The organism is Nocardia sp. NPDC056000 (assembly GCF_042269265.1).
Lineage (GTDB): Bacteria > Actinomycetota > Actinomycetes > Mycobacteriales > Mycobacteriaceae > Nocardia.
In genome coordinates, this window is sequence record NZ_JBHJXS010000006.1 from 227904 (window position 1) to 284973 (window position 57070).

General features: G+C 66.9%; 55 protein-coding genes (2 of these 55 only partly in view). 23 read left to right on the top strand and 32 right to left on the bottom strand.

Annotated elements, in window-relative coordinates:
• On the bottom strand, positions 1 to 907 hold the 5' portion of the coding sequence (locus tag ACFC4D_RS19610) for a DUF2235 domain-containing protein (protein WP_376065163.1). 269 nt of this gene lie to the left of the window's left edge; only the first 907 of its 1176 coding nucleotides appear in the window; its start codon is at positions 905 to 907; its stop codon lies off the left edge, out of view.
• Positions 908 to 1054: 147 nt separating this feature from the next.
• On the opposite strand from ACFC4D_RS19610, the gene ACFC4D_RS19615 reads away from it, so the two are divergent.
• Entirely contained in the window at positions 1055 to 1732 is a 678-nt protein-coding gene (locus ACFC4D_RS19615) for a response regulator transcription factor (RefSeq protein WP_376065165.1), read from the top strand.
• 84 nt (positions 1733 to 1816) lie between these two features.
• Here ACFC4D_RS19615 and ilvA read toward each other — a convergent pair whose 3' ends face one another.
• Positions 1817 to 3181: a threonine ammonia-lyase IlvA gene (gene ilvA / locus ACFC4D_RS19620; protein ID WP_375968038.1), complete on the bottom strand. Its 1365-nt coding sequence runs from the start codon at positions 3179 to 3181 to the stop codon at positions 1817 to 1819.
• Positions 3182 to 3256: 75 nt separating this feature from the next.
• On the bottom strand, positions 3257 to 3694 hold the full coding sequence (locus ACFC4D_RS19625; RefSeq protein WP_375968039.1) for a nitroreductase family deazaflavin-dependent oxidoreductase: 438 nt from the start codon (positions 3692 to 3694) through the stop codon (positions 3257 to 3259).
• 86 nt (positions 3695 to 3780) lie between these two features.
• On the opposite strand from ACFC4D_RS19625, the gene ACFC4D_RS19630 reads away from it, so the two are divergent.
• From ACFC4D_RS19630 to ACFC4D_RS19655, 6 genes are all read left to right on the top strand, one after another.
• Positions 3781 to 4020 carry a hypothetical protein gene (locus tag ACFC4D_RS19630; RefSeq protein ID WP_376065167.1) on the top strand — a complete coding sequence of 80 codons (240 nt, stop codon included), beginning with the start codon at positions 3781 to 3783 and terminating at the stop codon, positions 4018 to 4020.
• A gap of 61 nt (positions 4021 to 4081) precedes the next feature.
• The gene (locus ACFC4D_RS19635; protein ID WP_376065168.1) at positions 4082 to 4708 is read left to right on the top strand and encodes an MspA family porin; all 627 of its coding nucleotides are present in this window, start codon (positions 4082 to 4084) and stop codon (positions 4706 to 4708) included.
• Positions 4709 to 4744: 36 nt separating this feature from the next.
• A complete protein-coding gene (locus ACFC4D_RS19640) occupies positions 4745 to 6682 on the top strand; it encodes a hypothetical protein (protein ID WP_376065171.1) in 1938 nt (645 codons plus the stop codon).
• Between the two features lie 5 nt (positions 6683 to 6687).
• Positions 6688 to 8199, top strand: a complete 1512-nt coding sequence (locus tag ACFC4D_RS19645) for a hypothetical protein (protein ID WP_376065172.1) — start codon at positions 6688 to 6690, stop codon at positions 8197 to 8199.
• On the top strand, positions 8189 to 9661 hold the full coding sequence (locus ACFC4D_RS19650) for a glycosyltransferase (protein ID WP_375968043.1): 1473 nt from the start codon (positions 8189 to 8191) through the stop codon (positions 9659 to 9661). The genes ACFC4D_RS19645 and ACFC4D_RS19650 overlap by 11 nt, the downstream gene beginning before the upstream one ends.
• The gene (locus ACFC4D_RS19655) at positions 9658 to 11325 is read left to right on the top strand and encodes an ArnT family glycosyltransferase (RefSeq protein WP_376065175.1); all 1668 of its coding nucleotides are present in this window, start codon (positions 9658 to 9660) and stop codon (positions 11323 to 11325) included. The genes ACFC4D_RS19650 and ACFC4D_RS19655 overlap by 4 nt, the downstream gene beginning before the upstream one ends.
• Here the strand turns inward: ACFC4D_RS19655 and ACFC4D_RS19660 are convergent, their stop codons facing one another.
• From ACFC4D_RS19660 to ACFC4D_RS19670, 3 genes are all read right to left on the bottom strand, one after another.
• Positions 11326 to 12414: a cellulase family glycosylhydrolase gene (locus ACFC4D_RS19660; protein WP_376065543.1), complete on the bottom strand. Its 1089-nt coding sequence runs from the start codon at positions 12412 to 12414 to the stop codon at positions 11326 to 11328.
• Between the two features lie 163 nt (positions 12415 to 12577).
• Positions 12578 to 16126 carry a DNA polymerase III subunit alpha gene (gene dnaE, locus ACFC4D_RS19665; protein WP_375968045.1) on the bottom strand — a complete coding sequence of 1183 codons (3549 nt, stop codon included), beginning with the start codon at positions 16124 to 16126 and terminating at the stop codon, positions 12578 to 12580.
• A gap of 101 nt (positions 16127 to 16227) precedes the next feature.
• Positions 16228 to 17109 carry a DMT family transporter gene (locus tag ACFC4D_RS19670; protein ID WP_376065178.1) on the bottom strand — a complete coding sequence of 294 codons (882 nt, stop codon included), beginning with the start codon at positions 17107 to 17109 and terminating at the stop codon, positions 16228 to 16230.
• Between the two features lie 96 nt (positions 17110 to 17205).
• On the opposite strand from ACFC4D_RS19670, the gene ACFC4D_RS19675 reads away from it, so the two are divergent.
• Entirely contained in the window at positions 17206 to 17727 is a 522-nt protein-coding gene (locus ACFC4D_RS19675) for an STM3941 family protein (protein ID WP_375968047.1), read from the top strand.
• A 23-nt stretch (positions 17728 to 17750) separates the two neighbouring features.
• Here the strand turns inward: ACFC4D_RS19675 and ACFC4D_RS19680 are convergent, their stop codons facing one another.
• Complete coding sequence (locus tag ACFC4D_RS19680; RefSeq protein ID WP_376065179.1) at positions 17751 to 19001, bottom strand: serine hydrolase domain-containing protein; 1251 nt, start codon at positions 18999 to 19001, stop codon at positions 17751 to 17753.
• 129 nt (positions 19002 to 19130) lie between these two features.
• Between ACFC4D_RS19680 and ACFC4D_RS19685 the strand changes: the two genes are divergently transcribed.
• Both ACFC4D_RS19685 and ACFC4D_RS19690 read left to right on the top strand, forming a co-directional pair.
• Positions 19131 to 20525 (top strand): alpha/beta hydrolase family protein, encoded by a 1395-nt coding sequence (locus ACFC4D_RS19685; protein WP_376065182.1) that lies wholly within the window; start codon positions 19131 to 19133, stop codon positions 20523 to 20525.
• Positions 20526 to 20541: 16 nt separating this feature from the next.
• Positions 20542 to 21183 (top strand): class I SAM-dependent methyltransferase, encoded by a 642-nt coding sequence (locus tag ACFC4D_RS19690; RefSeq protein ID WP_376065546.1) that lies wholly within the window; start codon positions 20542 to 20544, stop codon positions 21181 to 21183.
• 25 nt (positions 21184 to 21208) lie between these two features.
• Here the strand turns inward: ACFC4D_RS19690 and ACFC4D_RS19695 are convergent, their stop codons facing one another.
• The 4 genes from ACFC4D_RS19695 to ACFC4D_RS19710 all read right to left on the bottom strand — a co-directional run bounded on the left by ACFC4D_RS19695 (position 21209) and on the right by ACFC4D_RS19710 (position 24546).
• The gene (locus tag ACFC4D_RS19695; RefSeq protein ID WP_376065548.1) at positions 21209 to 21610 is read right to left on the bottom strand and encodes a VOC family protein; all 402 of its coding nucleotides are present in this window, start codon (positions 21608 to 21610) and stop codon (positions 21209 to 21211) included.
• A gap of 165 nt (positions 21611 to 21775) precedes the next feature.
• A complete protein-coding gene (locus ACFC4D_RS19700) occupies positions 21776 to 22021 on the bottom strand; it encodes a hypothetical protein (protein WP_376065184.1) in 246 nt (81 codons plus the stop codon).
• A 30-nt stretch (positions 22022 to 22051) separates the two neighbouring features.
• Positions 22052 to 22729, bottom strand: a complete 678-nt coding sequence (locus ACFC4D_RS19705) for a response regulator (RefSeq protein WP_376065187.1) — start codon at positions 22727 to 22729, stop codon at positions 22052 to 22054.
• A complete protein-coding gene (locus tag ACFC4D_RS19710) occupies positions 22711 to 24546 on the bottom strand; it encodes an ATP-binding protein (RefSeq protein ID WP_376065188.1) in 1836 nt (611 codons plus the stop codon). Before ACFC4D_RS19710 ends, ACFC4D_RS19705 begins: the two co-directional genes overlap by 19 nt.
• A gap of 162 nt (positions 24547 to 24708) precedes the next feature.
• On the opposite strand from ACFC4D_RS19710, the gene ACFC4D_RS19715 reads away from it, so the two are divergent.
• From ACFC4D_RS19715 to ACFC4D_RS19725, 3 genes are read left to right on the top strand one after another with little or no spacing between them, the layout of a single operon-like run.
• Positions 24709 to 25515, top strand: a complete 807-nt coding sequence (locus tag ACFC4D_RS19715) for an ABC transporter ATP-binding protein (protein WP_375968054.1) — start codon at positions 24709 to 24711, stop codon at positions 25513 to 25515.
• Positions 25505 to 26389: an ABC transporter permease gene (locus tag ACFC4D_RS19720; protein WP_364643558.1), complete on the top strand. Its 885-nt coding sequence runs from the start codon at positions 25505 to 25507 to the stop codon at positions 26387 to 26389. The genes ACFC4D_RS19715 and ACFC4D_RS19720 overlap by 11 nt, the downstream gene beginning before the upstream one ends.
• A gap of 2 nt (positions 26390 to 26391) precedes the next feature.
• Positions 26392 to 27444 (top strand): ABC transporter substrate-binding protein, encoded by a 1053-nt coding sequence (locus tag ACFC4D_RS19725; RefSeq protein WP_376065190.1) that lies wholly within the window; start codon positions 26392 to 26394, stop codon positions 27442 to 27444.
• Between the two features lie 87 nt (positions 27445 to 27531).
• Here ACFC4D_RS19725 and ACFC4D_RS19730 read toward each other — a convergent pair whose 3' ends face one another.
• Both ACFC4D_RS19730 and ACFC4D_RS19735 read right to left on the bottom strand, forming a co-directional pair.
• Entirely contained in the window at positions 27532 to 27936 is a 405-nt protein-coding gene (locus ACFC4D_RS19730; RefSeq protein ID WP_375968056.1) for an ArsR/SmtB family transcription factor, read from the bottom strand.
• Positions 27936 to 28592 carry an SRPBCC family protein gene (locus ACFC4D_RS19735; protein ID WP_375968057.1) on the bottom strand — a complete coding sequence of 219 codons (657 nt, stop codon included), beginning with the start codon at positions 28590 to 28592 and terminating at the stop codon, positions 27936 to 27938. Before ACFC4D_RS19735 ends, ACFC4D_RS19730 begins: the two co-directional genes overlap by 1 nt.
• A gap of 96 nt (positions 28593 to 28688) precedes the next feature.
• Here ACFC4D_RS19735 and ACFC4D_RS19740 point away from each other — a divergent pair, with 96 nt between their 5' ends.
• Entirely contained in the window at positions 28689 to 29159 is a 471-nt protein-coding gene (locus ACFC4D_RS19740; RefSeq protein ID WP_376065192.1) for a GtrA family protein, read from the top strand.
• Here ACFC4D_RS19740 and rarD read toward each other — a convergent pair.
• Positions 29116 to 29976: an EamA family transporter RarD gene (rarD, locus tag ACFC4D_RS19745; protein WP_375968240.1), complete on the bottom strand. Its 861-nt coding sequence runs from the start codon at positions 29974 to 29976 to the stop codon at positions 29116 to 29118. The genes ACFC4D_RS19740 and rarD overlap by 44 nt on opposite strands.
• Before the next feature lie 209 nt (positions 29977 to 30185).
• On the opposite strand from rarD, the gene ACFC4D_RS19750 reads away from it, so the two are divergent.
• Positions 30186 to 32642, top strand: coding sequence for an HAD-IC family P-type ATPase (locus ACFC4D_RS19750; RefSeq protein WP_376065193.1), 2457 nt, complete (start codon positions 30186 to 30188; stop codon positions 32640 to 32642).
• Between the two features lie 147 nt (positions 32643 to 32789).
• Positions 32790 to 33617: a PhzF family phenazine biosynthesis protein gene (locus ACFC4D_RS19755; protein ID WP_376065194.1), complete on the top strand. Its 828-nt coding sequence runs from the start codon at positions 32790 to 32792 to the stop codon at positions 33615 to 33617.
• Between the two features lie 36 nt (positions 33618 to 33653).
• Here the strand turns inward: ACFC4D_RS19755 and ACFC4D_RS19760 are convergent, their stop codons facing one another.
• Positions 33654 to 34565: an ADP-ribosylglycohydrolase family protein gene (locus tag ACFC4D_RS19760; RefSeq protein WP_376065195.1), complete on the bottom strand. Its 912-nt coding sequence runs from the start codon at positions 34563 to 34565 to the stop codon at positions 33654 to 33656.
• Positions 34566 to 34877: 312 nt separating this feature from the next.
• Here ACFC4D_RS19760 and ACFC4D_RS19765 point away from each other — a divergent pair, with 312 nt between their 5' ends.
• Positions 34878 to 35465 carry a hypothetical protein gene (locus ACFC4D_RS19765; protein ID WP_376065198.1) on the top strand — a complete coding sequence of 196 codons (588 nt, stop codon included), beginning with the start codon at positions 34878 to 34880 and terminating at the stop codon, positions 35463 to 35465.
• Between the two features lie 9 nt (positions 35466 to 35474).
• Here ACFC4D_RS19765 and ACFC4D_RS19770 read toward each other — a convergent pair whose 3' ends face one another.
• The 7 genes from ACFC4D_RS19770 to lspA all read right to left on the bottom strand — a co-directional run bounded on the left by ACFC4D_RS19770 (position 35475) and on the right by lspA (position 40314).
• Positions 35475 to 35846 (bottom strand): hypothetical protein, encoded by a 372-nt coding sequence (locus ACFC4D_RS19770; RefSeq protein ID WP_376065199.1) that lies wholly within the window; start codon positions 35844 to 35846, stop codon positions 35475 to 35477.
• 11 nt (positions 35847 to 35857) lie between these two features.
• Positions 35858 to 36295 (bottom strand): roadblock/LC7 domain-containing protein, encoded by a 438-nt coding sequence (locus ACFC4D_RS19775; RefSeq protein WP_364643589.1) that lies wholly within the window; start codon positions 36293 to 36295, stop codon positions 35858 to 35860.
• Between the two features lie 120 nt (positions 36296 to 36415).
• A complete protein-coding gene (locus ACFC4D_RS19780) occupies positions 36416 to 37303 on the bottom strand; it encodes a hypothetical protein (protein WP_375968062.1) in 888 nt (295 codons plus the stop codon).
• The gene (locus ACFC4D_RS19785) at positions 37293 to 37628 is read right to left on the bottom strand and encodes a hypothetical protein (protein ID WP_375968063.1); all 336 of its coding nucleotides are present in this window, start codon (positions 37626 to 37628) and stop codon (positions 37293 to 37295) included. The genes ACFC4D_RS19780 and ACFC4D_RS19785 overlap by 11 nt, the downstream gene beginning before the upstream one ends.
• A 324-nt stretch (positions 37629 to 37952) precedes the next feature.
• Entirely contained in the window at positions 37953 to 38645 is a 693-nt protein-coding gene (locus ACFC4D_RS19790; RefSeq protein WP_376065201.1) for a hypothetical protein, read from the bottom strand.
• Positions 38646 to 38668: 23 nt separating this feature from the next.
• Positions 38669 to 39595, bottom strand: a complete 927-nt coding sequence (locus tag ACFC4D_RS19795; protein ID WP_364643601.1) for an RluA family pseudouridine synthase — start codon at positions 39593 to 39595, stop codon at positions 38669 to 38671.
• Positions 39592 to 40314, bottom strand: coding sequence for a signal peptidase II (gene lspA, locus ACFC4D_RS19800; RefSeq protein WP_376065204.1), 723 nt, complete (start codon positions 40312 to 40314; stop codon positions 39592 to 39594). The genes ACFC4D_RS19795 and lspA overlap by 4 nt, the downstream gene beginning before the upstream one ends.
• A gap of 200 nt (positions 40315 to 40514) precedes the next feature.
• On the opposite strand from lspA, the gene ACFC4D_RS19805 reads away from it, so the two are divergent.
• A complete protein-coding gene (locus ACFC4D_RS19805; protein ID WP_375968241.1) occupies positions 40515 to 41405 on the top strand; it encodes a hypothetical protein in 891 nt (296 codons plus the stop codon).
• Positions 41406 to 41439: 34 nt separating this feature from the next.
• The gene (locus ACFC4D_RS19810; protein ID WP_376065207.1) at positions 41440 to 42165 is read left to right on the top strand and encodes a hypothetical protein; all 726 of its coding nucleotides are present in this window, start codon (positions 41440 to 41442) and stop codon (positions 42163 to 42165) included.
• A gap of 47 nt (positions 42166 to 42212) precedes the next feature.
• On the opposite strand, the gene ACFC4D_RS19815 is transcribed toward ACFC4D_RS19810, so the two are convergent.
• The 6 genes from ACFC4D_RS19815 to ACFC4D_RS19840 form a co-directional block, all read right to left on the bottom strand.
• Positions 42213 to 45491, bottom strand: a complete 3279-nt coding sequence (locus tag ACFC4D_RS19815) for an arabinosyltransferase domain-containing protein (protein WP_376065550.1) — start codon at positions 45489 to 45491, stop codon at positions 42213 to 42215.
• Between the two features lie 55 nt (positions 45492 to 45546).
• Positions 45547 to 47397 (bottom strand): hypothetical protein, encoded by a 1851-nt coding sequence (locus ACFC4D_RS19820; protein ID WP_376065210.1) that lies wholly within the window; start codon positions 47395 to 47397, stop codon positions 45547 to 45549.
• 5 nt (positions 47398 to 47402) lie between these two features.
• The gene (locus tag ACFC4D_RS19825) at positions 47403 to 47723 is read right to left on the bottom strand and encodes a hypothetical protein (protein ID WP_376065212.1); all 321 of its coding nucleotides are present in this window, start codon (positions 47721 to 47723) and stop codon (positions 47403 to 47405) included.
• Between the two features lie 130 nt (positions 47724 to 47853).
• Positions 47854 to 48810, bottom strand: coding sequence for an NAD(P)H-dependent flavin oxidoreductase (locus ACFC4D_RS19830; RefSeq protein ID WP_375968069.1), 957 nt, complete (start codon positions 48808 to 48810; stop codon positions 47854 to 47856).
• Positions 48811 to 48921: 111 nt separating this feature from the next.
• Positions 48922 to 49422, bottom strand: a complete 501-nt coding sequence (locus ACFC4D_RS19835; protein ID WP_375968070.1) for a hypothetical protein — start codon at positions 49420 to 49422, stop codon at positions 48922 to 48924.
• Between the two features lie 203 nt (positions 49423 to 49625).
• On the bottom strand, positions 49626 to 50957 hold the full coding sequence (locus ACFC4D_RS19840; protein ID WP_376065553.1) for a DNA polymerase IV: 1332 nt from the start codon (positions 50955 to 50957) through the stop codon (positions 49626 to 49628).
• Positions 50958 to 51188: 231 nt separating this feature from the next.
• On the opposite strand from ACFC4D_RS19840, the gene ACFC4D_RS19845 reads away from it, so the two are divergent.
• Together ACFC4D_RS19845 and ACFC4D_RS19850 are read left to right on the top strand one after the other, a co-directional pair.
• Entirely contained in the window at positions 51189 to 52067 is an 879-nt protein-coding gene (locus ACFC4D_RS19845) for a UTP--glucose-1-phosphate uridylyltransferase (RefSeq protein ID WP_364643625.1), read from the top strand.
• 131 nt (positions 52068 to 52198) lie between these two features.
• Positions 52199 to 53251, top strand: coding sequence for an alpha/beta hydrolase (locus ACFC4D_RS19850; protein ID WP_375968071.1), 1053 nt, complete (start codon positions 52199 to 52201; stop codon positions 53249 to 53251).
• Between the two features lie 4 nt (positions 53252 to 53255).
• On the opposite strand, the gene ACFC4D_RS19855 is transcribed toward ACFC4D_RS19850, so the two are convergent.
• Together ACFC4D_RS19855 and ACFC4D_RS19860 are read right to left on the bottom strand one after the other, a co-directional pair.
• The gene (locus ACFC4D_RS19855) at positions 53256 to 54218 is read right to left on the bottom strand and encodes a hypothetical protein (protein WP_376065214.1); all 963 of its coding nucleotides are present in this window, start codon (positions 54216 to 54218) and stop codon (positions 53256 to 53258) included.
• Between the two features lie 148 nt (positions 54219 to 54366).
• Positions 54367 to 54831 carry a MarR family transcriptional regulator gene (locus ACFC4D_RS19860; RefSeq protein ID WP_364643634.1) on the bottom strand — a complete coding sequence of 155 codons (465 nt, stop codon included), beginning with the start codon at positions 54829 to 54831 and terminating at the stop codon, positions 54367 to 54369.
• 53 nt (positions 54832 to 54884) lie between these two features.
• Here ACFC4D_RS19860 and ACFC4D_RS19865 point away from each other — a divergent pair, with 53 nt between their 5' ends.
• Positions 54885 to 55934 carry a hypothetical protein gene (locus tag ACFC4D_RS19865; protein WP_376065216.1) on the top strand — a complete coding sequence of 350 codons (1050 nt, stop codon included), beginning with the start codon at positions 54885 to 54887 and terminating at the stop codon, positions 55932 to 55934.
• A 3-nt stretch (positions 55935 to 55937) separates the two neighbouring features.
• On the opposite strand, the gene ACFC4D_RS19870 is transcribed toward ACFC4D_RS19865, so the two are convergent.
• Positions 55938 to 56480, bottom strand: coding sequence for a TetR/AcrR family transcriptional regulator (locus ACFC4D_RS19870; RefSeq protein ID WP_376065217.1), 543 nt, complete (start codon positions 56478 to 56480; stop codon positions 55938 to 55940).
• A 75-nt stretch (positions 56481 to 56555) separates the two neighbouring features.
• Between ACFC4D_RS19870 and ACFC4D_RS19875 the strand changes: the two genes are divergently transcribed.
• Positions 56556 to 56969 (top strand): organic hydroperoxide resistance protein, encoded by a 414-nt coding sequence (locus ACFC4D_RS19875; protein WP_376065220.1) that lies wholly within the window; start codon positions 56556 to 56558, stop codon positions 56967 to 56969.
• Positions 56970 to 56975: 6 nt separating this feature from the next.
• Here the strand turns inward: ACFC4D_RS19875 and ACFC4D_RS19880 are convergent, their stop codons facing one another.
• Positions 56976 to 57070: the end of an NlpC/P60 family protein gene (locus tag ACFC4D_RS19880; RefSeq protein ID WP_364643647.1), read on the bottom strand. 445 nt of this gene lie beyond the right edge of the window; the window shows 95 of its 540 coding nt (coding positions 446–540); its start codon lies beyond the right edge, outside the window; the stop codon is at positions 56976 to 56978.

Consider the following 57070-nt stretch of genomic DNA (forward strand, 5'->3'; position numbering starts at 1 on the left):
CGGTGCCGAGGGAATTGTGCAGTAGGAGATGCTTTTTCGGCGGGTGCGGGCAGTGTTCGCGCAGGACGGTGAGCCGGTCGTGGTCGAAGACCAGGCCCTCGGCTTCGGCTTCGCGAATCATCCAGTGCAGGGTGATGTCGGAGAGGGCGCATTCGGGGTAACCGCCGCCGATATCGCTGTGCACACCCTCGAACCAGACCTGTTTGACGCGGTCGGTGCGGCGGTATTTCTCGTCTATTTCGATGGGGACTTCCCAGAGGCAGGGCTCGAAGGCGCGGCGGCGTTCGTTGAGGGCCAGGGCCTGGCGGGCGCAGCGGACCGTGCGGGAGAGACGAACGTCGTGGAAGCGGTGCCGCCAGGCGGTGATGCCGGGGATGCCCATCGCGCCCACGGTGTCGAAGACGCCGAGGAAGTTGATTACCACCGGATCGGGATAGCAATTGGCGCGGCGGAATTCGGCCCATTCGGGCGGGTCCGGATCGTCCGGATTGACCTTTCTGGTGTGGTAGATCTTCAACGCGTCCGGATATTTTCCGTCGATCATGGATTTATAGGTGAGGATGCCGAGGCGATTGATCATTCCGGCCAGGCTGCGCGCGGTGTACGCGCCGCGACTGAAACCGAAGATGAAGATTTCGTCGCCCGGTTCCCAGTTCAACGCGAGCTGCCAGTAGGCGGCCGACAGATTGGCCTCCAGACCCAGGCCGAATGCCCCGCCGAGCAGGCGATCGGAGGTGAAGCCGCGAGCCCCCGGACCGGAAATGTAATAGACGCGCTGGCCGATGGGATGGCCTTCCCGATCCGCACCGGCATGACATACCGTTTGTGCGATTTTCACAATGTTCGACACCGTGGTGGAAGACTCGGCCTTCCAGGTGCCGTCACAACACACCACAAGTCTCTTCATGAATTGATGCTCCCGCCCAGGCATTCGATATTCACGCGTAGTCGACTACTCGGGTTCATCGTAGATACCGCGGCTTCGCGTTAACCCCGACTTCGCAAATCCCTCCGATCATGATTCGTTCATGATCGACCTGGCACCGTTGACCGCATGCCCGACGATCGGATGACGCCCCGCGACCTGTGGATCCTGGTGTGCGAGGACGACGACGAGTTGGGCGAACGGGTCGCGAGCGGGCTGCGCGGGGCCGGGTACACCGTCGATCTGACCCGGAATCTCTCCGAGGCCGGGCAGAGCTGCGGTACGCGCAGCTATGACTGCCTGATCGTCGATCGGGGGCTGCCCGATGGCGATGGGCTGGATTTGATTCGGGGACAACGGGAATCGGGGCGGCGCACGCCCGCGCTGGTCATTACCGCCCGAGACGGTCCGCGCGAGCGCGCCGAGGGGTACGCCAGTGGCGCGGACGACTATCTGGCCAAACCGTTCTCGCTCAGCGAGCTGGCCACGCGGGTGCGGACACTGTGCGGATCGCGGCAGCGCTCCCCCGCGCAGGTGCTGGCGGTGGGCGATCTGGTGGTGGATCGGCTGCGCCGCCGGGTGCGGCGCGGTGGCGTGCTGCTGACCGTGACCTCGCGCGAGTTCAATGCCCTCGAACTGCTGACCGCACGCGCGGGCACCCCGGTCAGCGTTCGTGAGATCGCCGAATACTGCTGTGGCACAGCGTCATCGGCGAATGTCGAGGATGTCGTTCGACAGCTGGCCCGGAAGCTGGGTGAGCCGCAGCTCATTCACGCGTCCGGTACCGGTTATCTGATGCACATCTGATTCCGGACTCGCGATCCCGTGGGGTGGATCGCGCACGACCGTCCCGGGCAGGGCTCTTCCCCGCTCTGCCCGGGATCGCGTCGATCAGGTCAGATAGCGGTACGCGGACGAACCCGGTTCGAGGCGTTCGCCGCGAATCGGGGATTCGTCCATGCGCTTCTGCAGCGATTCGAGTCCGTCCGGCGAACCCAGTTCGATGCCGACCAGCGCCGCACCGGTCTCCCGATTATTGCGCTTGACGTATTCGAACAGGGTGATGTCATCGTCCGGCCCGAGCACCTCGTCCAGGAAGCGCCGCAGCGCGCCCGGCTCCTGCGGAAAGTCCACCAGGAAATAGTGTTTCAGGCCCCGATGCACCAGCGACCGCTCGATGACCTCGCCGTAGCGTGAGACATCGTTATTGCCGCCGGACAGCAGGCACACCACGGTCGAGCCCGGTGCGAGATCGATTTCGCGCAATGCCGCCGTGGCGAGCGCGCCCGCGGGTTCGGCAACGATGCCCTCGTTCTGGTAGAGCTCGAGCATGGCGGTGCAGATGGCGCCCTCGTCGACCGTCATCATGCGGAAAGCGCTTGTGCCGCCCCGGGTTTCGGTAGTGGTCAGTAAAGGCAGCGAGGCGTGCGAGCGCACTCCCCCGCCCAGCCGGGACACCGCGGTGTAGGGCACGCCGCCGATGCGGCGTACGGCCGCACCGTCCACGAACGGATCGATTTCGGGGAGCGTGACCGGGCCACCGGCCACCAGGGCGGCGGTCATGGAGGCCGCGCCCGCCGGTTCCACACCCAGAATCGCGGTGTGCGGTGCGCGTTCCCGCATATAGGTGCTGATTCCGGCCAGGCAGCCGCCGCCGCCCACCGGGACCACCACCAGATCGGGTGCGCGGTCGAGCTGTTCCAGGATCTCCGCGGCGATGGTGCCCTGTCCGGCCGCGGTGCGCGGATCGTCGAAGGGCGGGACCATGGTCGCGCCGGTGCGCGCCACATCGTCGACGGCGGCCGCGGCGGCCGCGTCGTAGGTATCGCCGATGGCGATGAGCTGTACGAACTCACCGCCGTGCACGCGGATTCGATCGCGCTTCTGTTTGGGGGTGGTGGTGGGGACGTAGATGCGGCCGTGGATGCCCATCGCCTTGCACGCGAAAGCCACACCCTGGGCGTGGTTTCCGGCACTCGCCGCGACCACGCCGGCGGCGCGTTCGGCGGCATTGAGCTGGACGATCAGGTTGTAGGCCCCGCGCAGCTTGTAGGAGCGCACGGCGGTGAGGTCCTCACGCTTGAGGTAGACCTCGGCATCCTTGTCCGCCGACAGCCGCGCGATTCGCTGCAGCGGGGTCGGCTCGATAATCTCGGAAATTCGCTTCGCGGCAGCATCGATTTCGTCCGCGCTCAACTCGGGCACGTGACTGGATACTTTCTCTGCGACTACAAGCGGATCCGACACCCGGCACATGTTACTGACGCGGGCCGGACGGCAATACGCCGACCGGGGGATGCCGGTCGGCGTATCGGGTGAATGGGAGGAAACTCAGTCGCGCTCGGTGAGCACGAAGACGGGGATCACCCGGTCGGTCTTCTTGGTGTAGTTGTCGTAATCGGGCCACACCTCCGCCGCGCGCTTCCACCACAGATCGCGTTCCTCGCCGGTGACCTCACGGGCGGTGTAATCCTTGACCACCGCGCCGTCGCGCAGGTCGACGTGCGGATCGGCCTTGATGTTCCAGTACCAGACGGGGTGCTTGGGCGCGCCGCCGAGCGAGGCGACGACCGCGTACTCCCCTTCGTGTTCGACACGCATGAGAGCGGTCTTGCGGAGCTTGCCGCTCTTGGCGCCGCGTGTGGTGAGCAGGATGATCGGCTTGCCCTGCAGGGTGCCGCCTTCGGCCCCGTTCGAGCCTTCGTAGAGATCGGCCTGCTCGCGGGCCCAATCCGAGGTGCTGGGTTCGTATTCTCCAGTGAGTGGCATGACGCAGGTAACACCTCCCGATGTTGTTATGTTCCCGACAGAAAGTTCGTTTGCCCGAACTTTAAGTCTGCGGGTAGCCTTTGAACATGGCAGTGGTTCACCCAACGCAGATGCATCGCATCCCCGTGCGCGTCGCGACCGTGAATATCGCGGGCACGGCCTGGCCGCTCTTCAAGCTCGAGGCCCTCGCGGCCGGGCTGGTCATCGCCCTGATTCTGCTGCTCGTCACCGGTTCCGCGCAGACCGCGGTACTTGCCGGTGCGACCGTGATGGCGATTCGCTGGGTTGTCGCGATCGTGCGGAACGGTCTGCCCGACACGAACTGAGCGGTTGGTTGCCCGTGTCTTACGGGTCGGTCATGCGTTTCATCTATTACCGTAATTTCCCATGCGGTCGAAACCGTTCGGGATGTTTTTACTCGCCAGCGGGATCGCGCTGTGCTCCTCGCCTTCCGCCCAGGCCGATGTCATCACCATGCCCGCGCATGAGCGGACCTATCCCTCACCCTTCGGCAGCTTCACCGTCGGCAATCGCACCGAATCGGTCAATCGGATCGCACCGCTGAATCAGGTCGGCACCACGCGTGAGGCCCTGGTCAGCAATGTGGCGTACGGGCGGGTCGACGGGGTCGCGGGCGGACAGCTCAAGACCGGGTATCACGTGGGCTGTTCGGTGAACCTGCTCAATGGCAACCTCGGCGCGATTCCGCAGGTCTACGCGCCCACCGCGAATATCCCCATCGTGCCGGATCCGGGCCTCGGGCTCGCGGTGATCGGACCCAATATCCAGGTCCCGATGAGCGTCAACCTGAGCCCGGGCGAGGTGAAGGATATTCCGGTCGCGGACAAGGATCTGCTGCCGGGCAAAGAGGTGCAGATCGTGATTCGCGATTTCCATATCGCGGTCAATCAGTGCACCGGACCGGTGTCGATCCGGCAGTACACCTATCTCTACGCCAAATCCGCCGAAGTCGATGACAGCGGCGGCGTTTTCGGCGATCCGACCTGGCTGTAAGCGCGCCGCGCGCGCACCCACACAGGAGACCATTTCATGAGTTTGCGTGCGGCGAGCGCTGCGTTCGCCTTGCTGACAGCGGTTTTCGCGGTGACGGCGGCGCCGGCGGTGGTGGTCCACGCCGAACCGGCGGACCGTCCGATCGCACTGCCCGGCCTCGGTATGGGCAAATCGCTGGAGTTCCCCGGGCGCGAGCACGAGGTCACGCTGACCCTGCCGCTGCTGCCGGGTCTCGCGCCGACCGCTATCACCGGAACGGTGCAGTTGCCGCCGAATGTGGCGCGGGCGACCCTGGACGCGCGGTCCGGTGACAAATTCCTGGATCGGGTCACGTTGCCGCCGGATCCCCGTGCGCCGGTGCGCATTTCGCTGCTCGGGGCCGAGGTGGAGAACAATGCGGTGACCGTGACGCTGACCTCGTCACTGGTACCGGAGCCCGGCATCTGCGTCGACGATTGGATGGGCAGGCCCGCGACGCTGTCCGATGCGTCGGTGGTCTACTTCGGCGAGGAGGCGCAGCCCACCACGGTGGCGGAGTTCCTGCCGCCCGCGCTGCAACGACTGACCCTGTACGTGCCCGCGAATCCGAGCACCACCGAGAGCGCCGCGGTGCTGGCGCTGAGTACGGCGGTGACCGCGCGGTACACCCGGCAGCCGGTGGCGGTGGATATCCGCCGAATCGATTCCGGCACAGCGCTTCCCGATCATCCGCCCGCCTTCCTGGAACGGCAGATCGTGGTGCGGGAGGGTTCGGACGCGGGTGTGCGGTTGAGCGGTGGCCCCGCGCCGGTGCTGACGGTGTCGGGTGACGAGAAGTCGCTGCCGATCCAGATCCGTTTGCTCACCAGCGATTTGGCGAAAGCGGCGATGGCATCGGCCGCCACGGCGGTGGGATTGCCCGCCGCACCGCAGCTGGCCCCGGACACCACGACCTTGCAGGAACTCGGGCAGGGCGCGTTGAGCGCCACCGCCATCGGATATGTGCGGGTGGATTTCGCGATCGATCAGACACGGCTCGGCCGTCCGTCCAAGGGTGTGCGAGTTCACCTGCACGGCAACCACACTCCGCTGCCGGACACCTTGAACGGACAGCTCGCGGTGACCATCGGCAACCGTCAGATCGCGGCGTGGCCGGTGGAGCCCTCGGGGGCGTTCAACCAGTGGATCACCATCCCCGATGAGCTGCTGGCGCGGTTCACCACGGTATCGGTGACCCTGCAGCAGGCCGGGCTCACGCACGGTTGCGGGCTGGAGCAGCCGGTGACCCTGACCATCGATCCGGACGGCGAGGTGCGCGGTGAGCTCGCGCAGCCGCCGGTGCCGGGCGGGCTGGGCTCGGTACCGCAGTCGCTGCTGCCCCGAGTGCAGGTGGGATTGCAGACCCCCGGTTTCGCTGATACCGTGCGGGCCGCGCAGGTGCTGATCGCCGCGCAGCGGTTGACCTCGGTGCCGTTGCGGCCGGAGCTGGTGTCCTTCGACGATGCGGTGCGCAGCAAGCTGCCGGTGGTGCTGATCGCGGCGAACGGCGCTGTGCCGGAATCGATTACGCTGCCGCTGGATCGGCACGGCGAGACGCTCACGGTGTACGGCGATGACGCGTATCTGCGGTCGCGGATCGATCTGTCGCCGCCGATCGAATTCGGTTCGCTACAGGCCACCTGGAGCGGAAACCGCACGGTGGTGATCGCGACCTCGACGCAGGCTCCCCAGCATCTGGATCGGCTGTTGAACTGGCTGGTGGCCGATCCGGAACGGTCCTTCCGCATGGCCGGGCCGGTGCTGTTGCAGGCGGGTGATCGGGATCCGGAGTTCTTCGATCCCGCCGCCTCGATGAAGGCCGAGGCCGCCGCCGCGGCGAGCGACGATTCCGGAATTCCGCTGGCGCGCACGCTCGCCATCACCGGCGGCGCGCTGCTGGGCGTCGGCGTCCTCGCCGGGATCGTCATTCTGCTGCGCCGTCGCCGCACCCGCTGACTCCGATGACGGCCACCCTGGAGGCTCCCCCGCGGTCCGCGCACTGGTGGCGGGCCATACCGTGGCGCACGGTGGCGCGGTTCGCGCTGGTGCTGGCCTGCACGGTGGGGGCGTTCTGGAATCTGTGGGCCGAGCTCATCGAGGATGTGCGGCAGGGCTCGGATATCGGTTTCGTCTTCGCGCTGCCGGTGCTGGCACTGTTCGCCGCGATCGGCATCGCACTGCGGCATCAGGATGAATTGCCCATCTACGACCGGCAATCCGACATTATCGTCGGCATGCTCGGGCTGGCACTGACCGCGGCGCTGCAGGGGCTGCTGGTGCTGCGGTACCGGTACGAGTACGAGGTGCTGCACCTGGATCTCATTGCCGCGCCGCTGTTCCTGATGAGTGTGAGCATTCTGATGTTCGGGCTGCGGCCGGTATTCCGGTTCTGGCCCGCCTGGCTGCTGTTCCTGGCCGGGTTCCCGTGGTTCTACCGGGGCATGGCGGTGCTGTTCGGCGCGACCAAACTGGCCGAGGGCATGGCGGCACTGGTGTTCGCGACCATCGCCGCCGCCATCGCGGCGGGGCGCACCTGGCAGCGGGCCTTGGCGGCGGCGGCCGGGGCGATCGGGGTCGGCACACTGGTGCTGGCGCTGCTGGCCATCGTGTTCCCGCACGCGCATCAGCTTGTGTACCAACTGGTTCCGCCGGTGACGGCGGTGTTCGCGGTTTCGGCGATCATGTATCTGGATCAGCGCGGCTGGTCGCACGTGCGGCCGTTGAATCGGCCGGTGCGCCCGCTCACGGCGGCGCAGTCGCGCAGTGCGGCGGTGACCGCGATCGTGGCGGCGGCCCTGTTCGCGATGATTCCGGTGCCGCAGGAGTACAAGGTTCCGAGTCCGGTCATTCCGGGATTGGTGATCGCGCACGCGCCCGCCATACCGGGCGGCTGGACCCTGCTGGGTGAGCGCCAATACCCTTGGGCCTCCAGGTATTACGGTCCGAACACCACCTGGGTGCGGCAGCGGATTCGGGCCGAGCGCGGTAATCCGGAGTGGGACAAGGAATCCCGGCGACGCCGGATCATGGTCGATATCCTGCGCTCGGACAGTCCGCACAATGTGGATCGGTATCCGCAGTTCACCATGTACGAGCTGATCCAGCCGCGCGTCACCGCGGGCAGGCAGGTCGATCTGGGGTACGGGGTGACCGCGCGGCTCAATACCGTCCTCGATGATCAGCGGCTGCTCAGCTGGAGCTTTCTGAGCTGGAACTGGCAGGGTGCGGGCGGAGCGGAGCGGGTCAGTCTGATCGCGGCCGATAATCACCTGCCCGAGGCCGCCTTCCCGCAGCCCGAGCCGTGGGCGGTCAGCAATCTGAACAATCTGCTGCACCAGTTCCTGCGCGGCAACGCGGTCAATGTCGATCCGGATTCCGATCTCGACGATGTCGATCTCGAGCTCAAGGACGGCGAGATGCTGATCTCGGTGGGCCGGGAGATGGTGCGATTGGGGGCGGCGAATGAGCGCTGAGCTACCGGGTCTGGCCACCGCGCAGGAGCGCGAGCATGCGCTGCGCACCGCCGTGCAGGGTTTGCGCGAGAACGATCCGATGGCTTCGGCCTCGGTGGCTTTCCTGCCGTGGCAACGCAATACGGTCATCGCCGCGGTGTTGATCGTGCTGGTGTGCGCGGTCTTCGCGCCGCTGACGACGCTGACCGTGCTGGTGGCGGTGTGCACGCTGGGGTATATCGCGGTGATCGTGGACCGGGTGCTGATCTTCACTCGCGGTATGGCGCGCGATGCCATTCTCACCGTGAGTGATGAAGAGGCACTGGCACTTTCGGATGATCAGCTGCCGCCGTACACGATCCTGGTGCCCGCCTACGGCGAACCCGAGGTGGTCGGTGATCTCATCGCCGCGCTGAACGGACTGAACTATCCGCGCGATCGGATGCAGGCGCTGCTACTGCTCGAAGAGGATGACGCGCCGACCATCGATGCCGCCCGCGCGGCCGGAATCGGCACGGCCGGAAGCGAACACATCACCATCGTGCTGGTGCCCGCCGCCGATCCGCGCACCAAGCCGAAGGCGTGCAACTACGGATTGCACGCCGCCACCGGCGATATCGTCACCATCTACGACGCCGAGGACATTCCCGATCCGCTGCAATTGCGGCGGGTGGTGGCGGCGTTCCGGGGTCTGCCGCGTTCGGTGGTGTGCGTTCAGGCCAAGCTGGCGTTCCACAATGCCCGGCAGAATCTACTGACCGCCTGGTTCACCATGGATTACGGGTTGTGGTTCGGCTTCCTGCTGCCCGGGCTGATGCGCAGTGCCGCGCCGATTCCGCTGGGCGGCACCTCGAATCACTTCCGGCGCAATGTGCTCATCGATATCGGGGCGTGGGATCCGTACAACGTCACCGAGGACGCGGATCTCGGGGTGCGGATCGCGGCGCGCGGCTACTCCACGGCCGTCATCGATTCCACCACCCTGGAGGAGGCGAATCCGGATCCGATCAACTGGATTCGGCAGCGCTCGCGCTGGTACAAGGGCTACCTGCAGAGCTGGCTGGTGCACGCGCGGCGGCCGGTCCAGCTGTGGCGCAAGATCGGCCCGGTCAGCTTCCTGCGGTTCACCCTGATCCTGGCGGGGACGCCGATCATCGCCTGCCTGAATCTGCTGTTCTGGTTCGTCACGCTCACCTGGATTTTCGGGCAGCCCTGGCTCATCGAGAAGCTGTTCCCGGCGGCGGTGTACTTCCCGGCGCTGATCGCACTGGTGCTCGGGAACGCGGCGACGGTGTACATGAATCTGATCGCATGCCGGGAGAACGGCCGGCCGGATCTGCTCTGGGCGTGCCTGCTGTCCCCGGCCTACTGGGTGCTCATGGCAGTGGCCGCGACCAAGGGGTGCTGGCAGCTGGTGCGCAATCCGTCGTACTGGGAGAAGACTTTTCACGGTTTGGGCACCGCGAAGGAGACGGCCGAATGACCGCGGTGCGCACACCCCGGGTGATCTTCGCGGTATCGGCGGTGCTGTATCTGTGCGTGGGTGTGCTGCTCACCGCGGGGCGCGGTTATCTGGGCGGTGACGCGCTGAGCCGGGTGGCGGCGACCCAGGCCGCGATTCTGAGCCGGGATCCGCATCTGTCCGCCATCGGATTCGTATTCACCCCGCTCACCTCGCTGGCGCAGTTGCCGTTCGTGGCGTTCGCGCAGTGGTCGGCGGGGATCACCCGGTGGGGTCTGTCCGGGGTGCTGATGACCTCGCTGTTCATGGCGGGCGCGGTGGTCATGGTGTGGGGTATCGGCGGGGATCGCGGTGCGCCGCAGTGGCTTCGCATCGTCATCACGCTGGTGTTCGCGCTCAATCCGATGGTGGTGTTCTACGGCGGCAATGGGATGAGCGAGGCGCTGTTCCTGTTCTGCCTGTGCTGGGCGGCGCGACGGCTGATGCGCTGGGTGCGCACCGACGGGGTGCACGATCTGGTGGCCACCGGTATCGCGCTGGGGCTGGGATATCTGACCAGATACGACGCACTCGCCCCGGCGATGGGCGCGGCGGTGCTGGTGTTCGGGCTCAGCTATTACCGGCGGCGCGCGGCCGACCATCGATTCGCCGGGGCGGCAATGGATCTGGTGCTGGTGACGGCCCCGGTGGTGCTGGCGTTCGTGGTGTGGGCGGGGACCAGCTGGCTGATCACCGGACAGGCGTTTCAGCAATTCACCTCGCAGTACGGCAATTCCGCGATTCTGACGCAGTCGGGGGCGGGCGGGCCCGGGAATCCGATCGCGGCGATGCAGTATTCGCTCGGGGCCATGCTGATTCTGGCTCCGCTGCTGCCGCTGCTGATTCCGATCACGGGTGCGCTGGGCATTCGGCGGCGGGATTGGCAGGTGGCGGTGCCGCTGCTGCTGTTCGGGTCGGTGCTGGCGTTTCAGATGCTCAGTTACGCAATGGGTTCCACGTTCGCGTTCCTGCGGTTCTATATCGCGGCGATTCCGCTGGCGGCGATTCTGACCCTGCTCATCGCGCCCGCGCACGGTTTCCCGCCGACCAAGCGGGCCGGGCAGTACGAGGACCGCGAGCCTGCCGCACCGCTGATCGCCTCCCGCGCCTGGCGGCCGCTGGCGGGCGCGGCGCTGGCGGCGGTGCTGTTGATCGCGGCGCTGCCGGTCACGGTGCTGGGCATGAACAATCAGCTGATGGCGGTGCAGGAGTATTCGCTCGAGGCGGTGCTGTTCCCGAACCCGGACAATGTGTCCGCCAAATACAACGATGAGGTGCGGATCGCCGCGACCTTCCGCACCGAGCGGCGGCTGGCCGAATACCTCGACGCACTGGACCTGCCGCGCGGTGCGGTGGTGATGGATACCGTGTACGGGTTCGCGGTGCTGGTCGCCTCGGAGAAGCCGGATCGGTTCGTCATCCCCTCGGATCGCGATTTCGTGCGGGTGCTGAACCGGCCGCTGGATCGCGGGGTGAAATACATTCTGGCGGTGCCGAATTCCGGTCGCGGCACCTCCGACGCGGTGAACCGGCGCTATCCCAGCATGTACGAGAACGGCGCGCAGATCGCCACTTTGGAGTTGGAGATCCCCAATGACGGCGCGGGACAGCCGGATTGGCGGCTGTACCGGGTGATCGGCAGCTGATTACTGGCCGAGGGTGGTGTGCTGGGCGACTACCGGCCAGAGCGGATCATCGGGACCGACATCGTAGGTGCACTCGTCATGCCGGGGATCGGGGACGAAAGCCCAGATGAGCGCGCCCGCGGTACCGGCCCGGCGCTGACCGTCCATGCGCCGCACCATGATCTCGGCGCGCTTCTCCAGGGTGTCGCAGGAACCGGCGTATTCGCCGATCTCCCCCACCAGCAAGGGTTTTCCGAGTTCCCGGGACTGCGCGATGCGACGGGCCAGACCATTGGCCGCGTCACCGGGGAGCGGGTTGCCGTCCTCGGTGTAGTCGTGGAATTCGGTCACGTCCACATTGCGCGATCCGCTGGGTACGCTGAACGCGTCCCCGGCGATACCGCATTGGCTGCCGCCGACGTATCCGGCGAAGAGCAGGCGCTGGGGATCCAGGGTGCGCACGATATCCCCGGCGTCGTCCATGAACTTGCGCAGTACCTGGGCGGCGTCCGCGGGGCAGGTGCGATGCCGCAGATCGCAGCGGTTGTGGTCGCAATTGCTCGGTTCGGGTTCGCCGACCAGTTCCCAGCCCGCCAGCACCGGGGAGCCGCGCCAGCGGGCCACGGCGGTATTGACCCAATCCCGGTAGCTCATGACAGAACGTCCGGGCACCTCGATGAGTTTGGTCCAGCCGTCCACGTACCACTGACGCTGTTTGTAGACCTCGTCACCGCAATCGCCGGTCTGCGCGGCCAGCACGGGAAGCACCATCTGCCCGTACTTCTCGGCCGCCGAGAACACCACGTCGGCGGGTTTGAAGTTGAGTTCGCCGGTGTCCTTGTTCACCACGAACGCCTGGAAGAGCGCGAATCGGGTGAGGCTGTTGGGCGGCAGGGCGCGGAAGAAGGCGTCCAGATCGACCTCGGCCCCGCAGCCGAAATTGACGGCGTAATCGGTGGCCAGCTGCGGGCCGTTGAATCCGCTGGGCCACCACGGCTGTCCGCGCAAGCGCAGACCGTCCGGGGTGGCGGTGACCGCATTGGGGGCGGACGGCGCGCCCTGGGGTTGCGGAATGCTGCGGGCCGCACGGGGTTGCGAGGTGGTCACCACCGAATGCGGGCCGCTGTGCCCGCAGGCGACGAGCAGGCCGGTGGCCGCGAGCGCGGCCAGTAGTCGAGCGCGCGGAAAAGCCACCTCGGACATCCTCTCCGGTCCTGATCACGGCTGTGCCTACCGGCACCCTACTGCCGTGATCAGGTAAAACCGGGGAGGCTCAGCCCGCCAGGCAGCCGGGGCCGAGCAGTGCCTTGAGATCGCCCATGAGCGCCGAGGACGGTGAAACCCGCAGGTTGTCAGCGACTTTCAGCACGGTGGTGCGCTCGCGCGAGCCGACGTGGCGGATGTGCACGTCCGCGGTGCCCGGATGGCTGCTGAGCACCCGCTTGAGGGCGCTGATCTTATCCGGGGTGCACAGCCGGGTCGGAATGACCACCGACATCGGCTTGTCCACGCCGATGGACGAAAGATCCGGCACCACAAGGTCATTGGCGATCAGCGAGATGCGATCGTCGCGGGCCGAGACGCGCGCCTTCACCAGTACGATGGCGTCCTCGGTGACATCCATGCCGTAGACCGAATAGGACTGCGGGAAGAACAGCACCTCGATACCACCGCTGAGGTCTTCCAATTGCGCCGACGCCCAGGCCAGGCCGTTCTTGTTGACGCGGCGGGTGACGCTGGCGAAGATGCCGCCGATGGTGACCTGCTGACCGTCCTTGACATCACCGTCGAGAATGGTCGGGATCTGGGTGTCGGACTGGGCCGCGAGCACGTGTTCGACGCCGTTGAGCGGATGCCCGGATACGTACAGGCCCAGCATCTCTCGCTCCAGGGCGAGTTTGTGTTTGGTCTCCCACTCCTCGTCGGGGACCTTCACATTGAACACGCTCGCCATCGAATCATCGTCGTCCAGCCCGCCGAACAGGTCGAACTGGCCGATGGCCTCGGCCTTCTTGGTCGACATGACCGCGTCGATGGCATCGGAGTGCACCAGCAGCAGACCCTTGCGCGGATGTCCGAGTGAATCGAAAGCGCCCGCCTTGATGAGGGATTCGATGACCTTCTTGGAGCAGGCGGCGGCGTCGACCTTGTTCAGATAGTCGGAGAAGTCGGTGAACTTCGACTTCTCCTTGCGCGCGGCGATGATCGAGGACACCACGTTCGCGCCGACATTGCGGACCGCGCCCATACCGAAGCGGATATCGCCGCCGACGGAGGCGAATTCGATCTCGGATTCATTGACGTCCGGCGGCAGCACCTGAATGCCCAGGCGACGGCAGTCGGCCAGATAGACCGCGGCCTTGTCCTTGTCGTCACCGACGGAGGTGAGCAGACCGGCCATGTATTCGGCGGGATAGTTGGCCTTGAGGTACGCGGTCCAGAACGACACCAGGCCGTAGCCGGCGGCGTGCGATTTGTTGAACGCGTATCCGGCGAACGGAAGAATGGTGTCCCACAGGGCTTTCACGGCCGGTTTGGAGAAACCGTTCTCGACCATGCCCGCTTCGAAGCCCTCGAACTCGGCTTCCAGGACCGAGGCCTTCTTCTTACCCATGGCGCGGCGCAGGATATCGGCTCGGCCGAGGGAGTATCCGGCGACCTTCTGCGCGATCTGCATGATCTGCTCCTGATACACGATCAGGCCGTAGGTATCACGCAGAATGTCCTTCAGGGGCTCTTCGAGCTCGGGGTGAATCGGTTTGACCTCTTGCCGCCCGTTCTTGCGATCGGCGTAGTCGTTGTGGGCGTTCATGCCCATCGGGCCGGGGCGGTACAGCGCGAGCACGGCGACGATGTCCTCGAAGCCGGTCGGCTGCATGCGTCGCAGCAGATCGCGCATGGCGCCGCCGTCGAGCTGGAAGACGCCGAGAGTGTCACCGCGAGCGAGCAATTCGTAGGTGGGGGCGTCTTCCAGCGGCAGCGTGTCCAGGTCCAGGTCGATACCGCGGTTGGCCTTCATGTTCACCAGCGCGTCGCCGATGACGGTCAGGTTGCGCAGACCCAGGAAGTCCATCTTCAACAGGCCGATGGCCTCGCACGACGGATAGTCCCAGCCGGTGATGATCGCGCCGTCCTGGGCGCGCTTCCACACCGGGATGGCGTCGGTGAGCGGTTCGGACGACATGATGACCGCGCAGGCGTGCACGCCCGCGTTGCGGATCAGGCCCTCGAGGCCGCGCGCGGTCTCGTAGATCTTGGCGACGTCCGGATTGTTGTTGATGAGTTCGCGGACCTCGGCGGCCTCTTTGTACCGCTCGTGCTCGGGATCCATGATGCCCGAGACCGAGATGTCCTTGGCCATGATCGGCGGCGGCAGCGCCTTGGTGATCTGGTCGGCGATGGCGAAACCGGGCTGACCGAACTGGACGCGCGCCGAATCCTTCAGCGCCGCTTTGGTTTTAATGGTACCGAAGGTGATCACCTGTGCGACGCGGTCACTGCCCCACTTCTCGGTGGCGTAGCGGACCATTTCACCGCGGCGGCGATCGTCGAAGTCGATATCGATATCGGGCATGGATACGCGCTCGGGATTGAGGAAGCGCTCGAAGAGCAGCCCGTGCGGGATCGGATCGATATTGGTGATGCCCATGGACCAGGCGACCAGCGAACCGGCGGCCGAACCACGACCCGGGCCGACGTGGATGCCGACCGAGCGCGCGTAGGTGATGAGGTCGGCGACGATGAGGAAGTAGGCCGGGAAGCCCATTTCGATGATGACGTCGAGTTCGAAGTCCGCGCGCGGCAGGTATTCCGGCGGAATGCCGTTGGGGAAGCGGCGATGCAGACCGGTCATGACCTCGTGCCGCAGCCAGCTGCCCTGGGTCTCGCCCTCGGGCACCGGGAAGATCGGCATGCGGTCGCGCGGGGCCCACACCTCGTCGTAGGACTGCACGCGCTCGCCGATGAGGACGGTGTTATCGCAGGCGCCGGGGACCTCGTCATCCCAGATGGCGCGCATTTCCTCGGCGGACTTGAGGTAGTAGCCGGAGCCGTCGAACTTGAACCGGGTGGGGTCCGAGAGCGTCTTGCCGGTCTGAATGCACAGCAGCGCTTCGTGATTGCCCGCATCGGTCTCGTGCACGTAGTGGCAGTCATTGGTGGCCAGCGGCGGGATGCCCAGCTCGCGGCCGACCATGAGCAGGCCCTCGCGCACGCGGCGTTCGATGGACAGGCCGTGGTCCATGATCTCCAGGAAGAAGTTCTCCGGACCGAAGATCTCCTGCCATTTGGCGGCGGCCTCGAGGGCTTCGCGCTCCTGGCCCAGGCGCAGGCGGGTCTGCACCTCGCCGGAGGGGCAACCGGTGGTGGCGATGATGCCCGCGGCGTGCTCGGCGATGATGTCGGCGTCCATACGCGCCCACTTGCCGAGCTGACCCTCGATGGAGGCGAGGCTGGAGAGCTTGAACAGGTTCCGCAGCCCCTGCGCGTTCTCCGCGACCATGGTCATATGGGTGTACGCGCCCGAACCGGAGACGTCATCGCTCTTCTGCGACGGATCGCCCCACTGCACGCGCTTGGTGTTGAAGCGGGATTCGGGCGCGATGTACGCCTCGATGCCGATGATCGGCTTGACGCCCTGCGCCTTGGCGGAGTTGTAGAACTCCGAGGCGCCGTACATGTTTCCGTGGTCGGACATGCCGACGGCGGTCATGCCCAGCCGTTTGGCCTCCTTGAACAGAGGCGTGATCTTCGCCGCGCCGTCGAGCATCGAGTACTCGGTGTGGTTGTGGAGATGGACGAATGATCCCGACGAGGCTGACACGCAGACATCCTAAGCGCCCCCACCGACTGGTTTCGAAGGCACGCGGACGTGACTTGCGCGTACGGCGTTTCGCCTTGCGCGTGTCGTGTTCAAGGTCACTCTCAGGGCTGCGAAACCGGTGCGGAATCGGACACTTCGAGCGGTTCGCCCGCCTGCGCCCGCGAGAGCGCGACGGTCGCGACGCACATGACGAGGACGGCCACGATCACGAACGCGGTGCCGACCGGACCGCTGCGCAACCGCTCATCCAGCACGGTGATTCCAACGAACGCGGCGACCAGCGGTTCGGCGATCGTGAACGCCGGAAGACACGCGGCGAGCGATCCGGCCTGATACCCGCGCTGCTGCAGGTACACGCCCCCGACTCCGGTGAGCACCAGCACGTAGATCTCCCAGCTGGTCAGCGCCGAGCTGATCGACTCCCCGAACAACCGGGTCACATTGGCGGTCAAGGCCGCCGACACACCCACCAGTGTGCCGCCCGCACCGCCGAGCAGAAGCGCCCGCAGCGCAGGCGTTTTCACCACCCGCGCGCCGATGACCCCCGCCGCCACCACCCCGAACACCAGTCCCAGCGGCCACAGCCAGCGATGCCAGGGTGCGTTGTCCAGCCCTTCGGTCGGATCGCCGACGATCAGGAATACCGCCAGCGCCACCGACAGCGCGAGGGCGTTGGCCCACATGCTCGCCGTGGTCTTGCGCCCGCTGTATCGCGCCGCCATCGGCAACGCGAACACCAGCGCACTGACCAGAATCGGCTGCACGATGAGCACCGAACCCAGCGCCAGCGCCGCCACCTGGAACGCGAATCCCCCACCGTCCCCGATCATCCCGGCCCACCATCGCGGATTCCGGACCAGCGCCCGCATCAGCCCTTCACCCTCGGGCACCTCTGCGGCGGCGCTCTGCTGCGCCACCGCCGACACCGCGAACAACAGGGCCGCGATAAACGCACAAATCACCGCACCGACAGGAAGCTGCACGCCCCCAGTCTGCCGCGCCCGGCTTTCCCCGTTTGAACCGGCGCGCTCGGTGGCGGATGATCACGCACTGAACTCGTTCGAGCAAAGGGAATTCGTATGTCGCCGTCCGACCGCAGCACGGACGGTTCGACCGTCTACTACATCTCGCAATCGCGCCTGCTGGTTCCGCTGCTGTGCGCGGTGGCGCTGGTGATCACCGGGATCTCGATGGTGGCGTTCGGCGGGGTGAAGGCGGTCATCTGGGGTGCGCTCGCGGTGCTGTTCTTCGGGTTCTGCGCCGTGCTGCTCGGAGTGCAATTCGTGCGCCGCAGCCCGCAGTTGACAATCTCCTTCCAGGGGCTGGCCTTCCGCAATCGCAGCCTCGGCTGGCATGAGATCGAACGAATCCGGCTGCGCCACACGGGCCGTCAGCACGCCCTCGAGGTACTCCCGCACCACATCGAGAACCACAGCGCCGGGCTCTCCCCGGCGGGCCGGCTCCTCGCCCAGAGCAATACCGCGCTGGGCTACAGCCCGCTCACCATCACCGCGCAGACCCTCTCGGTCTCGGTCGACGATATCGCCCTCACCATCCGCCGCTACTGCCCGACGCTGCGGATCGAGGATCTCCGCGGCTGAACTCCCTTGTTCGGCAAGGGCTCTCAGGCGGCTCGGCGGGCCGGGGTCTGGGCGGTGCGGCGCGTTGATCGAGCGCCCCGCACCGCCAGCGGCAGCACCCATGCCGAGGCCAGTTGGTCCGTGTAGAGGGCGGTCAGGGAGAGGCGGTTGTGGGTGAAGCCGACCGAGAGGCCGGTGTTGGGGTCGGCCCAGCCGAAGGAACCGCCGAGGCCGATGTGGCCGAAACCGGCTCGGGCTCCGGGGATCGGCAGGGAGTGGTAGCCCATATGCCAGAGCATGGGGATGTAGAACAGGGCGTGATCGAGGGAGTAGGTCTCGATGTGGCGCATGGTTTTGATCGTTTGCGGTGACAGGAAGCGGCGGCCGTTGTGCATGCCGCCGTTGGCGAGTGCGCCGTAGAGGGTCGCCAGGCCGGTGGCGGTGCAGACGCCGTTTCCGGCGGGGAGTTCGGTGTCGAGGATGGGCGGGGTGTCGCCCTCGAGGAAGTCCTCCAGGCCGGGGAGGAAGAGTGCGCGGGACGCAGCGCCGAGTGCGCCGGGGAACGAATAGGCGCGGCCCAGGACCAGCGAGATATAGGTGGTGCCGACGAATGCCAGGCGGCCGCCGTGCATGGTGGCGGCGGTGGTGGCCGCACCCGCCGGTGGCCTGCCGAGGTGGATGCCGGTGGTGCCCAGGGGTTCCGCGACCTCGGTGCGGAAGAGTTCGGCCATACCGCGGCCGGTGACAGCCCGGGCCAGACCGGCGAGCAGCCAGCCGTAGGTGAGGGCGTGGTAGGTCGGAGTGCCCCGCAGATGATCCGGCTTGGCGGCGGCCAGGCGCCGTTCCATCAGCCGGTGATCGAGGATGTCGTCCAGCCCGGCGGCGATATCCGGCAGGCCGGACAGCCCGGCGCGATGGGAGAGCAGCTGGCGCACGGTGATTCGCTCTTTGCCATTGGCGGCGAATTCGGGCCAGTAGTAGGCGACCGGGGTGTCGTAGTCGATGAGACCGCGATCGGCGAGGCGGTGGATGACCGTCGCCGCAATGCCTTTGGTGGCGGAGAACACGATCGCGCCGGTATCGGCGTCCCAGGCGGTGCCGGGCGCGGATTCGCCGATCTGGATGTCCACCAGCGGGACACCGCGCAGATGCACGGTGAGCGCACCGCCCGCACCGGGCACCCCGCCCATGAAACGGGCGAAAGTCCGTACCAGCGGACCGAATTCGGGGGTCGCGTAACCGCCCACGCCGGTGGGTAGATCCGCGAGATCGTGGGCGATGGCGACGTTGCTCATCGATCCACGGTAGAAGCGCGCGGCGCGCCGGGCAATGGGATGGCGGCGAGAGTTACCCGCGAATGCCCAGTGGTTATGCGGGGTGTCGAATCGGTAATGCGGGTGTGACCCCCGCGTACGCTGGGCGGCATGCGAGCCCTGCGGTCTCTTTCACTGAGTGTGCTGGTCGTGGTCGCCGTGGCGGTGGCGGGCTGCGCGTCGAAGAACGACGCGCCCGCGACACCGGCCGGGGTCCCCGGGGACTGGCACGGAAATATCGAGATCCCGGATCAGCCATTGCCGGTCGGGGTCACCTTCACCCCGGATGGCAAGGCCACCATCGACATTCCGCTGCAGGGAGTGACGGCGCAGGAATTGGGTGAGGTGAAGACCGATCCGGATCAGGTGGCGTGGACCATCACCGGATTCCCGGGCACGCCATCGTTCAAGGGCAAGTTCGACAAGGGGTCGGACACCATCAAGGGCGAGTTCAGCCAGTCCGGCGCGACGTTCCCGCTGAATATGACGCGCGGCAAGATCGCCGGATTGAATCGCCCGCAGGAGCCGAAACCGCCGTTCCCGTACAACTCCGAGGATGTCAGCTATCGCAGCGGCGATATCACCATCGCGGGCACGCTCACCGAACCGCGCAGCGCCGGACCGCATCCCGCCGTCGTGCTGATCACCGGCAGCGGACCGCAGGATCGCAATGAGGAAATCGCCGGGCACAAACCGTTCCTGCTGATCGCGGACACTTTGACGCGTGCGGGATATGCCGTGCTGCGCACCGACGATCGGGGTGTCGGCGGTACCGGCGGCAAGATCGATCAGGCGAATTACGATCAGCTCGCCGATGACGTGGCCGCCGGAGTGAGCTTCCTGCGCGGCCGTTCGGAGATCGACGGCAAACGCATCGGTTTGCTGGGCCACAGCGAGGGCGGCTACCTCGCACCACTGGCCGCGGCCAAGCCGGACAGCGGTATCGCCTTCGCGATTCTGATGGCGGGCCCGTCGGTGCGCGGCTCCGAGGTGCTGATCGAACAGAACCGCCTCATCCTGGCCGCGGGCGGTGCGACCCAGGAACAGGTCGACGCGCAGGTCGCCTACATCACCGGACTCACCGAGGTGATGCGCGGCGGCGATGTGGAGGCCGCGCGGAAATACGCGCACGCGCACAATGATTCACTGCCCGCCGATCAGCGCAGCAAGGATGACGTGCTGGACAGCACCATCACACCGAGCATGCTGGCACTGGTGAATTACGATCCCGCCCCGGCGCTTTCGGCGCTGCGGATTCCGGTGCTCGCGGTGTACGGCGGCAAGGATCTGCAGGTGCCATCGGCCCAGAACGAAGGTCCGGCGCGCACCGCGCTTGCCGCCGATCCCGATGCCACCGTGCACGTCTTCGACGGCCTCAACCATTTGATGCAGCCGACCAAGACCGGTTTGGTCTCCGAGTACGGGACCATCGAGACGACCATCGATCCGGCGGTGCTGGATATGTACACCGCGTGGCTGACCCAGCGCTTCCCGCCCAAGCGCTAGCGCCCTGGCGCACCGGATATTTCCTTGGAAGAGTGAGCGTATGGGCATCTACGAGAACCAGGTTCTCCCCCGGATCATCGATCTGTCGTGCGGATCGGCGATGCTCGATCCGGTGCGCGAGCAGACCTGCGAGGGCCTGCACGGGCGGGTGGTCGAGATCGGGTTCGGATCGGGACGCAATGTGCCGTTCTATCCGGGCGCGGTGGACTCGGTGACCGCGGTGGAGCCGGTGGATCGCGGCTGGCAAATGGCAAGCAAGCGGGTCGCCGCCGCGAACGTCCCCGTCGAGCGAGCCGGACTGGATGGACAGGCACTGCCGTTCGCGGACAATAGTTTCGATTCGGCGCTGTCCACCTGGACGCTGTGCACCATTCCCGACGCACAGGCCGCGCTGGCCGAATTGCGGCGTGTGCTGGTGCCCGGCGGCACATTGCATTTCGTCGAACACGGACTCGCACCCGATGCCGATGTCCAGAAATGGCAGCATCGCCTGAATCCGGTGCAGCAGACGCTGTTCGGCGGCTGCAATCTGAATCGCGATATTCGCGCGATGATCGAGGATTCGGGTTTCGAGATTCGCGAAGTGGATCGCTTCTACGAGAAGATGGCCCCGAAATTCATGGGCGCGCTGTCACGGGGCGTGGCGATCTCGGCGTGAGATCGCCGACGCCCCTCGCCGCGTACTACGTCGTGGGCCAGCCGCCGTACGGAACGGTGATCAGCTCCATGTAGTGGCCGTTGGGATCCAGGAAATAGATACCGCGCCCACCGTCATTGTGGTTGATCTCGTTCACGCCCTGCATGCGCGGATCCGCATAGTAGGTGAGACCGCGCTCCTGGATCTTCTCGAAGGCCGAATCGAATTCGTCCTCCGAGACCAGGAAGGCGTAGTGCGTGGGGTGCAGGCCGCCCGGGATATCAGGCGGACTGACGGCGAAATCGAAGGTGACGCCGTTGTGTACGGGCAGCGCGATGAATGGACCCCACTCCTCACCGACTTCCAACCCGAGGATATCCGCCCAGAATTCGGCGGTTTCCCTATTGTCCTTGCTCGCGACAATGGTGTGGTTGAACTGAATAGTTATCGGAATTCTCCTGTGTCCGTGGCGATCCCGACCCTGGACCGGTGCAAGTCGGCCGACAGGAGCACCGCCACACCCTCGAAGTTAGCCGCGAAAAGCGCGATCCGCCAACCTTCATGTGACAGGCATCACAGGACGATCGGCGGATCGGCTAACTTCGGGACGCCCTTATTTCTGCGCGGAGGCCGAGGCCGAGAAGGTGCTGAGCAGGCAGATCACGCTCTGCGGGAACTGCTGGACGCAGACCTGCCCCGCGACATCGGCATTCTGCGCGGGAGCCGGTTCCAGCGGAACCGCGGAGGCGGTGGCGACGGCGGCCAGCGGCGCGAGCAGCAGGGCGCTCGCCAGGACTCCGGCACGGAAACGATTGCGCATGAGGATATTTCCTTCCAGGACGGTGACGGGGTGCACCATCCGTTTGCAGGATAGTGATATATGGACATTTCAGACAGGGGCGGAATACTCCTGTTCGGGACGCCCGGTGCTGCCGTAGCGCAACTGCATGCGCAGACCCCCCGTGGCCACCAGCGTAGCGAGATACCGCTGCGCGGTGGCGCGCGAAATACCGATCGCGGCCGACACCTGCGCGGCGGACATGGGCGCGGTGGCCCGCTGGACGGCTTGCAGGACAAGGTCTTTCGTCGGCGAGGCAACCGCCGCCGCCTGGGATGCGGCACTGCTCGGCAGCGCACTGGGCCGCAGCGCCAGCAGCGCGGCATCGACCTCGGCCGCCCCGATCTCCGGGGCCGACAGTATGCGGCGATAGCGGGCGTATCCGGCCAGCCGGGCAGCCAGCGCGGCATGATCGAACGGTTTCACCAGATAGCCCAGCGCACCCGCCGCCAGCGCCCCGCGCACCGTCTCGGATTCGGTTGCGGCCGTGAGCATCATGGCGTCGAACCGAATCTCGCGCACCAGCTCCACCCCGGAACCATCGGGCAGATAGACATCGACCAGCGCCAGATCGAACGCGGCCCGCTCGATCTCGGCCCGCGCGGCGGCCAAGGTGTTGGCGACCGCCCCGACAGTGAATCCCGGTAGCGCCGAGACGATTCCGGCATGCATATTCGCCACCCGGAAGTCATCGTCGACCACCAGGACCTTCAGTTCTCCGCGGCCCACGCCGGTTCTCCCTCGATCAGCACACCCGGCAACCGGGCAATGAACTCCGCTCCCCGCAGCGGTCTTTCCGATTCCGCCGACTCCCCCGCACCGGATTCCCCGGTACTCGCGGCGACGCCACCCGGATGCGCGAGCCGAACCTCGCCCCCGCGCGCCCGCGCCACCTGACGGGACAGCGCCAGCCCCACCCCGCGCCCACCGGGTACATCCCCGCCGGAACGCGTCGAAACCCCTTCTACGAAAATCGAATCCACCAATTCCGCGGTCACCCCGGCACCGCTGTCCGCGACCGCGATGTGCAGCGTGTCGCCCTCCTGCACCAACTCCACTTCGACGACCGGCGATACGTCCGGATCATCCCCCGGTTCGTGACCGCGCTCGGTGATCACCGCATCGGCGCTCGCTCGCACCGAACCACCGACAGCGGTGGATTGCGCACCCCCATCAGTGACGAGCTGCTCGGCCGCCGCGTCGATGGCGTTGTCGAGAAGGTTCCCCAGCACCGTCGTGACATCCACCGGCGCAGCGAGATTCGCGGTCACCCAGGTGTTGGGGCCGAGGCGGAGGTGGACGCCCTTCTCGCGGGCATGGGCGGCTTTGGCGGATAGGAAGGCTTGCAGGTAGGGGTCGGCGACGGCGTCGATGCCGGGCAGGGCCGCACCGAGGGGACCTGAGCCGAGGAGCTCGTCGAGGTAGTTCGCTGCTTCACCGGAGCGGCCGGTGTGCAGCAGGCCGCTCAGCAGGTGCAGGCGGTTGGCGAATTCGTGGCGCTGGGCGCGCAGCACGGTGCTCATGGAGCGGACCGCATCCAATTGGCGGGTAAGGGATTCCACATCGGTGCGGTCGCGGACGCTCAGGACCGCACCGAGCGGGCGGCCGTCCCGGGTGACCGTGCGGGCGGTGACGACGACGATGCGCTCCCCCACCGCGGCCTGCACGGGTTGGCCGTCGGCGGACCGGAAGGCTTGCAGCACACGGGGAGTCAGGCCGATGGCGTCGATATCCGCGCCGGGGGCGGCGGTGATGCCGAGCAGGCGGCGGGCCTCGTCATTGCTGACGGTGACGCGCCAGGCGGCATCGGCGGCGACCACGCCTTCACCGATGCCGTGCAGCACGGCATCCTGTTCGCGGACCAGTTCGGCGAGTTCCGACGGTTCCAGGCCCAGGGTCAGCCCGTGCCAGCGACGAGCCAGCAATACCGATCCGGCGATACCCGCCAGCAGTGCGCCGCCGATCAGCAGTCCGGCCCGGCGCAGATCGCGCAGCAGCTGTTCGCGCACGGCCGTGGTGGAGATGCCCACGCTCACCTCACCGACCACGCGACCGGTACCGCGTTCGAGCACAGGCACTTTCGCGCGCACGGATTCACCGAGCGTCCCGTGTTCGCGAATCACCACCTCACCGCCGGCGAGCGCCTTGGATGGGTCGGTGCTGACCATCTCGCCGAGCCGGGTGCGGTCCGGATGCGCCAGCCGCAGGCCCGCGTCATCGGTGATGACCACGAATAACGCTCCGGTGCGCAAGCGCGCGTCATCGGCGATATGCGCCAATTCGCCCTCGGCGAGCTCGTCTTCGAGTTGCGGTCCGGTCGGCAATGCGGAATTGCTATAACGTGCGACCTCGGTCCGCACCACCGGATCCGAGGCGACCGTGCGCGCGATGGCAAGCGCCCTTTCGCCGTACTCCCCCGACAGCCGCTGTCCGCTGACGTACGCGAATACGCCGAATGCCAGGCCCAGCGTCAATCCGACCACCGCGACCTGCAACAGCACGATCTGGGTTCGGAGACGAACCGAGCGGGGGCCGAGCGAGAACACGGGCGACAGTGTAGAGAACCCCCGGCAAACGCATGAGCAGAATGCGCGAAACGTCCGAATCGCTGCTTGTGCGGGTAGCGCGCACAACCGGGTCCGGTGTGACCCGGGACACGTAACTTCTGTCCAACGCCGCAGGGACGCGGCAGGAATACAGGAGTGGCAATGACAGATCCGCTGATTGAGCTCAGGGGCGCGACCAAGCGCTTCCCCGGGACGAACGGTGGCATTCACACCGCGGTGCGCGACCTGAACTTCACCGTCGCGCCCGGCGAGTTCGTCGCCGTGGTCGGCCCGACCGGCTGTGGCAAGTCCACCACGCTGTCGCTGGTCTCCGGACTCGAACCCGCCTCGGCCGGAAGGACTCTGGTGCGCGGCGCGGATGTGCGCGGCATTCCGGACGGCGTCGGCTACATGTTCCAGCAGGACGCGGTGCTGCCGTGGAAGACGGTGCTGGACAACGTGGCCCTGGGCCCGGCCTTCCGGGGCGTGCCCAAGAAGGCCGCCCGCGAGCGCGCCGCCGCCTGGGTGCGCACGGTCGGGCTGGCCGGGTTCGAGGGGTACTACCCCCATCAGCTCTCCGGCGGCATGCGCAAGCGGGTGTCGCTGGCGCAGACGCTGGTGAACGATCCCGAGATCATTCTCATGGATGAGCCGTTCAGCGCGCTGGACGTGCAGACCCGTCAGCTCATGCAGGACGAACTGCTGCGGGTGTGGTCCGGGACGAACGCGGCGGTCATCTTCGTGACGCACGACCTGGAGGAGGCCATCGCCCTCGCCGATCGGGTCGTCGTCATGACCGCTTCTCCCGCAACGGTATGCGGTGATTTCACGGTGAGCCTGGAGCGGCCGCGCGATGTCGAGGAGGTGCGGCTCACCGAGGAGTTCCGCGATCTCTACAAGGAAATCTGGGAAACGCTGCGCGATCAGGTCGAGGCGGCACGTAGTAAGGGAGCCTCCCGTGTCGCTTGATGTCCTGCCGCAGAATGTCGCCGCCACACCGGTTTTCGAATCCGAGGAGCAGATCCTCACCCGGGTGCGTAATCAGGCGCGCAAGAACAAGATTCGCACCTGGAGCCTGCGCGCCCTGCTGGTCGTGCTGTGGCTGGGGTCCTGGGAGCTGACCGCCTCGCTGTGGATCGATCCGTTCTTCTACTCCAAGCCCTCGCTCATCTGGGACCGGCTCGTCGAATGGTTCACCGAGGGCACGCAATTCGGATCCATCTGGTTGCAGCTCTACACCACGGTGCAGGAAGCGGTGCTGGGCTTCGTCATCGGCACCGTAGCCGGTGTGGTGCTGGGTGTGCTGCTGGGCCGTAGCCGGTACTGGGCCGATGTGCTCGCGCCATTCATCAAGGCGCTCAACGCCGTTCCGCGCATCGTGCTGGCATCGCTGTTCATCATCTGGTTCGGCCTGGGCCTGAGCTCCAAGGTGGCGACCGTCGTGGTGCTGGTGTTCTTCGCGGTGTTCTTCAACGCCTTCACCGGTGCTCGCGAGGTGGACGGCAATGTGATCAACAATGCCCGCATCCTGGGCGCGTCCAAGCGCCAGGTGCTCACCTCGATCGTGCTGCCGAGCGCCACCACCTGGATTCTGTCCAGCCTGCACACCGCCTTCGGTTTCGCGCTCATCGGCGCAGTGGTCGGCGAATACGCCGGTGCCAGCAAGGGTTTGGGCCTGCTCATCTCGAACGCGCAGGGCACCTTCGACGCGGCGGGCATCTACGCGGGCATGATCGTCATCACCGTGGTGGCGCTGGTCGCGGAGTGGATCATCGGCCTGGCCGAGGGACGCCTGCTGAAATGGCGTCCGTCGCAGGCGGCCGCGGGCCACGGCGGGATGTGAGCATGCGCTACCGCAAGAGCCTGGCGCTCATTCTGCTCGCCGTCTCCTCGCTGCTGCTGGCGACCGGCTGTCGTGATTCGCGCACCATTCCGACCGCGAACGGGCGACCGCAGCTCACCATCATGGCGGGCGGTCTGGAGAAGGTGATCTACCTGCCCGCCATGCTGACCCAGCAGCTCGGCAATTTCGAACGCAATGACATCGATGTGACACTGCTCGGCGAACAGTCCGGCGCGACCGCCGAAACCGCGCTGCTCACCGGCGATGTGCAGGCCGTGGTCGGATTCTACGATCACACCATCGATCTGCAGGCCAAGGATCAATGCCTGCGCACCGTGGTCCAATTCGCCGATGTGCCGGGCGAAGTGGAGCTGGTGTCCACCGCGGACGCGGGAACCATCCGCTCCCCCAAGGACTTCGCGGGTCGCAACCTCGGTGTCACCTCGCTGGGATCCTCCACCGACTTCCTCACCCAGGCGCTGGCCGGGCAGGAGGGCCTGAGCACCTCGGACTACACGCGGGTGAAAGTCGGTGCGGGACAGACCTTCATCGCGGGTATGAACCACAATGGCATCGACGCGGGCATGACCACCGATCCGACCGTCGCCAAGATGGTCAGCTCCGGTGATGCCCAGGTGCTCATCGATATGCGCAATGAACAGGGCACCCGGGCCGCGCTGGGCGGACTGTATCCGGCCGCCTCGCTGTATATGCGCTGCGAGACCGTGGACAGCCATCCGGAGATCGTGCAGAAGCTGGTCACCTCGTTCGTGCAGACCCTGCAGTGGATCAAGGCGCATTCACCGCAGGAGATCGCGGCGAAGATGCCATCGCAGTACGCGGGCGGCGATCCCGCGCTGTATGTGAAGTCGGTCGGCGATTCGATCAGCATGTTCAACGGTGACGGGCTGATGAAACGCGAAGGCGCGGAGAACGTGCTGCGGATTCTGGGGCAGTACTCGCGCAATGTGAAGCCGGTGCGGGATCGCATCGATCTCGATGCCACCTACACCAATCGGTTCGTGGAACAGGCGCTGCGGCCCGCCGCGCAGTAGCGCCCGATCCGAAAAGCCCCGTGCGACCGCGCATCCGATGAGGGGGATGCGGGATCCGCACGGGGCACTTCGATATTCGGACGCCGGTCAGCCGTAGCGGGCGTCCCGGCCGGGAGGTTCATCGCGAATACTCTTGCCCGGATGCACATTCCGGCGCTCCCGCTGCCCGCGCGCGATCTCGGTGGCGAGCGCGTCCAGCGGTTGCGCGAACGGCTGCACGGTCAGCGCCGCGAGCCACTCGCGGGCCGCCCGGGTGGCCTCGGGATCGATGGCGTAGATCCGGCGGGTGCCTTCGGCGCGCACGGTGAGCAGTCCGGCCTCGCGCAATACCTTGAGATGCTGGGAGACCCCGGGCTGCGAAATCGAGGTGAACCGTTGCGCCGCGGCGACAATCGCCCCGGCGGGGAGTTCGCCCGCACCCACCAGTTCCAGGATGAAGCGGCGCACCGGATCGCCGAGGGCGTCGAAGATTCTCGCCGGGGATGTGGCCATCAGGATTCCGCGCTGCCCTCCGGCTCGACCGTGTAGAAGGTGATCGTATTGTCCCGCGCCGCACGGGCTACGACGGGATCGTCACCGTCGGCGATGGCGGCCGCGGCCCAGCCCTCGGCGGCCGCGCTCACGAATTCGATGCCGGGCGGGGTGGTCGGAAAGGCCAGTCCCGCAGCCGGATCCACCGATGCGCCGGAGTCGATGTGCAGGCCCAGGGCCATCAGCGACAGATCCCAGCCGACGCCGACCGCGCCCGGGCCGTACTGCGTCCAGAATTCGGGGTCGACCGGAGCCTCGTGCACCAGTTCCAATGCGGTGCCATCGCCGTCGGGGGTGAGGCCGATGGTCAGCCACGATGTGACGGGACCCATTTCCCAGGTCACCGCGAAGCGCTCCGGAGCCTCGCACTCCTCGATGAGCCCGCCCGCATTGCCCTGGGTCTGATAGCGGCCGCCGGGCTTCAGCTCACCGGTCACCGGCAGGAACCAGCGCGGCAGCCGTTCCGGGTTGGTGAGCGCGTCCCAGAGATCGGCCTGATCGGTGGCGTAGACGCGGCGGGCGACGGCGGTGCGGGTCGGCTTACCGTCCCGCGCACCGGTCCGCACCTCGCGCACGACCAGTCCGGCGACGGCGATCGGGTCTTCGAGCAGGGCCATATCATCCTCCTTTATATAAGTGTGAACTTATACTACCCGGCGTCGAGTTGGCTCGCCGCTAACCTGGCCGCCATCTCGCGATGGCATCTTGATCTCGTGCACAAGGTTCTGCCCGATACCTGGTTCCACCGCCTGTGCGCGGGCATCTCCGACCGCCTGCCGTTCGGGCTCGAACGCTTCGCGCCACCGACCGTCGTGGGCTATCTGCTGATCAGCGCGGTGTGCTTCACGGCCGACATGATCGTGCTCACCCTCTTGCACGGCACCCTCGGCACACCGCTGCCGGTCGCGGTCACCACCGGCTACATCACCGCGTTCGGTTTGAGCTATGTGCTGAACCGCACGCTGAACTTCTCCTCGCACGCCGCGGTCGGACCGCAGCTCACCATCTATGTCGTCGTGGTCGTGGTGAACTACCTGGTCTTCATCCTGGGCGTCACCAGCGGATTGGCCACCATCGGCGTCGAATATCAGCTCGCCCGGGTGGCGGGCGGCATCGGCGAGGGCATCTATATGTACGCGGCTATGCGCTGGCTCGTCTTCCGCGGCGCAATGCATCGACCGTGAAGATGGCCAGGGCCAGCCAGATGAGCGCGAAACCGGCCCAGCGCGAGGCGGGCATATCCTCGTGACCGATCGCCACACCCCAGGTCAGCTGTAGCGCCGGGGTCAGATACTGCAGGATTCCCATGGTGGACAAGGGGACTCGCGGTGCGGCCAGTGCGAAGCACAGCAGCGGTATCAGGGTGACCGGGCCGGAGATCATCAGCAGCGCCGAATGCGAGACGCTGGAACCGAAGGTGGCGTTACCGGTGACGGCGAGCACCACCACGGCGATCACGGCGAACGGCGCGGCCGAAATACCTTCCGCGGCAAGGCCGGGCAGGGCATCGAGCCGGATCACCTTCTTGATGAGGCCGTAGGTGGCGAAGGAACAGGCCAGGATCAACGCGATCCACGGCGGGCGGCCGTAGTCGATGGTCAGCACGATCACCGCGGTCGCGCCCAGAGCCAGTGCGAGCCACTGCACCCGGCGCAGCCGCTCCCGAAAGATGATGACGCCGAACGCAACCGTCACCAGCGGATTGATGAAGTAGCCGAGCGCGCACTGCACGACCTGTTCGGACATGACGCCGTAGACGTACACGCCCCAATTGATGGACAGCGCAAGCGAAGCCGCCGCCGCCAGCCACCAGGTGCGGGCATCGATACCGCGCAACTCGCGCAGTCGGCCGGAGATCAGCAGGAGCAGCAGCGCCACGCCCAGGGTCCACAGAATCCGCTCGGCCAGCACCTCGACGGGGCTCGCGAATTTCAGCAGGCCGAAGAACGCCGGAAACAGGCCCCACATGAAGTACGCGCCGAATCCGAAGGCGACGCCCACCTGACCCGCCGAGCGCCCGGTGCTGACACGGCTGGATCGCGCGGCATCCGCCTGGGCGGCGGCGGGTCTGTCTGGCACCCATCAACGTTAGCCTGTGCAACGACCAGGCGACTATCGGATATTCGCCTTATAAGTCCCGCTCGCCGACGCGCTTCCGGCTTACCTGGGCAAACCCGGCTAACCGCACGCAAACCTCTAGGCTGTGAATCATGTCGATCACCGCACAGGCAGCGACGCCCGCGACCGGGCTCACCTCAGCGGAGGTGGAGCAAAGACGGCGCGACGGGCTCACCAATGATGTTCCCGAGCGGGCCTCCCGCTCGGTGCGAGATATCGTCAAGGCGAATATCTTCACGCGCATCAACGCCATCCTCAGCGTGCTTTTCGTCCTGGTGATCGCGACCGGATCGATCATCGACGGCATGTTCGGACTGCTCATCGTCGCGAACAGCGCGGTCGGCATCATTCAGGAGCTGCGCGCCAAGAAGACCCTGGACGAACTGGCCATCGTCGGCCAGGCGCAACCGGTGGTGCGGCGCGAGGGCAAGGCCACCGCGGTCGCACCGCAGGAGATCGTGCTCGACGACATCATCGAGCTCGGACCCGGCGATCAGATCGTGGTCGACGGCGAGGTCATCGAAGCCGAACTGCTCGAGGTCGACGAATCACTGCTCACCGGTGAAGCCGATCCGATCGACAAAACCGTTGCGGCCCCGGTCATGTCGGGCAGCTTCGTGGTCTCGGGCAGCGGCGCGTACCGGGCCACCAAGGTCGGCAAGGACGCCTACGCCGCCAAACTCGCCGATGAGGCCAGCAAATTCACCCTGGTCAAATCCGAACTGCGCAATGGCATCGACACCATTCTCAAGGTCATCACCTACCTGCTGATCCCGGCGGGCCTGCTGTCCATCTACAACCAGCTGGTCTCCAGTAAGGAATCCTGGCGGCCCGCCGTCAACGGCATGGTCGCGGCGCTGGTGCCGATGGTGCCCGAGGGCCTGGTGCTGATGACCTCCATCGCCTTCGCGGTCGGCGTGGTCCGGCTCGGGCGGCGGCAGTGCCTGGTGCAGGAACTGCCCGCCATCGAGGGTCTGGCACGGGTGGACGTGGTGTGCGCGGACAAGACCGGCACGCTCACCGAGAACGGTATGCGGCTCAGCGAGATTCGGGCCATCGCCGCGGACGGATCCGCGCCCGAGGGCGAATCATCCACCGCCTCCGAGGAATTGCGGCAGGTGCTCGCCGCCATGGCCGGTGACGATCCGCGCCCGAACGCGAGCGTGGCGGCCATCGCCGAGGCGCTCCCGGATAAGCCCGGATGGAAGCCGACCGGGATCGCGCCGTTCTCCTCGGCCAAGAAATGGAGCGGGTTCTCCTACGGGGAGCATGGCAACTGGCTGCTCGGCGCGCCGGATGTGCTGTTGGACTCCGATTCCGAAACCGCCGCCGTCGCACAGGAAATCGGGGCCAAGGGGTTGCGCGTACTGCTGCTGGCCAGCAGTGACCGGCCGGTGGACGCGGCCGACGCGCCGGGTCAGGTGACACCCGCCGCGCTGGTGGTGCTGGAGCAGCGGGTACGGCCCGATGCCAAGGAAACCCTCGAATACTTCGAATCGCAGCATGTGGCGACCAAGGTCATCTCCGGTGACAATGCCGTCTCCGTCGGCGCGGTCGCGGCCTCGCTCGGCCTGGCGGGCGGTGACGATCCGGTCGACGCGCGCAAGCTGCCGACCGATCAGAACGAACTCGCCGACGTACTCGATCACAAGACCGTCTTCGGCCGGGTGCGCCCGGATCAGAAGCGCGCCATGGTTTCCGCGCTGCAATCGCGCGGGCATACCGTCGCCATGACCGGTGACGGCGTGAACGATGTACTCGCGCTCAAGGACGCCGATATCGGCGTCGCCATGGGTTCGGGCAGCCCGGCCACCCGTTCGGTGGCGCAGATCGTGTTGCTGGACAACAGGTTCGCGACGCTGCCGTACGTGGTCGGCGAGGGCCGCCGGGTGATCGGCAATATCGAGCGCGTCTCGAATCTGTTCCTCACCAAGACCGTCTACTCGGTGGTGCTGGCCTTCCTGGTCGGCATCGCGGGCATCGGTTCGCAGATCTTCCACTACAAGGCGATCGGGTATCCGTTCCTGCCCCGGCACGTGACGATCGCGGCCTGGTTCACCATCGGCATTCCGGCGTTCATCCTCTCGCTCGCGCCGAACAACGAACGCGCGCGCACCGGATTCGTCGGGCGCGTCATGCGATTGGCGATTCCGTCCGGTCTGGTGATCGGCGTGATGACCTTCATCGCGTATCTGATCGCGTACAAGGGACCCGATGCGGGCGAGACCGCGAAGGTGCAGGCGGGCACCACCGCGCTCATCACGCTGCTGATCATCGCGGTATGGGTGCTGGCCATCGTGGCGCGGCCGTGGAACAGGTGGAAGATGCTGCTCATCGCGGGTTCCGTTGCCGGATACCTGATTCTGTTCGCGGTGCCGTTCACCCGGCACTTCTTCAAACTGGATCCGAGCAATATCGCGCTCACCACTTCGGCGATCATCTGCGGTGCGATCGGCATCGTGCTGGTGGAGGTGGCGTGGTGGGTGAGCGCCAAATTGCAGGGCGAGACACCGCATCTGCTGCCCGGCTCCCCCGGCGAAAACGACTGATCTTCACCGCATTCCGAGTCACGGCGGCGGCGCACCGATGCGGTGCGCCGCCGTTCTGTTAAACATCCAAACTGGTCGCATGGTTTGGCTCGCCGGTGAACTGCCTTGTCCCGGACCTTTTTTGACCAGCGGGGTACCTTGTGCCCCATGGAGGTCCTGCTGCATCAGATCGACGCGTTCGCCGACACACCGTTCTCGGGCAATCCCGCCGCGGTCATGCCGCTGCTGTGCTGGCTGCCCGATGAACTGCTGCAACATCTCGCCGAGGAGAACAATCTCGCCGAGACCGCCTTCTACACTTCGGCGCTACCCGCGGAGGCCGGTGCGGCACCGGACAACTCGCCCGCCTTCCATCTGCGCTGGTTCACCCCCGCCACCGAGGTCGACCTGTGCGGGCACGCCACGCTCGCCGCCGCGGCGCAGATTCTGGACGATATGCATCCCGGCGCGGATCGCGTGCACTTCTACACCCGCAGCGGCTGGCTCCGCGTCGACCGCGATCGCGATGATCTGGTGCTGGATCTGCCGACGGTGTCCTCGGTGGAGATCGATGTGCGCGAAGACATTCCGCGCGCACTCGCCGCGGCCTTGGGGGTCAAGCCGTTGCGCGCCTACGACGGCACCGATGTGGTGCTGCTGGTCACCTCGGAAGAGGAAGTGCGCCAGGCACATCCGGACTTCGCGGCATTTCCGAAGATGCCGCGCGGGGCGATCATCACCGCCGCCGGGGCCGAATCCGATTTCGTCTCCCGCTTCTTCGCACCCGGACAGGGCATCCCGGAGGATCCGGTCACCGGCTCCGCGCACGCGCAACTCACCCCGCTCTGGAGTCGCGAACTCGGCCGCACCACCCTGTCCGCGCGCCAGCTCTCCGCCCGCGGCGGCGCACTGCGCTGCACCCTCAGCGGCGACAGAGTCCGCCTGGCAGGCCGCTGCCGCCGCTACCTGGACGGCGTAGTTCGCCTGGCGGACTGAGGGATTCAGCCCGCCGAGCCCCTCTACACCGCCGCGCTATCGATTGACGATGGCGTCGGTGAGAGCCAGTAGATCGGCCTCCCGATAGCCCGGGTACCCGTGCAGCATGGCGCGCCACTCCGCCGGAATCGCCGACGCGCCCCAGCGCGCGCCCAGCAGGCCGCCCGCGATGGCGGCGGTGGTATCGGTATCGCCGCCCGCGCGCACCGCGAGTTCCAGTGCGGCGGGCAGGGTGTCGGCGTGGGTAATGGCCCACCACGCGGTCTGCAGGGCGTGCACCACCCAGCCGTTCTTGGGGAAGTCCGCGGGCGCACCGCATTCGGCCTTGTCAAGCAGCGGTCCCCAGAAACCCGCGTCCACCTTCGAAAGTGATTCGCGCACACCGTCATAGGTGCCGTACAGCACCGCGTGCCGGATGGCGCAGGTCCACAGTTTGCACGCCTGCATGGCCTGCATATCGTAGTGCGTGAGCGAGCTGACCACGGCCGCGCCCTTGGCGCAGTGCTCCTCGTCGTCGAGGTAGGCCAGCGCCACCGGCGCGGTGCGCATGAGCGAACCGTTGCCCGCCTTCAAACCCTCCAGATCGTGCGCGCGCACCTGCATCTCGCGCCCGGTCGGGCTGCGCCACTGCAGGACCTGCCTGGTCTGCATGCCGATATCGGCGGGCTTGGAATCCCACCAGATCAGGAATTCGGCCGCGACCGCGTCGAGTCCGGCCTCCTCGTGCAGATTCGGCACGCGCGCCGCCGCCCGGGCGATGGCGATCGCCATCGAGGTGTCATCGGTCCACTCGCCCGGCGCCCAGTTGAAACTGCCGCCGCCCTTCATCTCGATGACCACCTCGGGCCCGGGATGGGTGAACTCGTAACCCGCGCCCAGCGCATCACCCGCCGCCGTACCCAGCAGCACCCCGGCCGCCCGGTCCGCCTGCTCCGCGGTCAGTTCCATCAGTTCCCAGCCCCTCTCGATGAGCTCGCTGCCCTCACTCTCGCACGGACAGCTCTGCTGCCACGGTAGCTCTCACGCGACAGCGCTCGTGCCGCGGCCGGGAATGGTTGCGCTTCCTTGACGGGTGCGTGCCCGTCAAGGATTAGGGCAGATGTCCGATGGTGCCCGGATGCGGCCGCCCATAGTGTCGAGTCCGGGGGTGTACCGCCGGGTCTGTCCGTGCCCGCCCCCATGCCGGAATCAGCGAAAGATGTTGCCGCGCACTTCCGGTCGGGCGGAGTGGCGTGCGCGGCGGAAGAAGAGGACCACCCCATGACGCACACCAGCCGCCCGCGCACGATCCGTCGGACGGTCACGCTGCTCGCGACCACCGCGGCGCTCGGCCTCATCGTGGGATGTTCGAGTGATCCGACCTCGGGGCCGATCACGGTCAAGGGTTCACCGGCGCTCACCACCACGAGCGCGGCCGCGGCCAGCAGCACCACCACCGGCGCGAATCCGGGTGCGGCGCAACCGGGCGGCGGACAGCCGGGCGGTGCGGGACCGCAGGCGCAGCAGCAGCCGGGCGGCGCGCCGATCGACGAGCCGGGCCCCGCGCCCGATCCGGGCCCGGGCACCCCGCTCGGCACCGATCATTACGTGAAATGTACGGACAAGATCAATTACGCGGGTGACCCGCGCTCCAATGCCGAGATCAATCTCGAGGGTGAACGACACGGCGGTGATTGCCCCGCCCCGATAACGTCCGCCCCCTCGGCCGCGCCGTCCACTGTCGCGGCGACGACAACCGTTGCGACCCCCGCGGTTACGACCACCGTGAGCCCCGCGCCGGCCACCACGGCACCGGCGACCAGTGCACCCGCCGCCACCGAACCGGCGACCACGAGCGCGGCGAAATAGCGGGCGGCGCTAGACCTCCAGCTCCTCCTCGATGCCCCGCAGGCGGTGCCGCGCCATCGCGAGATTGGCGCGGCCCCGGTCCAGGGCGAGATACAGGAACAGGCCCTTGGACTTTCGTCCGGTCATGGGTCGGATGATGTGATACTGCGCGCCGAGGGTGATCAGAATGTCCTCGATATCCTCATTGATGCCGAGTTGATCGATGGTGCGCATCTTGGCGCGCACCACCTCGGTATTGCCGGCGGCGGCGACCTGCAGATCCAGGGCTTTGGAGCTGCCGAGCATGCCGAGCGCCATCCCGCTGTTGTAGTCGACCACGGCGGCGCCGACCGCGCCGTCGATCACCATCATGTCCTTCAGTGCGATATCCATGTTGGACATGGCAGTTCCTTTCAATCGGTGTTTCTCTTCGGGGTTTTCTTGACGTTGTTCGCCAATTCGGTCAGCTGATCGGCGATGGCGCGGGCCACCGGACGCGATTCCAGATGCAGGCGGCCCACATTCACCTCCGGACCCGCCAAAACCGTCAGTGAGGCCGTCCAACCGGCCGCATAGATGACCACGTATCCGCCGGAGCCGTGCACCACGACCTCGTGAAAGCCACCGCCGTGCGCGGTGGTGGCCAGCCGGTGCGAGAGCGACAGCTGGGAGGCGGTGAGCGCGGCCATGCCGGTGGGTTCGATATGCGGCGGCAGATCGTGTGCGATGAGCAGCCCGTCGGTGGAGGCCACCAGGGTGCCGGTCAGCCGAGGTACGCTGTCGCGCAACAACTTCAGCTGTGCCAGCAGCACCGTATTCGGTTCGGGTCGCGAGATCGCCACCTTTGTCATCCTTCTTCCCATCATTTCGCCGAGCCGCCTCCTGCGCGCGGTCACACCAGCTCCTCCAAGGCCGCCTCCCATTCCGTCCGCCGGGCCTGATCCGTTTGATCGAACGCGGCCGCTGTGCGGTCATGCCAGCTCCTCCAGCGCCGCCCGGACGCGGACGAGCACTTCACGGTCGATGGGTTTCCAGCGTTCCGGAGCGGGAGTCGTTGCCCCGGAACGCGCACGGCGGCGGGGAAGCTGTGCGGGCGGCTGCGAGGCCGCCGGTTCCGGATCCGATCCGGGTCCGCCGAGTGCCAGCGGCGGCAGGCGATCCGCCGCCGCCCGGCGCGCGTTCAGCGCGATCAACGGCGCGACCTGTGCGTCGGCGGCGTGGCGCGGGGCGGTGAGGCGCACGGGCGGTTCGATCAGCCCGGCCTCGGTGAGTTCGCGGACGGCGGTGAGACAGCCGTAGGTGGTGCGGCCCAGATACTCGGCCAGGGTGGTGATGCTGCGGCGCGCGTCGGCGGCGGCGAGCATTTCGGCCTGACCGCCGGTGAGCATGACGCGGCGTTTCGGAATGCGGCGGGCCGGGACCACGGGGGCGCGATCGACCAGCGTCACCGGCCACGGTCCGGCCTCGGGATCGCCACGGCGGGAGCACTCCTCGACGAGGGCGGGCGGTGCCACCTTGCAGACCGGAGCCAGCCAATGCGCGGGCGCGGGCTGGAATTCCGCGGGGGCGGGAGCGGCCAGCAGAAAGTAGGCGGCATCGAAAACCGAGAGCAGCGCCAAGGTTTCGAGTTGCGGCCGATGCAGCAGCGGACCGAGATCTCCGGTCTCGGCCCGCCGCCACTCCTCGGGGGTCGCCACACCCGCTTCGACCACCAGGCGATCGAGCCCAGTAGTCCGGCGGCAATCGGCGCAGGCGATCGTACCCTCGGCCAGATGGAATGCGCCATCCCCCGCGTGCAGTACTCCCGTCGAGCCTTCCGCAGCCAATCTCCGCAATTCACTTGCGAGTTCAGCGCTCATGACCGCCCTCGGTGAATTCGGCCAGAATTCCGCGCAGGCGGAAACGAGCCATACCGAGATTTCCCGTTTCGTCATCGAAGAGCACATGGACGAACAGTCGTCCGTCGAAGTCCCCCTTGATCAGATTCAACAGGTGGTACCCGCGAGTGCCGCAGACGATGATCTCCGAGATGTCATCACCGTCCGAGCCACTCGCCAGCGCCGGGCAGCCGAGCACCGCGCGCACCACATCGGTGCTAGCAGCGGCATCCTCGTGCTGATCGAGGGGGTCCTGTCGGCCCGCCCCCGCTACCGCGAGCCCGCTCGCACCATCTACCAGCGTCACACTGCGCGCACCTGGAATATCCATGATGCGCTGCAGGCAGCCGTCTATACCGATCACGCGTCACCGCTTTGTCAGATAAGCCTTTTCGAGTTCCAGACGCTACACACGCCCGCGACGGCCTGTACCCGGTTTGCGCGAGAATTACGCGTACCCAAAGCATTCCCCCAGTAAACCTCTGAAGAATACCCCTCGGTACTCAATACCTAGCAGTACCAACAAGATTCGAAATGAAATATTCACTCGAATTGTTTGCTGGAATCCCCGGTCCAGCAAACCCTATGCTGATCATTAACCGCACTCACCTACCGACCGGCAGGGGCGATCTCAGTTATCGGGGACGGGGCCGTCATTGGGACCGGCATCGGCGAGATCCCGCTGTTCGGGAAGCAGCGGGGCGATGGCGAAAACGGCCGCGGAGGCATCGGCGGGCAGCGCCTCCACCGCGCGAATTCCGGGGCGGGCAGCCAGGTTTCGGAGCTGTTCGAGGTTGCCGTGCACGACCAGGCTCACCAGGCAGGGGCAATTGGCGCGCAGTCGGGCCGCGACCACGGCATTGGTGCGGACGTCGCGGTCGTTGTAAGCCTGCGCCACAGCCACCGCGGCCGCGGCCGAACGCTGGGACCCCAGCGCGGCGGCTTCGCCCGCGGGCAGCGGAATATCCAGCACCGGGGTCGCCACCCGGTCGATCGCCACATGGTAGATCGCGTCCGAAATGCGCAGGCCGCCACTGTACTCGGGAAGGTGATCGGCCGAAATGCCCTCGGTGAAGGAGATCAGCGCCCAATGCTCGGCGGTATCGCCGCCGCTCAAGGTGTCCCGCGCCCGGGCCAGATACCCGTCGACCGGTTCGCTGTTCTCCGGTCCCAGGCGATCGGTGGCGACAATGCCCTTGCGCGGCGGAATCGCCCAGCCCAGCAGCACGATCAAGATCACCAGCAGCACCGCCGCCGACCAGCCCGCGACCCGCCGCGCCCGGACATCATCGGTGAGGGCGCTGACCGCCCGGCCGATCTGCACGCGTAACTCCTTGTGCTCGTGACTCAGTGCGTGCGCAAGACTTCCAGAGCGTGCTCCAGATCGGCGGGGTATTCGCTGGTGATCTCGATCCAGCGGCCGTCCGCCGGATGATTGAAACCGAGCTGACGGGCGTGCAGCCACTGGCGTTCCAGGCCCAGGCGTTCGGCCAGGCGGGGATCCGCGCCGTAGGTGAGATCACCGCAGCAGGGATGCCGGACGGCGGAGAAATGCACGCGAATCTGGTGTGTGCGACCGGTTTCCAGATGGATATCGAGCAGACTCGCCGACTGGAAGGCCTCGACCGTGTCGTAGTGCGTGACGCTGGGACGGCCGTCCGCGGTAACCGCGAACTTCCAGTCGTTACCGCGCGCGCGGCCGATCGGGGCGTCGATGGTGCCGCTGCTCGGATCCGGATGACCCTGCACCAGAGCGTGATAGCGCTTGTCCACGGTGCGCTGTTTGAACGCGCGCTTGAGCACGGTGTACGCGTGCTCGGACTGCGCGACCACCATGACGCCGGAGGTGCCGACGTCCAGGCGGTGCACGATGCCCTGGCGCTCATGCGCGCCGGAGGTGGAGATGCGGTAGCCCATCGCGGCCAGACCACCGACCACCGTCGGGCCGGACCAGCCGACACCGGTGTGCGCGGCCACGCCGACCGGTTTGTCGACGGCGACGATATCGTCATCGGCGTAGAGGATCTTCATACCGTCGACGGGGGTGGCCTCGACGACGAGTTCGCGCTTGGGCTCCGGAAATTCGACCTCCAGCCAGGAGCCCGCGTTCAACCGGTCGGACTTGCCCGCCGCCACACCGTCCAGCTGCACCGAACCCTCTTCGGCCATGCTGGCGACCGCCGTGCGCGACAGGCCCAGCAAACGGGACAGTCCGGCATCGACACGCATGCCGTCCAAACCATCCGGCACCGGCATACTGCGGGTTTCCCTCATACGGTCTTCTCCTCCGCGCTCTCGTCCTCCTCGTGCCGATGCGCACGCGTGCCATCAGGTTCGAAACCGAACACCGTCAACGCCACCAGTAGTGCGGCGCCGCAGACAATCGCCGAATCGGCGACATTGAACACCGGCCACCAGCCGACCGCCACGAAATCCACCACGTGACCCTGCAGCGGGCCGGGCGCGCGGAACAGGCGATCGATCAGATTGCCCAGTGCGCCACCGAGCACCATGCCCAGCCCGATCGCCCACGGCAGCGAGCGCATGGTGCGGCCGATCCGCACCACACCGATCACCACGGCCGCGGCGACCAGGGTCAGCAGCCAGGTCATACCGGTCGCCATCGAGAACGCCGCGCCCGGATTGCGCACCAGGGTCAGGCGCACCACATCGTCGATGATGTGGATCGGGCGGCCCGGGGTCATCTTGGCGACCACGAGGCATTTGGTCAGCAGGTCCAGGCCGAGCAGTACCGCGGCCACGATCAACAGCGTGCGCAACCGCAGCGGCTGGGCCGCAGCCGTGTCGGACTCGGCGGCAGCGGAAATCGCGGACTCGGCGGCAGCGGGAGTCGCGGGCTCGGGGGCCGCGGGCTTCGCGACGGCGTCCGGATTCGGCGTTGCCGGGGTGCCGAGGGGTGCGCTATCTGCTGGCGACTCGTCTGGTTCGTCTGCGCCGGATTCGCGCGGCCGGTCGGTACTCACCCTTGACATCATTCCCTATGGCCATTCCGTGCCCGATGGCCGGACGGCGCGCCCGCATCCCAAGCTGATTATCAGGAAGTGGCCGTAACCTGTTCGACGTGACGGTGTTGTCTTCATCCCCCGGTTCGGCGAACGCCACCGCACGCTGTACCCGTACCCCCGGCCGCGCCCGGCCGGGACAGCGCGCCACCCGATCCGGCGTCCTTCTCATCGTGCTCGCGGTCACCCTGTCGGCCTTCGGGGTCGGCTGCAGCGACCGCTCCGAGACCACCACCGAATCCGACAGCGCGGAACCGCTCGGCATCGGTAAGGAGGTCACGATGCCCATCGCGGCGGTGACCACCACGGTGCTCGATCCCGGCGCCGAACCGCGCTCGGCGCTGCGGCCCACGCTGCCGCCGGGCACCACCCAGCAGGTCACGCTGCGCACCGACCATCACATAGAACAGCAGATCGACACGCAGGCCGTGCGCGATTTCTCCCCGCCCGCGGTGACCATTCCGCTCACCGCCGAGGCCGGGACCGACGGGGTGGAGCTCACCCTCGGCACGGTCACCTCACCCGATCCCGCGCTCGCCAAAGCGCTACTGCCCGCTGACGGTTCGCGCGCCGGACTCGATATGAGCGAACTCGGCGCGATCACCGCGCTGCGCCTCGCGCCCAAGGCCGCCACCTCCGATGCCGCGCGCGCCGCGCTCGAGCAGGCGTTCTATCAGGCCGTCTACCAGTCCATCGCGTTCCCGGACGATGCCGTCGGCGAAGGCGCGGTATGGACGGTGCGGCAACAGGTTTCCGGCAGTGTGCCGCTGGAACAGGTCACCACCGCGACGCTCACGCACCGCGAGGGCAGTCTGCTCACCATCCACCTCGATGTGACGCAGACGCCGAAATCGACGGTCTGGCATCTGCCCAATGAGGCCGGACAACTCGAGATCATCGACTACCTCATGCGCGGCACCGGCGTGATCACCGTGGATCTCGGTATGCCGCTGCCGGTTTCGGGCTCGGTCGAAGTCGGCGGCAACCAGGCCTACCGCGACCCGCACAGCTCGGTCACGCTCCGCCAGACGCTGCGCACCCAGGTGCAGTGGGGCGCCTGACACGCCCGGGCCGGCGGCCGGGCATGATGGCGGCGTGAACCTCCGTAATCGGCCGCGCGGGCGCACCGCGATGGTAGCGCTGCTCGGCGTGAGCGCCGTGGCGCTGTCCGCCTGCGGCTCACATGATTCCGCGCCCGCACTGCCCACGCTCGGCCCGGTGGTACAGCCGACCGTGCCCAGCAACGCACCGGTGCCGGATGTGACGGGACTGCGCAACGGGCTGCTGGACGCCACGCAGCTGCCGTCCGGATACACCTCGCTCGGGGATCCGCCGACCGGCAGTAGCACCGGGGCCGGAGCGGGCACCAATCCGGTGCAGTGCGCGAAGGTGCTCGCGCCCATCGCCGAACAGGCCACCAATGCCGCCACCCGGGCCGCCGCGCAATACGGCGGACCGGATTTCGAGAGCATCGATATCGACGCCGCGGCCTACGCTAACGGCGGAGCGGCGCAGGCTTTCTCCTCGGTCCAGGCGCTATTACGGGCCTGCTCCAGCTACTCCAGCACCGATCCGGACGGCACCAAGGTCGAATACCAGGTCGGCGGACTGGATCAGCCGACCTCCGGCGACGCCTCCTTCGCATTCCGGGTGCACACCACCAGCCAGGGCCTGACGCTGTACTCCGCGGTGACCGTGTCACTGGTCGGCGCGACCGTCGTGCAGTTCTCCATGTCCGGCGCGAAAGAGCCGGACTCGCAACAGCTCACCGCGCTGACCACGGCCCAGGTGAACAAACTGCGCGGCCGGCCCGCGCCCTGACCCCGAAACCAGTTCCGCCCCCGCTGATTCAGCGGGGGCGGACCGTTCTACTTCCAGCCGTTCACATTGATCGGACCCGGAGTCCAGAGTCCCGAATGGGTTTCGGGGGTGATGACCGGGCGGCCCGTGATCGCGGTGTCGTCGATGCGGGAGAACTGTTGCAGCTCACCCCAATCGCGCCGCCAATCCTGGTTCAGGTAGGTGGCCAGGGTGTGCGGGCGCAACAGCATGGTGCTCCAGCCCAGCGGGCCGCCGCCGTCATGGTTCTCCCACAGGTTCGTGTCATGCGCGCCGCCGCGGTCGGGCAGGATGCGATAGCCCGGCACCTCGGCGATGCCGACGTGATGATCGAACGGGCGCTGGCACGGGAATTGCAGGCCCACAGCCCAATCCAGCAGTACGGGCTGCTGTGAGCCGATGAGATCCTGGAGAATGCGGGTCTGCGGGACACGCGGCGGGGTGAGCGCGACCCACTGCTTGCCGTCCCGATCGCGATCGGTGGCGACAATGCGGATCACCGTGGCATCGGACGGGATCTCGGTGAACGGGATCCGCAGATTGCGCCAGGTCGGCGTGGGACCGATATCGATCGGCGTGATCCGGCCCTGCGGCTCCAGATCGGCTGTGCCGTACTCGATTTCGACGGATTGGCCGGGCGTGACCACCCCGTACTGATCCACCGATCGAATTCGCCCGGCCGCCGTGATCGCGACAATGCCCTTGCGATCGGCCGCGGCGGGCAACCGGTACCAACCCGTGGTGAGCTCGGCGACCGACTCACTCGTGCCATTGCTGCCCAGCACCGGCACCTTGGCCGGATTCAAACCGAAAGGCAGTGCGGTGGTGGTGGTTCCGGATTCGCTGTCACTGGACTTGTTGGTCAGTGTGGTGGTGATGGCGCTGGTGTCGACCTCATCGTCGGCGCGCATATCCGAGGCCACGCCCGACGGGCTGAAGCCCTTGGCATCCGCGGTGAAGGTACCGAAGACGTCACCGTTCACCGGCGTCAGCATGCCGTCGTTGGGATCGGTCTCCACCAGCACATCTCGCGCCATACCGCACGGCTGACCCAGTACCGCGGCGGTATTCGAGCGCGCCAGCGAGAACGCCGGATACTGCGAATACGCCGCCTTCGCGAACGAGCCCACCTCGACCAGCACCATCAGCGCCGCGGCGATGGTCAGCGGGGACAAGGCCGCCAGCCGCCAGGCGCGCGGGGAAATACGATGCGGGGCAGCGGGTTCCGGAGCCCGCACATGCCACCACCCGGCCAGCACCAGGAACAGCAGCGCGAGCACCAGGAACAGCTTGTTCACCCCGATACCGGCGATCAGCGGCGGCTTGTCATTGAACGGGATGCCGAAATTCGAGACGTACCACCAGCCGTTCATGCTGGAGAACGTCAGCGCCAGCGCGAAAGCCACCACCGAGGCGAACAGCGCCCGGTTGCGCGGTGAACGCATTACCTTGGGGCCCAGCGCAACCGCCGCGAGCACCCCGATCACGCCCGCCAGACCGGCGTAGACGCCATTGTGGTGCGTCCACTTGGTGGGGGTCGTCATCATCAGCAGAATCACGCCGACGGTGCTGCCCAGCACGCGCCGCGCCGGACCGGACGCCACCGTGGGAATCCGGCCGCCCTTGCGCAGCAGCACGAACGCGCATGCGGCCATGCCCAGCCACAGCATGAACATGCCGAACCTGCGCGCCACCGAACCGTCGATGGAGACCATGAAAAGGTACTGATAGCGCAGATATTCGTCCGGCCACTTCACATTCGGGCCGACGATATTGTGCACGCGCTTCATCTCGAACATGGCGGCGAGGGTTTCCACGCCGAACATGGCGACCAGCACCACGGTTCCGGCGGCCACCAGCGGGGTCGCCAGGGTGAGATAGGCGACGAAACGAGTGCGCAGGACTCGCAGCGCGCTCGCACCCTCCGGAACCGGCTTGCTCAACGCCCGAGCCCGGTTATCCAGCACCCGCCACATCGGGCGGATACCGGCCAGCAGCGGGGCGAAGCAGATGACGCCCGACGGGCCGACCGTACAGCTGAACGCGCCGATGGCGATCGCGATGCCGTACGGCAGCAAGCGGCGGGTGGCGATGGCGCGCTCCACCGACACCCAGGTGAGCAGTACGCCCATCGCCACCATGGCCTCCGGGCGCAGACCGTTGTTGTACGGCAGCCAGATGGTCAGGAAACCCAGCGCACCGGTCCACACCGCGACCCGATTGCGGCGAATCCGCGCGCCCAGGCGCGGAATCACCTCGCGGCTGATCACCAGCCAGCAGATGAAACCGGCCAGCAGCGCGGGCAGGCGCACGAACGGGCTCGCCACGCTGATCTCGGCGAGCCGGCCGATCAGGTCGTAATACGGTGTGCCGACCGGGTTTTCGGGGACGCCGAAGTACGCGAAGTAGTTCGCCATATAGCCCGCGTGAATCGAGGTGCGGCCCATACCGAACTGGTAGCCGTCATCGGAGGTCGTCGAACCGATGAAGTGCCACAGCAGCAGCGTGCCCAGCACGAACGCGTCCACGGCGGAGAACGACCACCAGCGCTGCGGCAGGAAGCGGCGGGCGCGACGGCCGTCCAGGCGATCCAGGCGGTGCAGCGCGAACAGGGCCAGCAGGGTCGCCAGTACGGCGGTCCACAGGGCGATGCGCTTGATCAGCGTCGGATGCGCGGAGAAGCGGCTGTCGAGTTTCGCGGTGGCGGTGACGCCGTCCGGGGCGGGCAACTCGGTGAAGAAGCCGACCAGCTGCGGGCGATAGTCTCCGTCGAGTGTGACGGGAGACACATTCGAACCCGCGAGAATCGCGGTGGCCCGGGTCATTTCGGTGTGCACGGTCAGTACGCAGTTGGCCGGGAGCTGGTCCATCGGGACGCTCACCAGGGTCTGATCCTGCAGTACCGCTTCGAATTTGCCGGGTGTGACGATGCCTTCGGCATCGGTGGTGGCGGCGGTCACATGCGCCGCGAACCCGTATCGATCGCGATTCGGCGCGCCGTTCGGCCCCGTGGCGAGCAGGGTCCCGCCCTGCGAACCGAGTTGCGCCGCAGCCGAACACGGGATGGTCGCGTCGAAGGTCAAGGGCGCGTATGAGATGAGCGGCGCTTCCACGCTCTTGGCCGAATCCCCCTGCGGCCAGGACAGTGTCGCGGCATCCACCTTGACCGGCAATACCGGCACCGCGATGGCGGCCAGCACGGCGATCAACCCCGCGATCAGAGCGACCGGCCGTTCCCAACCCCCGTATCTTCGTCGATCGGAATCGGGTCCAGCACTACCGGCGGAATCCTGCCCCGCCTTCTCCATCACGTCGGTCACGATCGCAGATATTAAGGGGCGTTCCTGATAACCCGCTCCACAGTCACCGTGCACTCCGCGCGACCCGCACCACATCCTGCACGAACAACCCCATATCCACCCCGTCCGCACCTCCCGGATACCGCACCTCGAACGCAGTCACACCCGCCACAACCACCGCAAACCGCACAAACCCACCATCCCGCGCCCACTCCACCACCGCCTCCTCCCCCAACCCGATCACCGCATCCCCCACCCGCAGCACCAACCCCTCCCCATCCCGGCACACCTCCGCCGCCACACCACCCAGCTCACCGAGCAACGAACCGAAGCCGAGCCCATCCCACAGCCGAGGCAACCCGGGATCCGGCCGGGGTGCGGGAACCGGGGCGGGCTCGGGGTCCGGCACCGGGACAGGCTCGGGCGGTGACTCGGCACCCGGACCCGGTACCCAAAAGCTGCGGTCGGGAGCATCGGGGGCCGCGTAGTCCGCGATCGGCGACAGACCGAAATACCTTGGGGTGTAAGGGATCTTCGACGTCGTGTCGTACTCATGCCCATTCGGCGCGAACCGAATATCGGGTATACCCGCCCGCGACCGCCGAGGCGGGGATCCCCCTTCGGCAGTCGATGGGCGCGGCGAATTCAAAGGTTCGACCGGTTTCGGCGTGGTCGGCTGATGCCGGGATTCACCGGACGGCCTGAGCGGAGTGTGCGGCGCGGCACCAGCGGCCGATTGCGAAGCAGCGGCCGGCGCGGCCGAGACAGGTGCGGGTGATGGTGATCGATGGGAGTCGCCGACATCGAGACCGAGCCGTTCAGGCTCGGGCTCCCTCACCGGTTCGATGGGTTTCGGGACGGGTTCGGCTCCCTTTGCTGATTCCGGCCGGGATTGGTGTTCCGCTGGCGGAGTGCGGATATCGGGGGCCGGGTGGGGTGTGGAGCCGTCGGGGCCGCCAAGATTGGCCGTGTCGGGGGTGTTGAACCGGGGAGCGCCGAGCGGATGGGCTCCGGCGGCGGGGTGGCGGAAACCCTTGGTGCCGCCGGTGAGGGCGCCGAAGGCCGCGCCGTTGGTGAGGAGGCGGGGGTCCCAGGTGAAACCGTTGAGGGCGCCGCCTACGCCCCAGGCGCCTACCGCGCCGATCATGCCCGCGCCTGCTCCGACGGCTGCGCCTCGGAACATGTTGGGGATTCGGGTGTCTGGGAGAGGGAGGTGTTTTGCGCCCTTGCCGAGGAGGTCGCCCGCGGGGCCGCCGATGGCACCCGCGGCTGCGGCGGTGAGGGCGGTGTCTCCGACTCGGGTCCAGTCGACCTCTTTGCGGTGACCGGCGGCCATTTGGCCGAGTTGGATCGCCAGGTCTTGGCCCGCGCCGAGGGCCGTGCTTATCGCTACGTGTTTCATGGTGAATTTGGTGAGGGCGGCGACGGCCAATTTCAGTGTCTCGCGGGCGATTTCGCTGATCGCGCGCCCTGCCAGCTGGCGGATGGCCACGCGGGTGGTGGCGATGGCGACCGCTTCCACGGCGGGGGCGGTGGGCGGGAACACCCATGCGGCGGCGATTTCGATGGCGAGCATGGCCAGGGAGCTGATGACCAGGATCTTGGTGTACTCGATCTCGGTGCCGAGGGCATCGGCCCCGTCGGCGACCGTGTCGAGGATCCCGGCGAACTCCTCGAGTGATCGGGGACCGTGTTCGAGCTGATCGAGGGATTCGGCGATCGCCTCGATGCCTTCACCCCAGGGGTAGGCGGCGAGGGTGGCGTACTTGGCCGTTGTCACCGCATCGAGCAGATCGCGGATTTCCGCTGCGGCGGTTCGCCAATCGGCGCCGATGGCCCACATCCGGTCTTCGTCGCCTTCGGGCCAGTCCGATCCGGCGACCCAGCCCAGTACATCGGGGAGGTCGAAGCCCAAGGCCGCTACGCCCCGCCGAGACCGCAAGCACCGCGGTGATCGTTCTTCTCCAGCAGGGTGGCGGCGTCCCGCTGTCCGTCGGCATAGGACTTGAATGTGCCTGCCAGCTGGGCGAATCCGGATTTCAGGTTCGCGTGTGCGGCGTTGTAGCCCTGATCCCCCTCGGCGAAGGTGGCGCCGTAGCCGTCGTTCCCCCACGCGGAACCCTTGGCGGACAACGAGTTCTCGAGTTTGTTCAGGATTCCGGCGACGCGCAGGTTCAGTTCATCCATCTGCCCCGCGGCCCCGCGCAATCGGCTCGCACTCGCCCCAACCTTGGCTGCCACCGCTTCTCCTCCACCGCATTCGACCGGAGTAGGACGATCGCATGAGATGAACGGTGCCGAAAAGACATCCGAGCCGGAATTAACGCGGCCCTGACATCCTGTGCGGCCCAACGCATCCCGCGTTGACGCGTTATTGACGCCCCGGATACCGCTGCGCCAGCGCGGCAATGATGTCCAGGCATTCACGCGCACACCGCTCGATGATCTCCGCCACCGGTTCGACGGTATCGATGCGGCCCGCGACCTGCCCGCTCAAAGCAATGGCCGCCTCCATATCGCCGCCGAAGTACAGCTCCATGGCATTGCCGAACAGCGCCATGGCATTGGTGTCGGTATCGAACTCCAGCGCGGTGGTGCGACCGGTGCGCAGCGCCCGAAGTGCCGGTTTGGCATGACGATTCAGGAAAACCGTATCGGTCTCGCGAGCCGCGAGCACCGCCTGCTTCCAGTTGTCGTGAATCGGACTCTCCGCCGCCGACACCATGCGGGTGCCCATCTGCACCCCCTCCGCGCCGAGCGCGAACGCCGCCGCCATGGACGCACCGTCCACGAAACCGCCCGCGGCGATGATGGGTACATCCACCTTGGAGGCGATCAACGGCAGCAGCACCATGCTGGACACCGGCTGCGGACTCTTGAATCCCCCGCCTTCACCGCCCTCGACCACCAGCCCGTCCACCCCGGCGTCGACCGCGCGCAGCGCACCTTCCAGATTGGGCACCACATGAAATACGGTGAGCCCGTTGGCCTTCAACGACGCCGTGTATTTCGTCGGACTGCCCGCCGACGTAGTGACGAATGAAACCCCTTGTTCGGCGACGAAATCCACGATCCCCGGATCCCGCACGAACGCCTGCGCGATATTCACCCCGAACGGCTTGTCGGTGAGCTCCCGCATGGCCAGGATCTCCTGCCGGATGACATCGAGCTCCCCCGAGGAGGTTTCGATGATCCCCAGCGCCCCGGCATTGCTCACCGCACTGGCCAGCCGCGACCGCGCGATCCAGCCCATCGGCGCCTGCACGATCGGAATGTCCACGCCGAGCAACTCGGTGACCCGGTTGGTGAATCGCGATGTCGAAACCATGCGTCCGTCCTACCATCCCCGCACCGGGCGCGAACAGTGCGCGAATCGCCTGTCCCGCACAGCGAACGAGCCCGCCGTCCGGACGGGACGACGGGCTCGCTTCGGGAAGAACTACGTGCAGGCCGGGGAGGTCTGGTTGGCCAGCGACAGCATGTTGCAGATCCATTCCTTCTGGACCTTCCACTTGCCGTCCTCGGCGACGAAGGGCACCACGGCGTTCTGCGGCGCACCACCGGCAACGGCGACCTGCGCGTCGGCGGTCAGCGTGCCATTGCCCAGATCGGTCACACCGGTGACGGTGATGGTGGCCTGGTTCTGCTTGTACGCCTCGATCATGCGCGAGGGCAGGCTCGGATCGGCCTGCACGCCCTGCATCATGTCCAGCTTCTCGGCATCCGGAATCGCCGGGTCCAGGGCCTTCTGCAGCTGGGCGTTCAGGTCCGCGGCCGTGGGAGCGGGCGGGTAATTCTGGGCGGCGGTGGTCTGCGAGGTGGAGGTCTTGGTGGGCTTGGTGGACTCCTTCTTGTCACCGTCGCCACACGCCGACAGCCCGAGTACCGTCACGACAGCCAAGGTGGCGACCGCGATACGTCCAGTCTTCTGAAACTTCAACTGCTCGTCCTTTGCGTTCGAGTAGGTCCGTTCGACTACGTGACAGCGTGGCAACCCCATCGGCGACGCTGCACGACGACACAGAGGCTACCAACGCGATCCGTGAGAATCGGCCTCCGAACACGCTGCGACGCACTTTCAGTCCGAATCCTCATAATTGGCGCATTCGTCCCTTAAACACGGCCCACCAGCGGAAGTGTCGTTCACTCCAGGCTGCGCAGCGGGTCGGCCCGCGTCAGCGCCGGGTCCTCGGCCGAAAAGGTGCGCGCCGCGCCGGGACCGGTGGACCGGGTCTCGAAGCGCACCGTCACCACCCCGTGGCCCGCACCCTGCACCCAGCCGTGCCCGAAGTCCGGATGTGCCACATCCAAACCCGGATACCAGCTCTCCTTGGCGTACGAGCGCGTCGCGGGCGGCACCTCCGGCACCGGGCCCGCGGCAATGCCCAAAGTCGGCTCCTCCGAGACCGATTCACCGCTGTCCACGGCCTGATCCAATTCCGGGAACAGCGATTCCTGCCGAATCTCGGACAGCCCGGCGAAACCCACACCCACCAGGCGAATCGGCCCCAACTCCACCGGATCGATGGCCGAGCGCTGCGCCGCCGCGGTGAGCGTGGCCAAATCCTCGGTGGCGTACGGCAGTGTGAAGGACCGGGTCACGATGCTCATATCCCGGCGCTTGAGTTTGAGCACCACCGTGCGCGCGGCCCGCCCGTCCGCGGTGAGCCGCCGATGCGCCGACACCGCCATGGCGTCGATGGCCGGGCGCAGCTGCGGCAGCGTGACGATATCGGTCTCATAGGTGGTCTCGGCGCTGATCTGCTTGGCCTCCGCGCGCTCGGCCACCGGGCGATCGTCGATACCGCGCGCCAGCCGATGCAGCGCGATTCCCATGGCGCCGCCCAGAATCGAGGACGCCTCGGTCTCCGGCAGCGCCGCCAGCGCGCCCACGGTCTCGATTCCCAAAGTGCGCAAACGACTTTCGGCGACCGGGCCGATGCCCCATAGTCGGCGCACCGGCAGCGCGGCCAGGAAGCGCTGCTGCTCCCCCGGCGAAATGACCCGCACCCCATCGGGTTTGGCCAAATCGGAGGCGATCTTGGCCAGCTGCTTACCGCTGCCCGCGCCCACCGACGCCACCAGACCGGTGCGCTCGCGCACCAGCGCGCGCAACTCCTCACAGAATTCGAGCACCTCACCCGCGGTGGCCCCCGCCAATTCGGCGGGCTCACCGAACGCCTCATCGAAGGACAGCGTCTCCAGCACCGGAATCCGCGACCGCATGGTTTCGAACACCTGCCCGCTGAGCTCGCCGTACACCGCCCCGCGCGGCGGCACCACCACCGCGTTCGCACCCACCAGCCGCCGCGCCTGATGCATGGGCATGGCCGAGCGCGCCCCGAACACCCGCGCCTCGTAGCTCGCGCCCGCCACCACGCCGCGCCCGCCCATACCGCCGACCAGCACCGGCCGCCCGCGCAGCGTCGGCCTGGTCAACTGTTCGACCGAGGCGAAAAAGGCGTCCATATCCATATGCAGCACCCAGCGCCGCCCGCGCTGATCGTTCGCTGTGCGGCCGCTCCCGGGTTGCTGCGAATCCGCCCCGCCGCCCGCACCGGGCACGCCGACCCCGCCCGCACCGGCGAGCGCGCCACGACCAGGCACGATGCGCTCGGGCGCGGGATGGGCAGAGGTGTTCACGCTCGGGAATCTACGCGCCACTACCGACAGGTACGGCCGAGGCGGTGTGTGAGGATGGATGTCATGACGATTCGCAAGGCCGTGATTCCCGCGGCGGGCATCGGCTCCCGCCTGCTGCCCCTGACCAAGGCGATCCCCAAGGAAATGCTCGCGGTCGGCGATAAGCCGGTCATCGAACATACGGTGCGTGAGCTGGTGGACTCCGGCATCACCGATATCACCATCGTGGTGAGCAGCGGAAAGTCATTGATCCAGGACCACTTCCGGCCCAACCCGCAATTGGTGGCACAGCTGCGCGCCGACGGTAAGGCCGCCTACGCCGACGCGGTGGAGGAGGTCGGCGAGCTGAGCCGCCAGGGCCACATCACCTACCTCGATCAGCACGGCCCGTACGGCAATGGCACGCCCGTCCTGAACGCCGCCCGCACCCTCGGCGATGAACCCATGCTGGTGCTGTGGCCCGATGACGTCTTCGTCGCCGGGGTGCCGCGCGCCCAGCAGCTCATCGACGCCTACGAGAAGACCGGCGCGCCCGTACTGGCACTGGTGCCGATGGACCCCGCCGAATCACAGCGCTACGGCGTCCCTGTCGTGGAGGAGACCCAGGCCGATGGGCTCATGCGGATCAGCGGCCTGATCGAGAAGCCCAAGCCCGCGGACGCACCGTCCGGCTTCGCCGCCATCGGCGGATACGTGGTGACGCCCGGCATCATCGCGGAACTGCGCCGCCAGGTGGACAACTGGTACACGCACCGCACCGGCGAGGTCTACCTCACCGACGCCATCAATATCTTCGCGGCCTCGAATCCGGTGTACGGCCAGGTCATTCGCGGTACCTGGTACGACACCGGCAATCCGGCCGACTATCTGGTGGCCCAATTCGCCTCCGCGCTGGCGCATCCCGAGTACGGTCCGCTGTTGCGTCAGCTCGTCAAGGAGTAGGCGCGCGTCACAAACACGCCAGCGTCCAATTGGTCAAAACGTGAAACATAGGGGCAACAAACCACGATCATCCCCACTGGATCTTGCTGGGCTAGTGTGGGAGTTCGGTTTTGCGTTGCGGCAGTACGCTCATGTTCGGAACAGGTATCCGGATGGCGGCGCTGGCCGCCGTGACCTGTGTCATCAGCACCGCGCTCAGCGCGGGAACGGCTGACGCGGCCCCACCGGATCCGATCACGAGCCACGCGACCCTCGCTGCCACACCGGTTTCCGAGGACGGCTCGCGCATCACCCGCTTCGAGATCCGGGACGCGCACAACCTCACCCTGCACGTGTACTCGGAGGCCATGAACGCCGAGTACACGGTGGAGGTGCAGCGTCCCGCCGACGCCTCGGTGCCGCGCCCGGTGCTGTACCTGCTCAATGGCGCTGGGGGCGGCCAGGATACGGCCAATTGGAAGCGCAATACCGACTCCACCCAGTTCTTCGCCGATAAGAACGTGAACGTGGTGATGCCGATCGGCGGCGCGTTCAGCTACTACACCGACTGGCGCGCAACCGATCCCAAGCTCGGCGTGAACATGTGGAAGACCTTCCTCACCGAGGAGCTGCCACCGCTCATCGACGGGGCCCTGGGCACCAACGGTTTACGCGCCATCGTCGGCATGTCCATGTCCGGCACCTCGGTGCTGCAATTGCCGATCGCCAAGCCCGGCCTGTATCGCGCGGTCGCGGCGTACAGCGGATGCGCGCAGATCAGCGATCCCATCGGGCGTAAATTCGCCGAGCTGGTGGTGTCCATCGGCGGCGGCAATCCCGCCAATATGTATGGGCCCGATACCGATCCGGAATGGGCGGAGAACGATCCGTACGTGCACGCCGAGGATCTGCGCGGACTCGAGCTCTACATCTCCAATGGCAGCGGCCTGCCCGGACGGCACGACAATCTCTCCGATGTGCGCAGCCTCGGCCCGGCCGACGGCGGCATCATGCAGCAGCTGCTGGTCGGCGGCATTCTGGAGGCGGCCAGCGACTGGTGCGCCCGGAACCTGCAGGTCAAACTCGATGAACTGGATATCCCGGCGACCTTCGAGATCAGCCAGGCGGGCACGCACTCGTGGGGTTACTGGGAGGACGCGTTGCGCGCCTCCTGGCCGGTGCTGGCCAAGGGGCTGGAGCTGTAAATACCTACGGCAGTGGGACTATCACCACGCGATTGTCCGGCATGGCGGGCACCCACAGATTCCGGCCCGCCGCGTCGACGGTGAAATCGGCTGGGCCGTGCAGGTTCTCGGGCAGTTTCACCGGGGACACCTCGACGCCGTCCGGATGGTAGGTGGTGATCCGGCCGGGCTGATCGCCCCCGCTCACCACCCAATCGGAGACGACCAGGGTGCCGTCGGGGAGTACGGCGAGCCCGTCCAGCACACCGTGAATCGCGCCGATGCGCTGCGGTATCACCGGGTTCTGCGCGAGATCCAGACGCCATACGTCACCGCCGCCGAAATCCGCGCCGACACCGGCCACGTAGGCGACCTTGCCGGTCGCGTCGAGGGCGATGCCATTGGCCCCGGGCAGCCCGGTGGCGATCGGATCGAACCGCTTCGTCTCCAGGTCGAGCCGGAACACGCTGCCGCGCACGGTATCGGTGACCAGCAGCGTCCGGGAATCCAGCAGCGCCAGATCATTGAGCAGCGCCGGTTCCCCGCCGCCGAGCGCGGCCTCGAACACCTGCCCGTGCGTATCGACGTCGTAGCCGACGACCCGATCGATATCGGCGACGAATACTCGATTGTCCGTGCGCGCCAAGCCTTTCGGCGCGTTCAGCGGCGGATCGCCGGGCCGCGGCATGGCCCGCCGCGCGGTCACGGTACCGGCCGAATTCAGTTCGGTCAGATAGCCGTCGCCGTCCTTGCCGGTGGCATCCGCTGTCGCGCCGACATTGGAGATGAACCAGCGGTCCCCGGCGAACAGCACGCTCTCGGGCGTCGAGAAGCCTTCCAGGGAACCGGGTTTGGCGACGGTCCCGGGCGCGGTGTGCGCGCCGGTGGTGCGCGCCGCCGCCGTGTCATCGGATGCGCCGCAGCCGGTGGCGGCGATGAGCAGCAGTACCCCGGCGCAGGTGGTCACCACCCTGCGACCGCTCGTCATCGCGAGACCGTTCGACCCATGGGACATGAGCCCACCCTCCGACGGAAGATCTCGCCCCGACCGGCGAGACGGGGGTCAGTCTAGCCAGGGCGGGTCCGCGAGAGAGCCGAAATCAATTGAACTCCAATCGGTTTCGTTTACTCATCAACTACTCGTCGGTGGCGTTGTAGCGGACCAGATAGTCCGCCATGCGAGCTATGTCGGCATCATCCCAATCCCGAAGGCGTTCCTCGAATGCCGCCGCCCGGGTGCGCGCCGCCGCGGTCGCCACCCGGCGACCCTCGGGGGTCGCGTGCAGGATGTGGTTGCGCCGATTGGCCGGATCCACCTCCCGCTCCAGATAGCCGAGCCGCTCCAGGGTCGCGACCTGACGGCTCATGGTGGATTTGTCGAGATGGAAATGTCCGGCCAGCTCACTGGCCAGGCAGCCGTCCCGTTCGATCACCAGATCCAGAATGCTCGACGCCACCAGCGAGAGCTCCGGATGCAATTCGGCGGCGCGACCGCGGGCGCGGCGGGCGAAGGCGGTGAGTTCGCGCTGGATCACCTCGATGGCGTCCGCACGAGCGGTATCGGCGGTCGCGGCACCCGGGAATTCCGGCTCGGTCTCCATAGTTGTATAGTACAACCTCATATAGTTGCATTTACCAACCGTTCGGAGATTCCATGGCCACGCATCAGATCCGGCACGTCGCCACCCATCTGCTCACCCCGCTGCTCATGTGCCTGGGCATGGGACTCGCGTATCTGGGCGCGTTCCACCAGCCCGAACCCAATCACCTCGCCGTGGCCGTGGTCGGCGACAGCGCACAGGTCAAGGTGCTCGCACAGACGCTGAAGGACACCGGTGGCAGCGCGCTCGACGTCATCACCGTGCCCAGCCGCGACGATGCGGTGGCGCAGCTGCGCAATCGCGATCTGGCGGGCGCGTTCGTGCCCGACGCACAGCATCCCGAAGTGCTGGTCGCCAAGGCCGGATCCGATACCACCGCCATGGCCGCAGAAGCGGTCTTCGGTCAGGTCACCGCGAAACAGGGTGTGCCGCTGACCATCACCGATGTCACCACCGCCGCCTCCGGCGATCCCACCGGACAGGGCATCTTCTTCCTGCTGGTGGCATTGAGCATCGGCTCGTACGGCAGCGTCGCGGCCATCGGCGCGGCGGGCGCGGGACTGTCCATGTGGATCAAAGGTCTTATCGGACTGGTGACTTCGCTGCTGGTGAGCCTGATCGGACTGGCGCTCGCGGGACCGGTCTTCCACGTGGTCGATCACGACAGCGCCGCCATCTGGGCCATGTCCTGGCTCTACTCGGCGGGCATTCTCGCCGTGGGCATCGGCGCGCACACCTTCCTCAAGCGCTGGACCACGCTCGCCATGATGGTGGTCTTCGTGATGCTCAACTTCACCACCTCGGGCGGCGTCTACACCCCGTGGTTGCAGAACAACTTCTTCGGCGCACTCCACTCCTTCTGGAACGGTGCGGGTTTCGTGGAGGGCGCGCGCAGCCTGCTGTACTTCGACAGCGCGGGTTTCGACTCGCGACTGCTGAGCCTGTTCGCCTGGTTCGGCGCGGGGCTGGTGCTGATGATCGCGGCCGCCTATGCCGAAAAGCGCCAGGCGGCAACGGCTCCCAAGCATGCGGCGGTGGCCGAACCGGCGGCCCAAGCCGTGGAGGAGGCCGAGGAAGAGATGGAGGAAACCGTCGGAGTGTGAGGTTCAGCGGCGAATATCAAGCTGCGCCAACGCCGTTCGCACCCCGGCCCGCACGGTCTCGGTATCGCCCACTCCCCCGCTGACGGCCACGCCGTCCCGAGTCAGCAGCAATGCGCGCGCCGCCTGGTCCACCTCATGGTGACCGGCGGCGCGCAGCCGTTCGGCCATGAGTTCGCGGAACCAGTCGCGATAGTCCCGCACCACCTCGCGCACCGCATGCTCCGGATTCGGAAACTCCACGGCGGCATTGAGAAACGGGCAGCCCCGGAAACCCGGGCCGCAGCTGAGTTCGCCGAGCTTCTCGAAAATGGTGACGATACTGTCCGCGCCGTCACCGGGCACCGACTCCAAAACCTCGCGCTGCCGGTCGTATTCGCGCACCAGATAGGCCACGACCAGGTCGTCCTTGGTCCGGAAGTGGCGGTAGAAGGTGGCCTTGGCGATGCCCGCCTCGGCGATGATGCGGTCGATGCCCACGGTGTGGATGCCCTCGGCATAGAAGAGCCGGGTGGCGGTCTCCAACAATCTCTCGCGGGCTGCACTCATACCCTTGACGATAGCAGACAGACCTGTCTACTCTGAAGGAGCACGTGAACAGACTAGTCTGTCTAGGAGGCAGTCATGGCACCCCTCTACACCGCAGTCGCCACCTCGGTCGGTCGCGACGGCCGCTCGTACACCGATGACGGCATTCTCGATCTCACCCTGGCCCGCCCCAAGGAAATGGGCGGCGACGGCGCGGGTACCAATCCCGAGCAGCTCTTCGCGGCCGGTTACTCCGCGTGTTTCGCCAGCGCGCTGCAGCTGGTCTCCAAGCGCATGAAGCTCGACGCCGAGGACGCCTCGGTGACCGCCGAGGTCGGCCTGAACGCCCTCGAAGGCGGCGCTTTCGGCCTGTCCGTCGTACTGCGCGTGGAACTGCCCGAACATCTGCGCAACGAGCAGGGACAGGCACTCATCGAGGCCACCCATCAGGTCTGCCCGTACTCCAATGCCACCCGGGGCAATATCCCGGTGGAACTGGTTGTGGAGTAACAACTCTCAGTAGAAGCGGCGGATATCGTAGATCTCGAACTGCGAGAGCGGGCTCAGCCCGACCGGGACACCCCAGTCATAGGCGTTGAGCACATTCCCGC

Excerpts from the sequence above, each read along its gene's own strand:
- ACFC4D_RS19625 (WP_375968039.1), bottom strand. The coding sequence starts at position 3,694 with ATGCCACTCACTGGAGAATACGAACCCAGCACCTCGGATTGGGCCCGC.
- ACFC4D_RS19855 (WP_376065214.1), bottom strand. The coding sequence starts at position 54,218 with ATGACGAGCGGTCGCAGGGTGGTGACCACCTGCGCCGGGGTACTGCTG.
- ACFC4D_RS19715 (WP_375968054.1), top strand. The coding sequence starts at position 24,709 with ATGACAGATCCGCTGATTGAGCTCAGGGGCGCGACCAAGCGCTTCCCC.
- ACFC4D_RS19865 (WP_376065216.1), top strand. The coding sequence starts at position 54,885 with ATGGCCACGCATCAGATCCGGCACGTCGCCACCCATCTGCTCACCCCG.
- ACFC4D_RS19765 (WP_376065198.1), top strand. The coding sequence starts at position 34,878 with ATGACGCACACCAGCCGCCCGCGCACGATCCGTCGGACGGTCACGCTG.
- ACFC4D_RS19640 (WP_376065171.1), top strand. The coding sequence starts at position 4,745 with ATGAGTTTGCGTGCGGCGAGCGCTGCGTTCGCCTTGCTGACAGCGGTT.
- ACFC4D_RS19760 (WP_376065195.1), bottom strand. The coding sequence starts at position 34,565 with ATGGAACTGACCGCGGAGCAGGCGGACCGGGCGGCCGGGGTGCTGCTG.
- ACFC4D_RS19655 (WP_376065175.1), top strand. The coding sequence starts at position 9,658 with ATGACCGCGGTGCGCACACCCCGGGTGATCTTCGCGGTATCGGCGGTG.
- ACFC4D_RS19795 (WP_364643601.1), bottom strand. The coding sequence starts at position 39,595 with ATGAGGGAAACCCGCAGTATGCCGGTGCCGGATGGTTTGGACGGCATG.
- ACFC4D_RS19730 (WP_375968056.1), bottom strand. The coding sequence starts at position 27,936 with ATGGCCACATCCCCGGCGAGAATCTTCGACGCCCTCGGCGATCCGGTG.
- ACFC4D_RS19700 (WP_376065184.1), bottom strand. The coding sequence starts at position 22,021 with ATGGTGCACCCCGTCACCGTCCTGGAAGGAAATATCCTCATGCGCAAT.
- ACFC4D_RS19845 (WP_364643625.1), top strand. The coding sequence starts at position 51,189 with ATGACGATTCGCAAGGCCGTGATTCCCGCGGCGGGCATCGGCTCCCGC.
- ACFC4D_RS19680 (WP_376065179.1), bottom strand. The coding sequence starts at position 19,001 with ATGAGCAACGTCGCCATCGCCCACGATCTCGCGGATCTACCCACCGGC.
- ACFC4D_RS19675 (WP_375968047.1), top strand. The coding sequence starts at position 17,206 with ATGTCGCCGTCCGACCGCAGCACGGACGGTTCGACCGTCTACTACATC.
- ACFC4D_RS19630 (WP_376065167.1), top strand. The coding sequence starts at position 3,781 with ATGGCAGTGGTTCACCCAACGCAGATGCATCGCATCCCCGTGCGCGTC.
- ACFC4D_RS19755 (WP_376065194.1), top strand. The coding sequence starts at position 32,790 with ATGGAGGTCCTGCTGCATCAGATCGACGCGTTCGCCGACACACCGTTC.
- ilvA (WP_375968038.1), bottom strand. The coding sequence starts at position 3,181 with ATGTGCCGGGTGTCGGATCCGCTTGTAGTCGCAGAGAAAGTATCCAGT.
- ACFC4D_RS19815 (WP_376065550.1), bottom strand. The coding sequence starts at position 45,491 with ATGGAGAAGGCGGGGCAGGATTCCGCCGGTAGTGCTGGACCCGATTCC.
- ACFC4D_RS19840 (WP_376065553.1), bottom strand. The coding sequence starts at position 50,957 with ATGGATATGGACGCCTTTTTCGCCTCGGTCGAACAGTTGACCAGGCCG.
- ACFC4D_RS19870 (WP_376065217.1), bottom strand. The coding sequence starts at position 56,480 with ATGAGTGCAGCCCGCGAGAGATTGTTGGAGACCGCCACCCGGCTCTTC.
- ACFC4D_RS19770 (WP_376065199.1), bottom strand. The coding sequence starts at position 35,846 with ATGTCCAACATGGATATCGCACTGAAGGACATGATGGTGATCGACGGC.
- ACFC4D_RS19860 (WP_364643634.1), bottom strand. The coding sequence starts at position 54,831 with ATGGAGACCGAGCCGGAATTCCCGGGTGCCGCGACCGCCGATACCGCT.
- ACFC4D_RS19685 (WP_376065182.1), top strand. The coding sequence starts at position 19,131 with ATGCGAGCCCTGCGGTCTCTTTCACTGAGTGTGCTGGTCGTGGTCGCC.
- ACFC4D_RS19615 (WP_376065165.1), top strand. The coding sequence starts at position 1,055 with ATGCCCGACGATCGGATGACGCCCCGCGACCTGTGGATCCTGGTGTGC.
- ACFC4D_RS19650 (WP_375968043.1), top strand. The coding sequence starts at position 8,189 with ATGAGCGCTGAGCTACCGGGTCTGGCCACCGCGCAGGAGCGCGAGCAT.
- ACFC4D_RS19850 (WP_375968071.1), top strand. The coding sequence starts at position 52,199 with ATGTTCGGAACAGGTATCCGGATGGCGGCGCTGGCCGCCGTGACCTGT.
- ACFC4D_RS19775 (WP_364643589.1), bottom strand. The coding sequence starts at position 36,295 with ATGACAAAGGTGGCGATCTCGCGACCCGAACCGAATACGGTGCTGCTG.
- ACFC4D_RS19725 (WP_376065190.1), top strand. The coding sequence starts at position 26,392 with ATGCGCTACCGCAAGAGCCTGGCGCTCATTCTGCTCGCCGTCTCCTCG.
- ACFC4D_RS19830 (WP_375968069.1), bottom strand. The coding sequence starts at position 48,810 with ATGGTTTCGACATCGCGATTCACCAACCGGGTCACCGAGTTGCTCGGC.
- ACFC4D_RS19645 (WP_376065172.1), top strand. The coding sequence starts at position 6,688 with ATGACGGCCACCCTGGAGGCTCCCCCGCGGTCCGCGCACTGGTGGCGG.
- ACFC4D_RS19875 (WP_376065220.1), top strand. The coding sequence starts at position 56,556 with ATGGCACCCCTCTACACCGCAGTCGCCACCTCGGTCGGTCGCGACGGC.
- ACFC4D_RS19750 (WP_376065193.1), top strand. The coding sequence starts at position 30,186 with ATGTCGATCACCGCACAGGCAGCGACGCCCGCGACCGGGCTCACCTCA.
- ACFC4D_RS19635 (WP_376065168.1), top strand. The coding sequence starts at position 4,082 with ATGCGGTCGAAACCGTTCGGGATGTTTTTACTCGCCAGCGGGATCGCG.
- ACFC4D_RS19780 (WP_375968062.1), bottom strand. The coding sequence starts at position 37,303 with ATGAGCGCTGAACTCGCAAGTGAATTGCGGAGATTGGCTGCGGAAGGC.
- lspA (WP_376065204.1), bottom strand. The coding sequence starts at position 40,314 with ATGTCAAGGGTGAGTACCGACCGGCCGCGCGAATCCGGCGCAGACGAA.
- ACFC4D_RS19735 (WP_375968057.1), bottom strand. The coding sequence starts at position 28,592 with ATGGCCCTGCTCGAAGACCCGATCGCCGTCGCCGGACTGGTCGTGCGC.